Genomic DNA, 54,697 nt, shown 5'->3' on the forward strand with positions numbered 1-54,697 from the left:
CAGCGCGAGTTCTTCAACCGGCACATCGGCCCGTGGGCGGGCCATTTCTTCACCGATCTCGAGGCGGCGGACGCCTCGGTGTTCTATGCGCCGGTGGGCGCGATGGGCGCCGCCTTCGTCGAGATCGAGAAGCAGGCGTTCCGGATGATGGTGACCGAATGAGCGCGCATCGGGCGCGGCCGGCATCCGCCGGCGGACAGAACGGAAGGGAGAGAGAGTGATGGCAAAAGACGACAAGGGCGCCAGCCGCCGCGACTTCCTGAAACTCGCCTCGGTCTCGGCGCCTGCCGCGGCCGTGGCGGTCGTCGCCGCGCCGCAGGCGGCCGAGGCGGCAAGCGAGCAGGGCGGGGGCGACGGGCTGCGCGACACGCCGCACACCCGCGCCTATTTCGAGACCGCCCGGTTCTGACCGGCGCCTGCCGCCCGGCCCGGCAACGGGACGGCGGCCAGATCCAGCCTGCCGCCCGGCCCCGCCAGGGGCGCGCGGTCCTGACCCAGCAAGGCCGGAGACCGCTCCGGACCCAGCAAGGAGAAACGAGATGCTGAGGAAAAAGACGAACGGGACCGCCCGCCGCCCCGCCCGCGGACTGATCGCCGGGGCCGCCAACGCGACCGTGGACCGCCGCGCCTTCCTGCGCGGCTCGGGTCTGGCGATCGGCGGGCTGGCCGCGATCGGCGCCACCGGCGGCACCGTGACCCGCGCCACCGCACAGGAGGCCGTGCAGGGCGCGATCGAGACCCGCAAGTCGGTCTGCACGCACTGCTCGGTCGGCTGCACGGTGATCGCCGAGGTCGACAACGGCGTGTGGGTCGGCCAGGAGCCCGGCTGGGACAGCCCGTTCAACCTGGGCGCACACTGCGCCAAGGGCGCCTCGGTGCGCGAGCATGCCCACGGCGAGCGGCGGCTGCGCTACCCGATGAAGAAGCAGGGCGGCGACTGGGTGCGGATCAGCTGGGAGCAGGCGATCAACGAGATCGGCGACAAGATGCTCCAGATCCGCGATGAAAGCGGGCCTGACAGCGTCTACTGGCTGGGCTCGGCCAAGCATTCCAACGAGCAGGCCTACCTGTTCCGCAAGTTCGCCGCCTACTGGGGCACCAACAACGTCGACCACCAGGCGCGGATCTGCCACTCGACCACGGTTGCCGGGGTAGCGAACACATGGGGCTACGGCGCCATGACCAACTCCTACAACGACATCCACAATTCCCAGGCGATCTTCCTGATCGGCGGCAACCCGGCCGAGGCGCACCCGGTCAGCCTGCTGCACCTGCTGCGCGCCAAGGAGCAGAACAACGCGCCGTTGATCGTGTGCGATCCGCGCTTCACCCGCACCGCGGCCCATGCCGACGAATACGTCCGCTTCCGGCCCGGCAGCGACGTGGCGCTGATCTGGGGCATCCTGTGGCACATCTTCGACAACGGGTGGGAGGACAAGGAATTCATCCGCACCCGCGTCTGGGGCATGGATCAGGTCCGCGACGAGGTCGCGAAATGGGCCCCGGACGAGGTCGAGCGCGTCACCGGCGTGCCGGAAAGCCAGCTCAAGCGCGTGGCGCGCACGCTGGCCAACAACCGCCCCGGCACCGTGATCTGGTGCATGGGCGGCACCCAGCACACCAACGGCAACAACAACACCCGCGCCTACTGCATCCTGCAGCTTGCGCTGGGCAACATGGGCACCTCGGGCGGCGGCACCAACATCTTCCGCGGCCATGACAACGTGCAGGGCGCGACCGACCTGGGCGTGCTGGCCGACACGCTGCCCGGCTATTACGGGCTGGCGGACGGCTCGTGGGCGCACTGGGCCCGCGTCTGGGAAGAGGACCTGGACTGGCTCCGCGGCCGGTTCGCGGTGATGGAGAAGGCCGGGGCCGACGGCGCCGACCGGATGATGATCAACGAGACCGGGATCCCGGTGTCGCGCTGGATCGACGGCGTGCTCGAGGACAAGGAGAACCTGGACCAGCCCGACAACACCCGGGCGATGGTGTTCTGGGGCCACGCGCCGAACTCGCAGACCCGGCTGCCCGAGATGAAGACGGCGATGGAGAAGCTCGACCTGCTGGTCGTGGTCGATCCGTACCCGACGGTCTCGGCGATCATGCAGGACCGCACCGACGGCGTGTACCTGCTGCCGGCGGCGACCCAGTTCGAGACCCGCGGCTCGGTCACCGCGTCGAACCGTTCGCTGCAGTGGCGCGAGCAGGTGGTCGCGCCGCTGTTCGAGTGCCTGCCCGACCAGACGATCATGAAGCTGTTCGCGGACAAGTTCGGCTTTGCCGACCGGATGTTCCGCAACATCGCCATCGAGGGCGACGAGCCCTCGGTCGAGGACATCACCCGCGAATACAACCGCGGCATGTGGACCATCGGCTATACCGGCCAGTCGCCGGAGCGGATGAAGTTGCACATGGAGAACCAGCACACCTTCGACAAGACCACGCTGCGTGCGATCGGAGGCCCGGCCGACGGCGACTACTACGGCATGCCGTGGCCGTGCTGGGGCACCGCCGAGATGAAGCATCCCGGCACCGCCAACCTCTACGACATGTCGCTGCCGGTGTCCGAGGGCGGGCTGACCTTCCGCGCCCGCTTCGGGGTCGAGCGCGACGGCCAGAACCTGCTGGCCGAGGGCGTCGCCTCAGCGAACTCCGAGATCCAGGACGGCTATCCCGAGTTCACCATGCAGATGCTGATGGACCTGGGCTGGGATGGCGATCTGACCGACGAGGAACGCGCCTCGATCGAGAAGGTCGCGGGCTACATCCGTCAGGAAGCGAGCGAAAGCAGCGGAGAGGGCCAGCAGAGCACCGAGGTCGGCGAGCAGTCGCAGCAGGGGCCGTACCCCTCGGACTACGCCGAGAAGGTGGGCGGCGTGAACTGGAAGACCGACCTGTCGGGCGGCATCCAGCGGGTCGCGATCAAGCACGAGTGCGCGCCCTTCGGCAACGCCAAGGCCCGCGCGGTGGTGTGGACCTTCCCCGATCCGGTGCCGCTGCACCGCGAGCCGCTGTACTCCAACCGCCGCGACCTGGTGGCGGATTATCCGACCTACGAGGACAAGAAGTTCTGGCGGGTGCCGACGCTCTACGCCTCGATCCAGAAGCAGGACTTCAGCAAGGATTTCCCGATCATCCTGACCTCGGGGCGTCTGGTCGAGTACGAGGGCGGCGGCGACGAAAGCCGGTCGAACCGCTGGCTGGCCGAGCTGCAGCAGGACATGTTCGTCGAGATCAACACGCGCGACGCCAACAACCTGGGCGTCCGCGACGGCGCGCAGGTCTGGGTCGAGGGCCCCGAGGGCGGCAAGGTCAAGGTAATGGCGATGATCACCGAGCGGGTCGCGTCCGGCGTCGCCTTCATGCCGTTCCACTTCGGCGGCCACTGGCAGGGCGAGGACCGGCGGTCGATGTACCCGAAGGGGGCCGACCCGTATGTGCTGGGCGAAAGTTCGAACACCGCGCAGACCTACGGCTATGACAGCGTCACCCAGATGCAGGAAACCAAAGCTACGCTCTGCCGGATTTCGGTGGCGTAAGGACGAGGAGAGAAAAAATGGCAAGAGCGAAGTTTCTCGTCGACGCCGAGCGCTGCATCGAGTGCAACGCCTGCGTCACCGCCTGCAAGAACGAAAACGAGGTACCCTGGGGCATCAACCGGCGCCGCGTGGTGACGATCCAGGACGGCAAGCCGGGCGAGCGCTCGATCTCGGTCGCCTGCATGCACTGCTCGGACGCGCCGTGCATGGCCGTCTGCCCGGTGGACGTCTTCTACCAGACCGAGGACGGCGTGGTGCTGCACTCCAAGGACCTGTGCATCGGCTGCGGCTACTGTTTCTACGCGTGCCCGTTCGGCGCGCCGCAGTACCCGCAGGCCGGCAACTTCGGTTCCCGCGGCAAGATGGACAAGTGCACCTTCTGCAACGGCGGCCCGGAAGAGAACAACTCCAACGCCGAGTTCTCGAAATACGGCCGCAACCGGATCGCCGAGGGCAAGCTGCCGATCTGCGCCGAGATGTGCTCGACCAAGGCGCTGCTGGCCGGCGACGGCGACGTGGTGTCGAACATCTACCGCGAGCGCGTCGTCGCCCGCGGGTTCGGCTCCGGCGCCTGGGGCTGGGGCACCGCCTACGACCAGAAGGGCGGCTGACCGCCCGGCCGCGTCCGCGCGGCCCTTCCGATCAGGCCCGGCCTCTGCAAGGGGGCCGGGCGCTTGCCTTCGGGGCGTCGGCATGTGCGTGCGCCGCAATGCGCGCCGTCGGCCCGCCGCCGTCCGGGCGTCGGCGCGGCGGGCGCGGCAGACCGGCGATGGCGCTCGACCCCGCCCCCCGATTGGATAATGCTGCCGCGGAAACACCGCCCCGCGCGCGACCAGCAAGGAGGTCTTTACCCATGTCGAGACGCATCGGCACCGCTTTCGCCGCCATGCTTGCCGCCGTTCTTGTGGCCGGCGGTCCGCCCGCGGGCGCGCAGACCGCGTCCGACGCGACGCTGCAGGAAACCGGCCCCGCGCAGGAGGCGCCGGCGCCGGACGCGCCGGCCGACCTGGATCCGGCCGCCGGGCAGCTTGGCCCCGACGGCGGCCAGCCCGCCGACCGCGCCGCCACCGGCGGTGCGCAGACGCTCGAGGACATCCTGCGCCGCCAGCGCGGCGAGAAGATCGACGACAGCTTCCGGCGGCAGGCCACCGGCGACCCGGACGCGGCGATGCCGCCGACCGACCCGCTGGGCACGCTGGGCGGCGCCTCGGACGCCGACTTATACCGCGCCCTGCGCTACGGCAGCGCCGATGTCACGGTGTCGTCGCGCGGACCCGGGGACAACGTGCTGGTGCAGGACAGCGGCATATGGTGGCTGGAGTTCCGCCGCGGCCCGCTGGCGACCTGGGGCGGCTACGGCCTGCTGGGGGTGATCGGCGTGCTGGCGCTGTTCTTCCTGCTTCGCGGCCGGATCCGCATCGATGCCGGCAAGTCCGGCATCACCATCCTGCGCTTCACCTTCATCGAACGCTTCGCGCACTGGCTGCTGGCGGGCAGCTTCCTGCTGCTGGCGTTCACCGGGCTGATCACCCTGTTCGGCCGCGTCGGGCTGATCCCGCTGATGGGCAAGGAGGCCTATGCCACGCTTGCCGTCTGGTCGAAGTGGACGCACAACAACGTCAGCTGGGCGTTCATGCTGGGGCTGCTCCTGGTGTTCCTGTTCTGGGTGCTGCACAACATTCCCAACAAGTACGACCTGAAGTGGATGGCCAAGGGCGGCGGCATCTTCAACAAGTCGCACCCGCCGGCGAAGAAGTTCAACGCCGGGCAGAAGATGATCTTCTGGGCGGTGATCGTGCTGGGGGTCTCGGTCTCGGCCTCGGGGCTGTCGCTGCTGTTCCCGTTCGAGCTGAACCTGTTCGCGCCGACCTTCGACAAGCTGAACGCGGTCGGCGCGCCCGGCTGGGTCGGACTGCAGCCGCTGGCCACCGACCTGGCCCCGCACCAGGAGATGCAGTACGCGCAGCTGTGGCACGCGGTCGTCGGTTTCGCGATGATGGCGGTGGTACTGGCGCACATCTACATCGGCACCATCGGCATGGAGGGCGCGTTCGACGCCATGGGCTCGGGGCAGGTCGACCGGAACTGGGCGGTCGAGCACCACAACCTCTGGGTCGAGGAGGTCGAGAAGCGGCAGTCTGGCCCCGACGCCCGCCCGGTCCCGCCAGCCCCGGCGGAGTGACGTGGGCGCGCGTCCGGCCATCGCCGCCGCCCTGCTGCTGGCCGCGCTGCCGGCGCGGGCGGCGGAATATGCCGCGCTGCAGGGGCATGGCGGGCCGGTGCGGGCGATCGCGCTCAACGGCGACGGCACCGCGCTGACCGCCAGTTTCGACTATTCGGTCGGCTACTGGCGCGACGGCGCGCCGACCTGGCTGGAGGGTCACCGCGCGGCGGTGAACGCGGTGATCTGGCTGGGCGCGGGCCGCGCCGCCTCGGGCGGCGACGATTTCGACGTGCGGATCTGGGACCTCGCCACCGGCGACAGCACCGCGCTGCCGGGGCACGAGGGCAAGGTCGTGGCGCTGGCCCTGGCGCCGGATGGCGGGCTGCTGGCCTCGGCCAGCTGGGACGGCACGCTGGGACTGTGGCCGCTCGACGGGCAGGGCGGGGCCGGGCCGCCGCGCTTTCTGGACGGGCACCAGGGCGCGGTCAACGACGTCGCCTTCTCGGCCGACGGCGCGCGGCTGTTCTCGGCCGCGGCCGACGGCACGATCCGCGAATGGGACGCCGCCACCGGGGCCGAGCTGCGCACCGTGATCGCGCACGGCTTCGGGGTGAACACGCTCGAGCTCGGTCCCGGCGACGCCTGGCTGGCCTATGGCGCGGTCGACGGCGGCACCAGGGTGATCGACCCCGAGACCGGCGCCGAGATCGGCGATTTCACCCTCGACCGCCGGCCGATCCTGGCGATGGCGGTGCCGCCCGCCGGCGACATGCTGGCGGTGGGCGACGGCGAGGGCTACATCATGGTGCTGGACACCGACGACTGGTCGCTGGCGCGCGATTTCCGCGCCGCCACCCGCGGCCCGGTCTGGGCGCTGGCCTGGGCCGCCGCGGGCGACGCCATCGCCGCCGCCGGGATCTCGGACACCGCCTATCTGTGGCCGCTCGACGGGCTGTCCGGGGCCGACGCCGTGCTGGGCGCGGGCGAGCGCAGCTTCCTGCGCGACCCGGCGACGATGACCAACGGCGAGCGGCAGTTCGCGCGCAAGTGCTCGGTCTGTCACACGCTGACCGGCGACGGCGCGCGGCGCGCCGGGCCGACGCTGGAAAACCTGTTCGGCCGGCCCGCGGGCAGCGTGCCCGGCTATTCCTATTCGCCGGCGCTGCGCGACATCGGCATCACCTGGACCGACGAGACCATCGACGCGCTGTTCGACGAGGGCCCGGACCACTATGTTCCCGGCACCAAGATGCCGATGCAGCGCATCGCCGGCGCGCAGGACCGCGCCGATCTGATAGAATACCTCAGGACTGCCACCGATCCGGAAAGATCCCGCCCATGAAAGCCATGCTTGCCGCCTTCGTCGCCATCGCCCTGATCGCCGTCGCCGCGTCCTACGGCCTCGACCGCGCCGGCTTCTCGACGCCCGAGCGCACCTCGGGGGACGCCGTCCGCCTGGGCTGACCCGCCCGACACCTGCCGTCACCGATGCCGCCGGGCCCCGGCGGTCGCCGGCACCATTTTTCCAGCGACCAGGAATTCCCATGACCGACATCACCGACACCCCCGCCTTGCGCGACCGCCTGGCGCGCGGCGAGCTGACCGCCGCCGATCTGGCCGAGCGCTGCCTGGACGCCATCGCCGCGCAGGAGCAGCGGGTGCAGGCCTGGGCCTGGATCGATCCCGGGCATGTCCGCGCCCAGGCCCGCGCCGCCGACCGGCACCGCGCGGACGGCAAGCCGCTGGGCGCGCTGCACGGGCTGCCGGTGGGGCTGAAGGACGTGATCGACACCGCCGGGATCCCGACCGGCAACGGCACGCCGCTGGACGCCGGCCGGGTGCCGGAACGCGACGCCTGGATCACCGCGCGGCTGAAGGCCGAGGGCGCGATCGTGATGGGCAAGACCGTGACCACCGAACTGGCGTTCCTGCACCCGGGCAAGACCCGCAACCCGGCGAACCCGGCGCACACCCCCGGCGGGTCGTCCTCGGGCTCGGCGGCGGCGGTGGCGGCGGGGATGGTGCCGCTGGCGGTCGGCACCCAGACCGGCGGCTCGATGGTGCGCCCGGCGGCGTTCTGCGGCGTCACCGGCTTCAAGCCCAGCTTCGGCGCGATCCCGCGGACCGGCGTGCTGGAGCAGTCGCCGATGCTCGACACGCTCGGCACCTTCGGGCGCACCCCGGCCTGCGCCGCGCTGCTGGCCGAGGCGCTGTTCGGCCACGACCCCGGCGACCGGTTCACCGCGCCGCGCCCGCACCCGCGGCTGCTGGCCGCCGCGCAGACGCCCGGCGCGATGCCGAGGCTGGCCTTCGTGCGTCCGCCGCGCTGGGCCGACGCGGACCCGGACAACCGCGCCGCGGTCGAGGCGCTGGCGCAGCGCCTGGGCGCGGCCGAGATCGCGCTGCCGGTGGATTTCGAACAGGCCGCCAGGATCCGCGCCCGCATCAACAACGCCGAGATGGCCGCCTGCTTCCGCCGCTACACCGAACGCGACCCGGCGCAGCTGTCCGGGATGATGCGCGCCGCCATCGCCGAGGGCGACGCCGTCGCGGCGCCCGACTACATCGCCGCGCTGGGCTGGCGCGACCGGCTGCACGCGGCGGCGGCGCCGATCTGGGACGCGTACGATGCGATCCTGACGCCGGCGACGCTGGGCGCGGCGCCGCAGGGGCTGGGCTCGACCGGGGATTCGATCTTCAACGGGCTGTGGACGCTGACCGGCAGCCCGGCGATCACCATCCCGGTGCTGACCGCGGCGAACGGGCTGCCGCTGGGCGCGCAACTGGTCGGGCGGCGCGGCGAGGACGCGCGCCTGCTTGCCACCGCGCAGCGGCTCTACGGGGCGCTGATCGGTTGAGCCGCGGTAGCGATCTGCCGGAACATGGCGATGTTGCCGGCGTCGACGCCGGTGCCGCGGAAGCCGCGGTCGGCGGCGGTCATCACCACCACCACCCCGCGCGCGCGGTCGACGTAGAGGTACTGCCCGTAGACGCCCTCGGCCAGGAACTCGCCGTCCTGGGCGTCGGCGGGCAACCACCACTGCAGCCCGTAGCCCTTGGCGCCGTCGGGCACCGGCGCCTGCGGCGCGGTCGCGGCCCGTGCCCAGTCACGCGGCACGATCTGCCGGCCCTGCCAGCGGCCCTCCTGCAGCATCATCTGCGCGAAGCGGGCCTGGTCGCGGGTGGTCAGGCACAGCCCGCCCAGCGCGAACGCGACGCCGTGGCCGTCGGTCAGGTAGCCCGGCGCGCGCGCGAGCCCCAGCGGCCGGACCAGCCTGTCCGACATCAGTTCGGGCAGCGACCGGCCGGTGGCGCCGCGCAGCGCCATCGCCAGCGCGTGGCTGTCGGTCGAGACATAGGCCCAGGTGCGGCCCGGCGGGCCGGTGCGCTCGGTCAGCCCGGCGACGAATTCGTCCATCGAGCCGCCCAGCGCCAGCACCCGGCCCATGCGGTTGACGTCCGACCAGAAGTCCAGATAGTCCTCGTCGAAGCGCACGCCGCTGGTCATCGTCAGCACGTCGCGCACCGTCACCCCGGCGTAGGCCGACCCCGCCAGCGCCGGCGCATGCCGCTCCAGCGGGTCGTCCAGCGCCAGCGCACCCTCGGCGATCAGGATCCCGGTCAGCGCCGACAGCCAGCTTTTCGACACCGACCAGGCGATGCGCAGATCCTCGGGCCCGGTGCCGTGATAGTAGTCCTCGAACACGATCCGGCCGTCGTGCAGCACCAGCAGCGAGGTCACCTGCCGCGCCGCCGCCCAGGCCTCGGCGCCGACCGGCAGCGCGATCCGCTGGCCCTCGGGCAGCGCGCTGGGCGGGCCGCGGCCGCGGTCCAGCGCGACCGAGCCGAACATGGTTTCCATGGCGCTGAAATTGGCGACGATCCGGTCCGCGTCGAACAGCGTGTTGACGGCGGCCAGGCGGATCAGCTGCTCGTGCTTCCAGGCCGCCGCGCCGCCGGCCAGCAGCAACGACGCGAGGACCATCGCCAGCAAGCGCTTGGTCCACCGGCGCATCGGCCCCACCTTCCTTCCTTCGCATGTTCCCCGCCGCCCAGACTTGCGGAAACCACGCCGCGACGCAAGCGCGGGTTGCGCCGCCGGCGGCGCCGGCTCGACACCGGCGCGGCGCGGCGCTAGGTTGCGCAGGCCGGGGCCACGGCGCGGCACCCGGAAATTTCACTTGTCGCGTAATCCCTTGAATACGATCCGACTGGAGTCCGAGCGACCGATGTCCGTCTGGCGCCCATTTTCCGCAGTTCGCCCCTGCCGTGGCATGGTCCTGGCGCTGGCACTGGCGCTGCTGTTGGTTCAGGCAAGCCTGCCCACCGCCAACGCCGCGCACAAGGACACCCTTGACGGGGAGTGGCTGTCTGGCTGCACGCGAAGCCCCAGCGGCGACCGCGGCTACATCACCCGCGCGCAGATCACCATGGGCCGGATCGACGCCGTGTTCCACGTCTTCGCCACCCCGTCCTGCGACCGGCCGATCATAAAGGTGCATTACCGCGGCGAGATCGTCCTGCTGCAGGCCGAAGGCGACAGCCTTGCCGTCGATCACCGGGTGCGCAGCTTCACCCTGACGCCGAACACCGCCGAGGTGGCGCGCCGCTACAACGGCGATCTCGACGGGACCGGCTGCGGGCTGAGCGGCTGGCGCGCGAACGTGCCGTTCTCGGTCGCCGGCCGGTCCTGCTCGGCGTTCGCGTTCGCCGACGAGGGCGGGATGCTGTTCGACCGCGCCTGGCTGACCGCCGAGGGTCTGCGCTTCGGCGCGTTTCCCCATGTCTGGAGCATCACCGCGCCGGAGCGCCGGCCGGACAGTGCCGGCGCCGTGCTGCTGTTCCGCACCGGCTACTAGCCGGCCGGCGGGATGCGGCGAAATCCTTCCTTGCCCTTTACTTCGACAGGTTGTGAGACATTTGCGCGCCCTGGCCGCGCAGGTCGCCGCCGCGCGGGGGCCGACACGAGGAGAAGCCGATGCACCGATCCCGCCCCGTGCCGACAGCCGGTGTCCGCATCCCGCGCCTGATGCTGGGCGTGTTCCTGGTGGTGGCCGCGCTGGTGTGGGCATTCGTCGAACTGGCCGACGAGGTGGTCGAGGGCTCGACCCGCGCCTTCGACGAGGCGCTGCTGCTGGCGATGCGCAGCCCCGGCGACAACGCCGAGCCGCTGGGCCCGCTCTGGCTCGAGGAGATGGCCCGCGACTGGACCGCGCTGGGCGGGGTCGCGGTGCTGAGCCTGCTGGTCGCGGCGGTGACCGGGTTCCTGTGGCTGGGCGGGCAGCGCCGCTCGGCGCTGTTCCTGCTGCTCGCGGTCGCCGGCGGGCTGGCGGTCAGCACCGGCTTCAAGGAGTTCTTCGACCGGCCGCGGCCTGACCTGGTCAGCCAAGGCTCCTATGTCTATACCGCCAGTTTTCCCAGCGGGCATTCGCTGATGGCGGCGATGACCTATCTGACGCTGGCGCTGATGTTGACCCGGGCGCAGCCGCACCGGCGGATCAAGGTCTACATCCTGGCGGTGGCGCTGGTGGCGACGGTGCTGGTCGGCGTGAGCCGGGTCTACCTGGGGGTGCACTGGCCCAGCGACGTGCTGGCCGGCTGGACCGCCGGCGCCGCCTGGGCGCTGCTGGCCTGGGCGCTGGCGCGCTATCTGGACTGGCGCGGCACGCTGGAGCCTGAGCGCGACGAGGACGATGATCCGCGGCCGGAGGAAACGGGCTTGTGATCTGTTACATAGTTCGTGTATTCACGAATTATGGAATCGACTCAATACTCCGAGGCGCTGACGGCGCTGGGCCATGAGGGGCGGCTGGCGGTGTTCCGGCTGCTGGCGCGCCGGGCGCCGCACGGCGTGCGCCCGTCCGAGATCGGCACGGTGCTGCGGCTGAAGCCGAACACCCTGTCGGTCTACCTGTCGACGCTCGAGCGCGCGGGGCTGGTGCGCTCGCACCGGCGCGGGCGGGCGGTGTTCTACGCCATCGACCTGGGACGCACCGGGGCGCTGGTCGATTTCCTGGTCGCGGACTGCTGCAACGGCCGGCCCGACCTCTGCGCGCCGCGCACCGCGCGGGCACTGTCCACCGACATGCAAGGGGGTTTCGGGATGTCGGACCGTCCCTTCAACGTGCTGTTCCTCTGCTCTGGCAATTCCGCCCGCTCGATCTTTGCCGAGGCGCTGCTGCGCGATCTGGGCGCGGGCCGGTTCAGCGCGTTCTCCGCCGGCATCGCGCCGGCCGCGGCGCCAAATCGGTTCGCGCTGGAGATCCTCGGGCAGCTGGATCACGACACCTCGCAGCTGCGCGCGAAATCCATCGACGAGTTCCAGCGCGACGGCGCGCCGGTGTTCGATTTCGTGTTCACCGTCTGCGACACCGCCGCGAACGAGCTCTGTCCGCCGTGGCCGGGCCAGCCGATGACCGCGCACTGGGGCCTGCCGGACCCGGTCAGGGCCGAGGGCACCGACGCCGAGAAGGCGCTGGCCTTCAAGGACACCTACCGTCAGCTGCGCCAGCGCATCTCGGCCTTCGTCTCGATCCCGTTCGAGGGGCTGAGCCGCGAGTCGCTGCAACGCCAGCTGGACGCCACCGATCGAGCAACGGAAACCGCCTGACATGACTGCGACGACGGAAGGCCGCCCCGCGCCGGGCGGCCTGGGAAGTTTCGAACGCTGGCTGTCGGTCTGGGTCGCGGGCGCGATCCTTGCCGGGCTGGTGCTGGGCAGCCTGCTGCCCGGCCTGTTCTCGGCCCTTGCGGCGCTGGAGGTGGCACGCGTCAACCTGCCGGTCGCGGTGCTGATCTGGGCGATGATCCTGCCGATGATGGTAGGCGTCGATTTCGCCGCGCTGAAACGCATCGGCGACCGGCCCAGGGGCCTGGTGATCACGCTGGTGGTCAACTGGCTGATAAAACCGTTCAGCATGGCCGCGCTTGGCGTTCTGTTCTTCGAGCACGTCTTTGCCGGGCTGATCGCGCCCGAGGATGCGCAGGCCTATCTTGCGGGCGTGATCCTGCTGGGCGCGGCCCCGTGTACGGCGATGGTGTTCGTCTGGTCGAACCTGACGCGGGGCAACCCGACCTACACGCTGGTGCAGGTCAGCGTAAACGACATCATCATGGTCTTCGCCTTCGCGCCGATCGTCGCCTTCCTGCTGGGTGTGGCCGACATCACCGTGCCCTGGGGCACGCTGCTGCTGTCCGCCGCGCTCTATGTCGCCGCACCGCTGATCGCGGGGCTGCTGATCCGCAACCGGCTGGACGCGCGGGGAGGAGAAACCGCCGTCGAGCACTTCAAGGAGCGTGCCCGCCCGGCCTCGATCCTGGGGCTGTTGCTGACGGTCGTGCTGCTGTTCGGCTTCCAGGGGCAGGTGATCCTGGACAACCCGCTGGTAATCGCGCTGATCGCGGTGCCGCTGCTGATCCAGAGCTACGGCATCTTCTTCGTCGCCTACGGCGCGGCCCGGGCCTGGCGCGTGCCCTTCGACGTGGCCGCACCCTGCGCGCTGATCGGCACCTCCAATTTCTTCGAGCTGGCGGTGGCAGTCGCCATCAGCCTGTTCGGACTTGGCTCGGGCGCGGCGCTGGCCACGGTGGTCGGCGTGCTGGTCGAGGTACCGGTGATGCTGTCGCTGGTCGCGTTCGCCAACCGCACCCGCCACTGGTTCCCCGCATCGGACGAGAGAGCATGACAGGAATTGCCATCAACGGCCTGGGCCGTATCGGAAAACTGGTCCTGCGCGCGCTGGTCGACGAGGGCGCGCCGGGGCGGATCGTGCTGCTGAACGATCCTGTCGCGGACCCGGCGCAGCACGCGCTGCTGATGGAGTTCGACAGTGTTCACGGCCGCTGGAAAGCCGACATCGGTCACGATGCCGACAGCCTGACGGTCAACGGCCAGCGGATGCGCCTGACCGCCGAACGCCGGATCGAGGACCTGCCGCTGAAGGAGCTGGGCGTCGATCTGGTGATCGACTGCACCGGAGTGTTCAAGACCGGCGAGAAGGTGCAGCCGTACTATGACGCGGGCGTGCGCAAGGTCGTGGTCTCGGCCCCGGTCAAGGACGGTGGTGCGCTGAACCTTGTCTACGGCGTGAACCATGACCTGTATGATCCTGAAAAACATCATATTATCACCGCCGCCAGCTGCACGACGAATTGCCTGGCGCCGGTGGTGAAGGTGATTCACGAGGAACTGGGCATCAGGCACGGGGCGATCACCACGATCCATGACGTGACCAACACGCAGACCATCGTCGACCGCCCCGCCAAGGACCCGCGCCGGGCGCGCTCGGCGCTGTCGAACCTGATCCCGACCACCACCGGTTCGGCCACCGCGATCACGTTGATCTATCCCGAACTCGAGGGCCGGCTGAACGGCCACGCGGTGCGGGTGCCGCTGCTGAACGCTTCGCTGACCGACTGCGTGTTCGAGGTGGCGCGCGAGACCACCGCCGAAGAAGTCAACGCGATGTTCCGCAAATACGCCGAGGGGCCGCTGAAGGGCATCCTGGGCTACGAGGAGCGGCCGCTGGTCTCGACCGACTACCTGAACGACCCGCGCTCGGCGGTCATCGACGCGCTGTCGACGATGGTCGTGAACGGCACGCAGGTGAAGGTCTATGCCTGGTACGACAACGAGTACGGTTATGCCTGGCGGCTGGCCGACGTCGCCCGGCTGGTCGGAGACGACCTGTGACCGAGAAACGTGAGGGGCTGGCGGCCTATGTGGCCGTCACCGCAGCCTACTGGGCGTTCATGCTGTCCGACGGCGCGCTGCGGATGCTGGTGCTGCTGCATTTCCACACGCTGGGCTTCTCGCCGATCCAGCTGGCCTACCTGTTCCTGCTTTACGAGTTCATGGGCATCGTCACCAACCTGTCGGCGGGCTGGATCGCGGCGCGCTTCGGGCTGACCTCGACGCTCTACGCGGGGCTGTCGATCCAGATCGTCGCGCTGCTGGCGCTGGCGGCGCTGGACCCGGGTTGGGCCGTTGGCCTGTCGGTGGGCTATGTGATGGTCGTGCAGGGCGCTTCGGGCGTGGCGAAGGACCTGACCAAGATGAGCGCCAAGTCCGCCGTCAAGCTGCTGGCGCCGGGCGCGGGGCTGTTCCGCTGGGTGGCCTGGCTGACCGGCTCGAAGAACGCGGTGAAGGGCGTGGGATTCGGCCTGGGGGCTGCGCTGCTGGCGGGGTTCGGTTTCGTTCCGGCGGTGCTGGCGATGGCGGCGGTGCTGGCGGCGATCCTGGTCGCGGTGGCGGTCTGGATGCCCTCGGGGCTGCCGAAGGGCCGCAGGGGCGCGAAGTTCCGGGAAGTGTTCTCGAAGGATGCGGACATCAACCGGCTGTCGGCGGCGCGGATGTTCCTGTTCGGCGCGCGCGACGTGTGGTTCGTGGTCGGCATCCCGATCTATTTCTACGCGGTGCTGTCCGACGGGACCGAAGCCGGAAACCGCGCCGCCTTCTTCCAGATCGGCGGGTTCATGGCGCTGTGGATCATCGGCTACGGCGCGGTGCAGGCCTGGGCGCCGAAGCTGCTGCGCGCCGAAGGGCGCAGTGTTGACGAGGTGATCGGCATGGCGGTGGCCTGGGTCGGTGCGCTGACGCTGATCCCGGCGGCGCTGGCGCTGGCATCGCTTCTGGCGGATGGGCCGCAGCCCTGGCTGACCGCGGTGCTGATTGCGGGGCTGCTGCTGTTCGGGGCGGTGTTCGCGGTGAACTCCTCGGTGCACAGCTACCTGATCCTGGCCTTCACCCGGTCCGAGCGCGTCACCATGGACGTCGGCTTCTACTACATGTCGAACGCCGCCGGGCGGCTGCTGGGCACGCTGCTCTCGGGTCTCAGCTACCAGTTGGGCGGTCTGCCGCTGTGCCTGGGGACCGCGGCGGCGATGGCGGGGCTGAGCTGGCTTTGCGCCGGGCGGCTGTCCAGGGGCAGGAACACCGCGCGCCGGGCGCCGCGCACCGGCTAGCGGCGTGGCGCGGGGCGAAGTCAGATCCCGCCGACCACCGCCTGCGCCAGCGCCTTGCCGCTGTCGAACGCCGCTTCGATCCGCGCGTCCAGGGTCCAGTCGCCGCCTGCCAGCATCCGCCCGTCGGCGCTGGCGGCGCAGGGCCTGCCCAGCGGCGCCGTGGTGCGGGCATGACGCCAGCGGTGCGTCGCGGCGAACGCCGGCCGGGGCAGCGGCGCCAGCGTGCCCAGCAGTTCCAGCATCCGCTCGCGCGCGGCGTCCGGGTCCAGTTCCAGATGCGCCGCGCTCCATTCCGGCGTGGCGTGCATCACCCAGGCGGGGGCGTCCGGCCGTCCCGGGCGGGTGCCGGACTGCGCCAGGAACGCGATGCCCTCGCCGGGCTCTTCGGCGGCGTCGGGCAGCCCGGGCGCGGTGTCGAAGGCGACCATCAGCGTCCAGCACGGCGCGATGGCGACCCGCGCCAGCGCGTCGGCCAGCGCCGCGTCGGCGGCCAGCAGCCGGGCCGCCTGCGGCGCGGGGGCGGTGCAGACCACGCGCGCGAAAATCCCGGTCCGGGTGCCGTCCGCCAGCGCCAGCCGCAGACCGTCGTCCTCCGGCACCACCGCCGCGACGCCGGCGTTCAGGCTGACCTCCAGCCCGTCGGCGAGGTGACGCAGCGGCGCCGTCATCTTCGGCACGCCGACGATCCGGCGCTGGCCGGCGGGCAGGCCCCGCGGCGTCCAGTCGGCGGCCTCGCCCCGGGCCACGGCGCCGTCCAGCCATTCCGCGAACGGTGCGCCGCGCGCGGTCATGAACTGCGCGCCATGATCGAAGGCCAGCCCCTCGGCGCGCCGGGTGGCCATCCGCCCGCCGATGCCGCGGCTCTTCTCGAACACGCGGACCGGCAGCCCGGCCTCGGCCAGCGCGTGGGCGCAGGTCAGGCCGCACATGCCGGCGCCGATCACGGCGATCGCTCGGGTCTGGGACATCGGGTTCCTTTCGGCCTCCAAGGGCCAGCTAGCGGGCGACGCGGCGCTGTCCAGCCGCTTCCGCCCGGCCGCGTTTGGCGATAGAACCCGCGGATGGCCGTCACCCTGACCGATCTCGCCACGCTCGGCGCCTTGCCCTTCGACGAGGTGATCGACGTGCGCGCCCCCGCCGAATACGCCGAGGACCACATCCCCGGCGCGATCAGCCTGCCGGTGCTGTCCGATCTCGAGCGCGCGCAGGTCGGCACGATCTACACGCAGAGCAGCCGCTTCGAGGCGCGAAAGGTCGGCGCGGCGCTGGTCGCGCGCAACGCCGCGCGGCATCTGGAGGGGGCGCTGCGCGACCGCCCCGGCGGCTGGCGGCCGCTGGTCTACTGCTGGCGCGGCGGGCAGCGGTCGGGCAGCTTCGCCTCGATCCTGGCGCAGATCGGCTGGCGCGTGGACACGATCGACGGCGGCTATCGCAGCTACCGGCGGCTGGTGGTGCGGGCGATGCACGAGACGCCGCTGCCGCACCGGCTGGTGCTGCTCGACGGCGACACCGGCACCGCCAAGACCGCGCTGCTGCATCGGCTGGCGGCGCGCGGCCACCAGGTGCTGGACCTCGAGGGGCTGGCGGCGCACCGCGGCTCGATTTTCGGCGCGGTGGCGCGGCCGCAACCGGCGCAAAAGGCGTTCGAGGGCGCGCTGGCGGTGCGGCTTGCGGCGATGGATCCGGCGCGACCGGTGCTGGCCGAGGCCGAATCGAGCCGGATCGGCGCGCTCCAGATCCCGCCCAGCCTGTGGGCGGCGATGGGCGCGGCGCCGCGGCTGCGGGTCGCGGCCCCGGTCGCGGCGCGCGCCCGCTACCTGGTGCGCGCCTATGCCGAGCTGACCGCCGACGCCGGCCGGATCGCGCCGCTGCTCGACGGGCTGCGCCGGCTTCAGGGCCACGCGCGCGTCGACCGCTGGCAGCAGCTGGCCGCCGGGGGCGCGTTCGAGGCCCTGGCCGATGAGCTGATCCGCGAACATTACGACCGCCGCTACCGCAGGCACCGCAGCCGCCGCGGCGCACCGGCCGATCCCGAGATCGCGCTGGACAGCCTCGACGAGCCGGCGCTCGACGCCGCCGCCGCGCGGCTCGAGGCGGCGCTGGAACAGCTTGCACCGCCCGCCTGAACGGCGCCCGGCTTCCACTTTCCAAAATATCCCCGCCGGAGGCGCCGGCCCCGCGCGCGCGGCGCCGAGGCTCAGTCCACCGTCACCATCGGCGGGCCCGCGACCACCGTGCCGATCCGCGCCGCGTCGTGGCCGGCCTCGCGCAGCCGCCGCAGCAGCGCGGCGGCGTCGGCCGCGTCGACCGCGGCCAGCAGCCCGCCCGCGGTCTGCGGATCGAACAGCAGCGCCGCCGCCGCGCTGTCGGGCGCGGTGACCGGTCCGGCGCCGGCGCGGTTCGCCGCGTGGAGCGTCGAGCGCACCCCCGCCGCCGCCAGCCGCTCCGCCCCCGGCAGCAGCGGCACCGCGGCGAGGTCGACCCGCGCCGCGGTGCCCGAGGCGGCCATCATCGCCCCCAGGTGCCCGGCCAGCCCGAATCCGGTGACATCGGTCATCGCATGCGCCCCCGCCAGGATCGCCGCCGCCGCGCCCTGCGGCTGCTGCATCGCCGCCAGCGTGCCCAGCACCTCGTCGCCGGTGGCGCGCAACGCCATCTCGCCGGCCAGCACCGTGCCCGAGCCGATCGGCTTGGTCAGCAGCAGCGCGTCGCCCGGCCGCGCGCCCGACAGCAGGATCGGCGCGCGTTCGGCCAGCCCGGTGACGGTGAAACCCAGCGTCATCTCGGGCCCCTCGCTCGAGTGCCCGCCGACCACCTCGGCCCCGGCCTCGGCGAACACCTGCGCCGCCGCGGCCATCACCTCGCGCAGCGTCGCCTCCTGCAGCGCCGGGGCCATGTAGGGCAGCACCACCTGCGCCAGCGCCGCCTGCGGCGCCGCGCCCATCGCCCAGACGTCGCCCAGCGCGTGCACCGCCGCGATCCGCGCCAGCGTCCACGGATCGTCGGTGAAGGCGCGCAGATGATCGGTGGTCAGCACCTGCCGCGCGCCGCCCACGGTCAGCACCGCGGCGTCGTCGCCGGGCGCGCGGGCGACGTCGGCGCGCACCGGGTCGGGAAGCACCAAAAGCGCCCGGCGCAGCGCGTCGCCGCCCAGCTTGGCGCCGCAGCCGGCACAGGGCGGCTGGCCGTGCGGGCGCGCCTCGGCCGCGCCCAGGGCGACGGTGCGGGGGCGGGCGGCGCCCGGCATCGGCGTCAGGTCGTGGAACTTCCGCATGAAGCGGCGGTCGATGCGGTCCTTCCAGCGCCAGACCCAGCCGCCGGACAGCGCCCAGCCGCCGCGCTCGCCCACCGCGCGGCGGCCGCCCAGCGACACCAGCTTCAGGAAGTCGGTCTGCGGCGTCCAGCGTCGCGGCCGCCCGCCGGTCAGCGCGGCGCGCAGGTTGTGGGTCAGCACCGGCGCCGCGCGCACCGCGAACACGCCGGCCTTCGGCCGCGGCGCGTGCGCCAGGTGCGCGCAGTCGCCGGCGGCGAACACCTGCGGATGGCTGGTCGAGCGCAGCTCGGGGCCGACCCGCACCCAGCCGTCGGTCAGCGCCAGCCCGGTGCCGGCCACCCAGCGCTGCGGCTGCGCGCCCGCGGCGCTGGCGATGAAACCGGCGGGAACCTCCCGGCCCGAGGCCAGCACGACGCGGTCCGCCGTCACCGCCGCGACCGGGTCGCCCTCGTGCAGGGCGATGCCGCGCGCGGCCAGTTCCGCCAGCAGCCGGTCGCGGGCGCGCGGCGCGGTGCCGGACAGGGCGCGCCGCGCCTCGATCACCGCGATCCGCGGCGTGTGGCCGGCGTCGCTCAGCCGGTGGTGCATGGCCATGGCGATCTCGACGCCGGCGACGCCGGCGCCGATCACCGCGACCCGGGGCGCCGCGCCGCCGGCCGCGGCGTGCGCGGCGAACCGGTCCCAGGCGCGGGCGAAGGCGCGCATCGGCTTCACCGGCACGGCGTGCGCGGCGAAGCCGTCGATCGCCGGGTTCTCCCAGCCGACGCCGAAATCCAGCGACAGCACGTCGTAGCGGACCGGCGGACGGCCGGCGACGCCGACCGTCCGGGCCAGCGGGTCGATGCCGGTGCACAGCCCGGCGATCAGCCGCGCGCCGGCGAAGCGCGCCAGCCGCACCACGTCGATGTCCAGCGCCTCGGGGCGGTAGTGGCCGGCGATCAGCCCGGGCAGCATGCCGGTGTAGGGTGCCGCGGCGGCGGGGTTGATCACCGTCAGCCGCGCGCCGGGCACCGGGTCCATGCCCCAGCGCCGCAGCACCAGCGCATGGGTGTGCCCGCCGCCCACCAGCACCAGGTCGCGCGTCAAGGGCAGGGGCGGGGTGATCATGCGGTGGTCATGCGGTGATCATGCGGCGGGGCCCCGGCCGGCGGCGGCGCGGCTCAGGCGGCGTCGCGCAGGATCAGCCCGGGCAGGGCGTCGTGCGCGGCGAAGGCGCGCCAGTGCGCGATCCCCGAGACCGGGGTCTTGCGGTAGCCGCCGGTGAACAGCGCGAACGGCATCGCCGCGGCCTGCGCGGTCTCGGCGTCGACCTCGCTGTCGCCGACATAGACCGCGGCGGCCGCGCCCAGCGCGTCGCGCGCCGCGATCAGCGGCGCCGGGTCGGGCTTGCGCACCGGCAGGCTGTCGCCGCCGATCACGGCGCCAAACAGCGTCTCGAGGCCGAAATGCGTCAGCAGCTTGCGCGCCGGCGCCTCGGGCTTGTTGGTGCACAGGCCCAGCGGATGGCTTCGCGCCAGGACCTGAAGCGCCGTGCGGGCGCCGGGGTAGAGCACCGTCAGCGCCGCCGGCGCGACGTCGTAATGCGCCGAGAACCGCGCCACCGCGTCGAGATGCACGGCCGGATCGATGCCGCGCGCCGCCAGGCAGCGTTCGACCAGCTTCGGCACGCCGTTGCCGATGAAGCCGCGCACCTCGTCCAGGGTCAGCGGCGGCGCGCCGAACTCCGCCAGCATGGCGTTGGCGGCGGCGCGCAGGTCCGGGGCGCTGTCGATCAGCGTGCCGTCGAGGTCGAAGATGATCGCGTTCATGCCGCCTTCCACTTGATCGAGCAGCCCATCGACGGCGTCTGTTCCGCCGGCCCGCGGCCGGTGTCGGCGACCTGCGCCATCGCCTCGTAGAGCTCGCGGCGCAGATCCTCGGCGCCGGGCCGGGCGCCGGAGGCGTCGAGCCGGCCGCGGTACTGCAGGCCCAGATCGGCGTTGAAGCCGAAGAAATCCGGCGTGCACACCGCGCCGTAGGCCCGCGCCACCGCCTGGCTCTCGTCGTGCAGATAGGGGAAGGGCAGCTCGTACTCGGCGGCGAACAGCGCCATCTTCTCGAAACTGTCGTCGGGGTAGGCGGCGGCGTCGTTGGCGCAGATCGCGCAGACGCCGACGCCCAGTTCCTGCAGCTCGTGGGCGTCGCGGACGATGCGGTCGATCACCGCCTTCACATAGGGGCAGTGGTTGCAGATGAACACCACCAGCAGCCCCTTCGGCCCGGCGATGTCGTCACGGGAATAGGTGTTGCCGTCGGTCGCGGGCAGCCGGAAATCCGGCGCCGGCCAGTCGAACTCGCAGACCGGGGGTGTCGCGGCCATCTCTTGCCTCCAATACCGGGGTTGCCTGTGCGCGGTGTAGCAGGTCGGGACGCCCCGCGTCGAGCGTCACGCCCGACGCTGCGCCACCGCCTGCCGGATCGCGGCGATGTTGGCGGCGTAGGGCGCCGGATCGTCGGCGCTGCCGCCCGTGAACACCGCCGAGCCGGCGACAAGCACGTCGGCGCCGGCCGCGACCACGCCGGGCGCGGTGTCCGGCGCGATGCCGCCGTCGACCTCGATCTTCACCGGGCGGTCGCCGATCGCGGCGCGCAGCCTGGCGACGTCGGGCACCCTGGCGGCGATGAAGCTCTGCCCGCCGAAGCCGGGGTTCACGGTCATCACGCAGACCAGGTCCACCATGTCGAGCAGCGGGAACACCGCCTCGATCGGGGTGCCGGGGTTGACCGCGACGCCGGGCCGGACGCCGGCGGCGCGGATCGCCTGCAGCGTGCGGTGGATGTGCGGCCCGGCCTCGAGATGCGCGGTCAGGCGGTCGGCGCCGGCGGCGGCGAAGGCGTCGATGTAGGGATCGACCGGGGCGATCATCAGGTGCACGTCCATCACCGTGGTGATGTGCGGGCGGATCGCGCGGCAGGTCGCGGGGCCGAAGGTCAGGTTGGGCACGAAATGCCCGTCCATCACGTCGACATGGATCCAGTCAGCGCCGGCGCCCTCGACCGCGCGGATCTCGCGTCCGAAATCGGCGAAGTCCGCGGACAGGATCGAGGGGGCGATGGTGACGGGGTGCTGGGAATTCATCGGCAGGGCTCCTTCCGGGTCTGGCGCACAGGAATGCCAACGGCGCGCCGGAATCAAGGGCGAACCCGCGCCGCTGCGGCATTTACGCCGCAGGCCCGCGCCGCTACACACATCGGGACGGTCCGCGCAGCGCGCCGATTGCAGCAAGGAGACGCCCCATGGAATTGCACGACGAGATCCGCATCGAGGCCCCGCGCGAGCAGGTGTACGCCGCGCTGAACGATACCGAGGTGCTGAAGGCGTCGATCCCCGGCTGCGAGGAGCTGGTCCGCACCTCGGAGGACGAGCTGGAGGCCAAGGTCACGCTGAAGGTCGGCCCGGTGAAGGCGCGCTTCAAGGGCAACGTGACGCTGGACCGCTCCGGCGCGCCGGAGCGGTTCGCGCTGAGCGGGCAGGGCTCGGGCGGTGCGGCCGGGTTCGCCAAGGGCGGCGCGGACGTGGTGCTGGAGGAGATCGGGCCGTCCGAGACGCTGCTGCGCTACGACGCCAGGGCGGATGTCGGCGGCAAGCTGGCGCAGCTGGGCAACCGGCTGATCTCGGGCACGGCGAAGAAGCTGTCGGCGCAGTTCTTCGACAATTTCGCCAGGCAGGTCGGCGCCGAGGTGCACCAGGACGACGCCTGAGTGCCGATCTGCCCGTCGGTGCAGAGTCATGTCGTCGCCGGCCATGTCGGCGGCGGTGCGGCGGCGCCGGTGCTGGCGCTGTGCGGCGTCGAGGTCTGGCCGCTGCCGACGGTGGTGCTGTCCGGCCACGCGGCGGTGCCCGGGGCGCGCGGGCGGCGCCTGCCGGGCACCGAGGTCGCCGATCTGGCCGAGGGCCTGCGCGCGGCCGGGGCGCTGGCGCGGGCCGACGCGCTGCTGTCGGGCTATCTGGCGGGCGCGGACACCGCGTCGGCGCTCGAAGGCCTCGCCCGGGACCGGCCGACCGGCGCCGTCTATCTGTGCGATCCGGTGCTGGGCGACGCGGACGGCCCGTACCTGCCCGAGCCCCTGGTGGCGGCCTACCGCGACCGGCTGCTGCCGCTGGCGGACTATGCCTGCCCCAATGTGCACGAGCTGGGCTGGCTGACCGGCCGGCCGGTGGCCTCGCCCGCCGACTGCGCGGCGGCCGCGCGGACGCTGGGGCTGCGCGCGGTGTTCGTGACCTCGGTCGAGGCCGAGGGCGGCATCGGCGTGCTGGCCTGCGACGCCGAAGGCGCGCAGCTGGCGCTGGGCCCGAAGGTTCCGGGGGCGTTCCGCGGCGCGGGCGACGTGACCGCCGCGCTGCTGCTGGCGCGGCTGCTGGCCGGCGCCGCCCCCGCGCAGGCGGCGGCCGCGGCGACCGGCGCCGCCGCAGCGCTCGCCGCCGAGGCGCATCGGGCGAGGCGGGACGATCTGCCGGTGATCGCGGCCGCCGGGATCTGGCGCACCGCGCCGCCGGCGGCGCTGCGCCCTGTCGGTTGACAGCCTGCCGCCGATCGCCGACAACCGGGCAGCCCCGCCGCAGACGGCCCAATTCACCGGAGGTATCCCGCTGTGAGCACGACGCTTTTCGACCTGACCGGGCGCACCGCGCTGGTCACCGGCTCCGGCCAGGGGATCGGGCGGGCGCTGGCGGGCGGGCTGGCCGCCGCGGGCGCGCGGGTGGTGCTGAACGGACGCACCGCCGCGCGGCTGGAGCAGGCCGCCGCGGACCTGCGCGCCGAGGGCCGCACGGTGGACGTGCTGCCGTTCGACGTCACCGACCACGCCGCCGCGCGCGCCGCCATCGACGGCTACGAGGCCGGAACCGGCCCGATCCACATCTGCGTCAACAACGCCGGCATGCAGCACCGCGGCCCGCTGGAGGACTTCCCGGCGGAGGCGTTCGAGAAACTGCTGCAGACCAACGTCGCCAGCGTGTTCCACGTCGGCCAGGCGGCGGCGCGGCACATGATCGGCCGCGGCGAGGGCAAGATCGTCAACATCGCCAGCGTGCAGACCGCGCTGGCCCGGCCCGGGATCGCGCCCTACACCGCGACCAAGGGCGCGGTCGGCAACCTGACCAGGGGCATGGCCACCGACTGGGCGCGGCACGGCCTGCAGTGCAACGCCATCGCGCCGGGCTATTTCCGCACGCCGCTGAACCAGGCGCTGGTCGACGATCCCGAGTTCACCGCCTGGCTGGAGAAGCGCACCCCCGCCGGCCGCTGGGGCAACGTCGAGGAGCTGGTCGGCGCCTGCGTCTTCCTGGCCTCCGCGGCGTCGAGTTTCGTCAACGGTCACACGCTTTACGTCGATGGCGGCATCACCGCGTCGCTCTGAGCCGCCGCGCCTGGTCGTGGTGATGGGGGTCGCGGGCTGCGGCAAGTCCACCGTGGCCGCGATGCTGGCCGAGGCGGCGGGCGGCACGCTGCTGGAGGGCGATGCCTTTCACCCGCCGGCGAACATCGCCAAGATGAGCGCCGGAACGCCGCTGACCGACGCCGACCGCTGGCCGTGGCTGGACGCGATCGGCCGGGCCATGGCGGCCACGCCCGGACCGGTATTCGCCGCCTGCTCGGCGCTGCGCCGCGTCTACCGCGCGCGGCTGGCCGCCGCCGCCGGCGCGCCGGTGTTCTTCCTGCATCTCGATGGCGAGCGCGCGCTGATCGCCCGCCGGATGCAGTCGCGCAGCGGCCATTTCATGCCCGGCAGCCTGCTCGACAGCCAGTTCGCGACGCTGGAGGTTCCGGGCCCCGACGAGACCGCCGCCAGCATCGACATCGACCAGCCGATCGAGGCCATCGTCGCGGCCTGCCGCCAGGCGCTGGCATGAGGGGCGGTGCCGGCGCGGCGGCTACCCGCGGGGCCGGCGCGATGACCTCGCCCTTCAAGGCCTACGACCTGCGCGGCCGGGCCGGCGACACGCTCGACGCCGCGCTGATGCGGCGCGTCGGCCACGCCTTCGCGCTGGAGATCGCCGGCGGCCGCCCGGTGGTGATCGGGCGCGATCCGCGCGACAGCTCTCCGGAACTGGCCGACGCGCTGGCCGAGGGGCTGGCCGACGGCGGCTCGGACGCGCTCGACCTCGGGCTGTGCGGCACCGAGGAGGTCTATTTCGCCACCGACCATCTGGGCGCGGGCGGCGGGCTGATGGTCACCGCCTCGCACAACCCGCCGGGCGACAACGGGCTGAAGCTGGTCCGCGCCGGCGCGCGGCCGCTGAACCGCGAGACCGGGCTGAACCGGATCGAGGCGCTGGCGGCGGTCCCGGGCCGGCTGCCGCGCCCGGCGGCGGCGCGCGGCAGCCGCCGGGCGGTGGCGGCGCGCGACGCCTATGTCGCGCGGGTGCTGTCGTTCGTCGATCCCGCGGCGCTGGCGCCGCTGCGGATTCTGGTCAACGCCGGCAACGGCGCCGCCGGGCCGACCTTCGACGCCATCGCCGACGCGCTGGCGGCGGCCGGCGCGCCGCTGCGCTTCAGCCGCCTTCACCACGACCCGGACCCGTCCTTTCCCAACGGCGTGCCGAACCCGCTGCTGCCCGAGACCCACCCGCCCACCCGCGCTGCGGTGCTGGACCGCGGCGCCGACCTCGGCGTCGCCTGGGACGGGGATTTCGACCGCTGCTTCTTCTTCGACCACCGCGGCCGGTTCGTCGACGGCGCCTACCTGGTCGGGCTGCTGGCCCGGGCGATGCTGCGCGAGGCGCCGGGCCAGCCCGTGGTCTACGATCAGCGGGTGGTGCTGAACACGCGCGACGTGCTGGCCGCGCACGGCGGGCAGGGGGTGATGGCGCGCACCGGGCACAGCTACATGAAGGCGGCGATGCGCGCGGCCAACGCCGTCTATGGCGGCGAGATGTCGGCGCATCACTATTTCCGCGACTTCATGTACTGCGACAGCGGCATGATCCCCTGGCTGCTGGTGGCGCGGCTGCTGGGCCAGACCGGCCGCCCGCTGGCGGACCTGCTGGCCGACCGCATCGCCGCGTTCCCGGTCTCGGGCGAGCGCAATTTCCGCCTGGACGATGCGGACGCCGGCATCGCGCGGGTCGAGGCCACCTACGCCCCCCGCGCGCTGGAGCGCGACGACAGCGACGGCATGAGCCTGACGATGCCCGGCCCCTGGCGCTTCAACCTGCGCCGCTCGAACACCGAGCCGCTGGTGCGGCTGAACGTGGAGGCGGCGGGCGACGCCGGCCGCGTCGCCGCCGAGACCGCGCAGATCGCCGCGCTGCTGACCGGCGCCGCATGAGCGCGCTGCTGCTGGAACAGCTGCTGAACGGCGTGCAGCTGGGGTTGAGCCTGTTCCTGATGGCCGCCGGGCTGACGCTGGTGTTCGGGGTCATGGGGCTGATCAACCTGGCGCACGGCGCGCTCTACATGACCGGGGCCTTCGTCTGCGCCTGGACCGGCGCGCTGACCGGCAGCTTCTGGGTCGGACTGGGGGCGGGGGTGCTGGCCGCCGCCGCCGCCGGCGCGGTGATCGAGCTGCTGGTGATCCGCCGGCTCTACGACCGCGACCACCTGGACCAGGTGCTGGCGACCTTCGCACTGATCCTGATCTTCTCGGAAGCGGCGCGGGCGGTGTTCGGCGCGGCGCCGCTGTGGCTGGACGTGCCGCCGGCGCTGGCGGGCAGCGTGGCGCTGCCGGGCGGCGCGGCCTATCCGGTCTACCGGCTGGCGATCATCGCCGCCGGGCTGGCGGTGGCGGCGGGGCTGTACCTGCTGATCCAGCGCACCCGGCTGGGGATGCGTATCCGCGCCGGCGAGGCCGACCGCGAGATGGTCGGCGCGCTGGGCGTCGACATCGCCACGCTCTATACCGTGATCTTCGCGCTGGGCGCGGGGCTGGCCGGGCTGGCGGGCGCGATGATCGGTCCATTGCAGTCGGTGCAGGTCGGCATGGGCGAGCCGGTGCTGATCCTGGCCTTCGTGGTGATCGTGATCGGCGGCATCGGCTCGATCCGCGGCGCGCTGTTCGGCGCGGTGCTGGTCGGGCTGGTCGATACGCTGGGCCGGGTGTTCCTGCCCGCCGCCTTCGCGCTGGTGCTGGAGCCGTCGGCGGCCGCCGGCATGGGCGCGGCGCTTGCCTCGATGCTGATCTACGTGATGATGGCGGCGATCCTGGCGGTACGCCCGCAGGGGCTGTTCCCCGCCGATGCGTGAGGGCGTCGTCTCGGCCGCGCTGCTGGGCGCGCTGCTGGCCTTCGGCCTGGGCGCCTGGGCGCTGGGCGAGGTGTTCTTCGTCAACCTGGCCGCCCGCGTCGCCTGCGTGGCGCTGGCCGGCGCCGGGCTGAACCTGGCGCTGGGCTTCGGCGGCATGGTCAGCTTCGGCCACGCCGCGTTCTTCGGCCTCGGCGGCTATGCCGCCGGGATCGCCGCCACCCATGCCTTCGACGGCGGCGCCTTCGCCGGGGTGCTGCCGGGCACCACCTCGATGCCGGTGGTGTGGCTGGCGGCGATGCTGGCAGCAGGGCTGGCGGCGCTGCCGATCGGGCTGATCAGCCTGCGCACGCAGGGCGTCTATTTCATCATGATCACCCTCGCCTTCGCGCAGATGATCTTCTATTTCGCGATCTCGTTCCCGGCCTACGGCGGCGAGGACGGGCTGCCGATCTATCTGCGCAGCGAGTTGCCGCTGGTCGATGCGTCGGACCCGCTGGACTTCTTCCTGGTCAGCTTCGCACTGCTGGTCGCGGTGCTGCTGGGCTGCCGCACGGTGCTGGCGGCGCGCTTCGGTGCGGCGCTTGCGCTGGCGCGGCTGAACCCGGTGCGGCTGGCCACCGCCGGGATCGCGCCGCTGCCGGTGCTGCTGGCGGCGTTCGTCGCCTCGGCGATGATCGCCGGTCTGGCGGGCGCGCTGTTCGCCGAGCTGAACGGCTTCGTCAGCCCGGCGATGCTCAGCTGGCACCGCTCGGGCGAGATCATGGTGATCGTCATCCTCGGCGGCGTCGGGCGGCTGGCCGGGCCAGTCGCGGGGGCGATGCTGTTCGTCGCGCTGGAGACGGTGATCGGCGGCTGGACCCAGTACTGGCAGGGCTGGCTGGGGCTGATCCTGCTGGGCGTGGTGCTGTTCGCGCGCGGCGGGCTGATCGGCGCGCTGGCCGGGCCGGTGCGTCATGGCTGAGCCGGTGCTGGCGGTCTCGGGCCTGCGCAAGAGCTTCGGCGCGCTGGCCGCCACCGACGGCGTCGACCTGGCGCTGCGCGACGGCGAGATCCTGGCGCTGATCGGCCCGAACGGCGCCGGCAAGTCGACGTTGATCGCACAGATCGCCGGCACGCTGGCGCCGGACGCGGGCCGGGTGACGCTGGCCGGGCGCGACCTGGCCGGGATGTCGGTGGCGGCGCGGGCGCGGGCCGGGCTGGGCCGCACCTTCCAGGTGTCGTCGCTGGCGATGCCGCTGTCGGCGCGGGCCAATGTGCGAATTGCCGTGCAGGCGCGTGCGCCGCGCCGCTTCGGCGTGCTGCGCCCGGTGGCGCGGGACGCGGCGCTGAACGCCCCGGCCGAGGCGGCGCTGGCCCGCGTCGGGCTGGGCCCGGCGCGCTGGGCGCTGCCGGTCGCCAGCCTCAGCCATGGCGAGCGGCGCCGGGTGGAACTGGCCGCGGCGCTGGCCGCGCGCCCGCGCCTGCTGCTGCTGGACGAGCCGATGGCCGGGCTGGGCGCCGACGGCACCGCCGCCATGGCCGACCTGCTGGAGGCGTTGCGCGCCGAGGTGCCGATCCTGCTGGTCGAGCACGACATGAGCGCGGTGTTCCGGCTGGCCGACCGTATCGCCGTGCTGGTCGCGGGCCGGATCATCGCCACCGGCGCACCGGACGCGATCCGCGCCGATGCCGCCGTGCAGCAGGCCTATCTTGGCGTCGATGCTTGAGGTCGAGAACATCACCGCCTTCTACGGCGCGGCGCAGGCGCTGTTCGGCGTCTCGCTGTCGGTCGCGCCGGGCCAGATGCTGGCGCTGCTGGGCCGCAACGGCATGGGCAAGAGCACGACGGTGCGCGCGATCTGCCGGCTGACACCGCCCGCCGGGGGCACCGTGCGGCTGGCCGGGCGCGATCTGGCCGGGCTGCCGCCGCACCGGATCGCCCGGCTGGGCGTCGGCCTGGTGCCCGAGGGGCGGCGGCTGTTTCCCGGCCTGACCGTGGCCGAGACGCTGCTGGCCACCGCGCGCCCCGGCCCGTGGACCCCGGCGCGGGTGAACGTGCTGTTCCCGCGCCTGGCCGAGCGCGCGGCGCAGCCCGCGCGCACCCTGTCGGGGGGCGAGCAGCAGATGCTGGCGATCGGCCGCGCGCTGACCACCAACCCGCGCCTGCTGATCCTCGACGAGGCGACCGAGGGGCTGGCGCCGGTGATCCGGTCCGAGATCTGGGCCGCGATCGACGGGCTGCGCGCCGAGGGCATGGCGCTGCTGGTGATCGACAAGACCCTGTCCGAGCTGCTGCCCCGCGCCGATGCCTGCGTGGTGCTGGAGCGCGGCCGCGACGTCTGGACCGGCCCGCCCGCGGCGCTGACCGGCGCGCTGCGGCAGCGCTACCTCGGGGTCTGAGCCGCGGCGGGAAACCTCTGGCCGCCGCCGGCGTTGGACGGAACGCGGGGCGCGGCCCCGCGCAGCCGGAGGGCACAGCGATGACCGACCCGCAACCGCATCCGCACGCCCGCTCCGGGGATCTGCCGGGGATCACCGCCCGCACGCGCTGGTACTGGGTGGTCATGATGGGCGCGATCATGATCGCCGGCGGCTTGCTGAGCCTGCTGAACCCGTTCCTGGGCTCGCTGACGGTGCAAGCCTTCGCCGCCGCGGCATTCGGCATCGTCGGGGTGATGAAGCTCGTCGACGCGGTGCGCGACGACGCCGAAAGCACCGGCGGGCGGGTGCTGACCGGGCTGCTGGGCGCGGTGTTCGTGCTGTTCGCCCTGTCGCTGCTGCTGAACCCGCTGGCCGGGCTGCTGTCGCTGACCTTCCTGGCCGCGCTGCTGTTCCTGGCGATCGGCGTCCTGCAGATCGGCTTCGGGTGGCGGCTGCGCCCGGCGCGGCCCTGGGGCTGGATGGTCGCCTCGGGGGCGGTCTCGGTGCTGCTGGGGCTGTTCATCCTGCTGACCCTGCCGGAGTCGGGGCTGGTGGCGCTGGGCCTGCTGCTGGCGGTCGACCTTCTGTCCTCGGGTGCGGCCTATCTGGTCCTGGGGCTGGCGCTGCGCCGCCCGGACTGAGCCGGCAGTGCCGTCGGGTGCGGCAGACCCGGCCGGATCTGCCCAAGTTTTAGGCTCTTGCCGCGCGGCGCGGGCAGGGCGCGCTATTCCCTTTGGCGGACGGCACGGCCGCTCGCTACGGTCGCGCGCAGATGTTGATGCACGCGCCCCCAACCGATGCCGCTTCCGGCCCGCCGCCCCGCCCGCAGCGGGCGCGCGGCGCCGTGCGGCTGGGCTTCGCCCGGCGCGACGGGTGCACCCGGCTGGCGGATCTCTACCAGGCCGGCTCGGCGCGGGCGATGCTGCCGCGCAGCCACGCGCCGCATCCCGAGGCGACGCTGATCAACACCGCCGGCGGGCTGACCGGCGGCGACCGTTTCGACTGGCGCGTGGAGCTGGCGCCGGGCACGCGCGCCACGCTGGCGACGCAGACCGCCGAGCGGGTCTACCGCAGCGCCGCCGGCGCGGCGCGGGTCGACATCGCGCTACGCGTCGGCGCCGGCGCGCATCTGGACTGGCTGGGGCAGGAGACGATCCTGTTCGAAGGCGGCGCGCTGGAGCGGCGGCTGCTGCTGGATCTGGAAGGCGATGCCACCGCGCTGATCGTCGAGCCGCTGGTGTTCGGCCGCGCGGCGATGGGCGAGACGCCGGACCGGCTGTTCCTGACCGACCGCTGGAGCCTGCGCCGCGACGCCCGCCCCCTGCACGAGGAGGCGAGCCGGATCCGCCCGCCGATGACGGCGCTGCGCGGCGCCGCGGCGCTGGGCGCGGCGCGGGCCGTCGCCACGGTGATCTATGCCGGCCACGATGCCGGCGACCGGCTGGCGCCGGCGCGCCGGCTGCTGTCCGGCGACGGCGGACCGGGCCGCGACGTGCAGGCCGCCGCCAGCGCCTGGGACGGGCGGCTGGTGGTGCGGATGATGGCCGGCGACGCCGCGCCGCTGCGCACCGCGCTGAAACGCTTTCTGACCGGCTTTCGCGGCCTGCCGCTGCCGCGGGTCTGGGCGATGTAGACGAGGTAACACCGACCGATGTACCTGACCCCCCGCGAGAAGGACAAGCTGCTGGTCAGCGTCGCCGCGATGGTGGCGCGCAACCGGCTGGCGCGCGGCGTGAAGCTGAACCACCCCGAGGCGATCGCGCTGATCAGCGATTTCGTCGTCGAGGGCGCGCGCGACGGCCGCCCGGTCGCCGAGCTGATGGCCGCCGGGGCGCGGGTGGTGCGCGCCGAGCAGTGCATGCAGGGCGTGCCCGAGATGATCCACGACGTGCAGGTCGAGGCCACCTTTCCGGACGGCACCAAGCTGGTGACCGTGCATTACCCGATCCGATGAGCCGCATGCGATGACCGATACCGACACCGACAGCCCCGGACCCGGCCGCGCGCACGACGGCGCGGCCGCCAGGCGGCTGCGGCGCGAGAAGGTCGCCCGCCGCGGGTTCGCCTTCGTGCATATCAACAAGTGCGGCGGGCGCAGCGTCGAGCATGCGCTGGGCCTGCCGAAGTTCCATGCCGACGCACAGCGGCTGCGCAAGCTGCACGGCGCCCGGCGCTGGGCGCGGATCTACTCGTTCTCGGTGGTGCGCAACCCGTTCACCCGGGTGGTGTCGCTCTACCGCTACCGGCTGCGGGCGGGGCGGCTGGGCGATCCGGCGGCGCCGATGCCGTTCGCGGAGTTCGTCGCCCGGGCGTTTCGCGACCACGATCCGGCGGTGCGCGACGGACGCAGCATGTTCCGCCCGGCATTCGACTGGCTGCACGATCCGGGCGGGAACCTGCTGGTGCGCGAGGCGTTCAGGCTGGAGGAGTTGCCGCGCCACTGGGACCATATCCTCGCCCAGGTCGGCGGCGGCGATCCGCTGCCGCACCGCAATGCCGACCCGGACCCGGTGCCGGCCGCGCAGATCTACGACGACATTTCCCGGGCCACCGTGGCCGACGCCTTCGCCGCCGATCTCGACACCTGGCAGTACCGTTTCCCCGCGTGAGGAGCCGACAATGATTCCCGGAGAACTCTTTCCCGCCGAAGGCGAGATCACCCTGAACGCGGGGCACGATTCGGTGACGCTGACCGTGTCGAACACCGGCGACCGGCCGGTGCAGGTCGGCAGCCACTACCACTTTGCCGAGGCCAATGCCGCGCTGGACTTCGACCGCGTCGCCGCGCGCGGCCTGCGGCTGGACATCGCCGCCGGCACCGCGGTGCGGTTCGAGCCCGGCCAGACCCGCGAGGTCGCGCTGGTGCCGTTCGGCGGGGCGCGGCGGATCTTCGGCTTCAACCAGGCGGTGATGGGGGCGCTGTGAGCCACCTCCCTCCCAGCGAAGACGCGCGCGCCGCGATGCCGGCCCGCGCCTCAGCCCGTGTCGGGCAGCGGCGACAGCGACCGCAGGTAGAGGATGACCGCCTGCAGGCCCTCCTCCGTCATCCTTGCGAGATTGCCGCAGGGCATCGGCGGCAGCATGCCCGCGCCGTCGGTTCGCGTTCTCGTCCTCTTCAAGGGCGGGTCTTCGCGGCACGTCTTCGCGATGCGGATGCGGGAACGGCACGAATTTGCAGGCTGTTGCCGGCCGGGAGTCGCTACAATCGCGCGGATGCGCGGCGATCGGGCGGCGCACGCGATGCCGCCCGAGACATGGCGCGGCGCGGTGTGGAGGTGCTGATGACCGGATCCGCAATCGAGATCCGCCGGGTGCGGACCCCTCAGGACATCGCCGTCGTGCGCGCGATGGTGTGGGAATTCTTCGACCTGATGCGCGCCCGCTACCCGGACATGCTGGACACCATCGACGCCTATATCGCCGACCAGGACCTGGCCGGGCAACTGGCGGATTTCCCGCGTTATTTCGCGCCGCCGGCCGGCGAATGCTTCCTGGCGCTGCTCGACGGCGGGCCCGCGGGCATCTGCAAGCTGCGTCCGGGCCGCGGCCGCACGGCCGAGCTGAACCGCATGTATGTGCGCGCCGCCGGCCGCGGCCACGGCCTGGGCCGCGCGCTGTGTCTGGCCACGGTCGAGGAGGCCTGGCGGCTGGGCTACAGCACGGTGCTGCTCGATGCGCTCTACCGGCACGTCGAGGCGCTGCCGCTCTACCGCTCGCTGGGGTTCCGGGACTACAGCGCCCGGGGCGTGTTCGGCGGCGGCGACGAACGGATCATCCACATGCGGCTCGACCGCCCGGAAAGGGAATGACGACATGCGCCGACAGAAGAACGCCGACCCCATCGGCCTGATGCGCGCCGGCTGGGACATGGCCCGCCTGATCGGCGAGGCGCAGATGGTCATCGGCATGCGGATGCTGGGCATGGCCGGGCTGTGGACGGTGAAACCGTCGGAAAACCTGCTGATGCTGACCGAGAAACAGGCCGCCTTCACCCGCATGTGGATGGCGACCGCCACCGCCACCGGCAAGGGCGCATCGCCCGACGCGGTGCTGCGCGCGGCGATCAAGCCGCTGCGCCAGAAGACCGCGCCGAACGTCCGCCGCCTGGCCCGCGCCGGCTCGCGGCCGTTCCCGAAACGATAGGAGGCCGACATGCCCGCCACGATCGCCCGCGCCGCCTATGCCGACATGTACGGCCCCACCACCGGCGACCGGCTGCGGCTGGCCGACACCGACCTGATCATCGAGGTCGAGCGCGACCTGACCATCTATGGCGAGGAGGTGAAGTTCGGCGGCGGCAAGGTGATCCGCGACGGCATGGGCCAGAGCCAGGCCAGCCGGGCGCAAGGCGCGGCCGACACCGTGATCACCAACGCGCTGATCGTCGACTGGACCGGCATCACCAAGGCCGACGTCGGCCTGAGGGACGGCCGCATCGCCGCGATCGGCAAGGCGGGCAACCCGGACACCCAGCCCGGCGTCGACATCATCATCGGGCCGGGCACGGAAGTGATCGCGGGCGAGGGCCGGATCCTGACCGCCGGCGGCTTCGATTCGCACATCCACTTCATCTGCCCGCAGCAGATCGAGGACGCGCTGCATTCGGGCCTGACCACCATGCTGGGCGGCGGCACCGGCCCGGCGCATGGCACGCTGGCCACCACCTGCACGCCCGGTCCCTGGCACATCGGGCGGATGCTGCGGGCGCTCGACGCGTTCCCGATCAATTTCGGGCTGTCGGGCAAGGGCAACGCGTCGACCCCCGGCGCGCTGGTCGAGATGGTCGAGGCCGGCGCCTGCGCGATGAAGCTGCACGAGGACTGGGGCACCACCCCCGGCGCCATTGACTGCTGCCTGTCCGTCGCCGACGACATGGACGTGCAGGTGATGATCCACACCGACACGCTGAACGAAAGCGGCTTCGTCGAGAACACCGTCGCCGCCATGAAGGGCCGCACGATCCACGCCTTCCACACCGAGGGCGCGGGCGGCGGCCACGCCCCCGACATCATCAAGGTCTGCGGCGAGCCGAACGTGATCCCGTCCTCGACCAACCCGACGCGGCCCTACACGGTCAACACGCTGGAAGAACACCTGGACATGCTGATGGTGTGCCATCACCTCGACAAGGCGATCCCCGAGGACGTGGCCTTTGCCGAGTCGCGCATCCGGCGCGAGACCATCGCCGCCGAGGACATCCTGCACGATCTGGGCGCGTTCTCGATCATCGCCTCCGACAGCCAGGCGATGGGCCGGGTGGGCGAGGTCATCATCCGCACCTGGCAGACCGCCGACAAGATGAAGAAGCAGCGCGGCCGCCTGCCTGACGAGACCGGCGACAACGACAACCTGCGCGTCCGCCGCTACATCGCCAAGTACACGATCAACCCCGCCATCGCGCACGGCATGTCCGGCGAGATCGGCTCGATCGAGGTCGGCAAGCGCGCGGACCTGGTGCTGTGGAACCCGGCCTTCTTCGGCGCCAAGCCGGAACTGGTTCTGGTCGGCGGTACGATCGCCTGCGCGCAGATGGGCGATCCCAACGCCTCGATCCCGACGCCGCAGCCGGTCCATACCCGGCCGATGTTCGGCGCCTTCGGCGGCAGCGTCGGGGCGGGGGCGGTGCATTTCGTCTCGGGCGCGGCGCAGGCGGCGGGGATCGGGGCGAAGCTGGGCCTGTCCAGGCAGACGGTCGCGGTCAGCAACACCCGCGGCGGCATCGGCAAGGCGGCGATGAAGCTGAACGATGCCATGCCCAAGGTCGAGGTCGACCCCGAGACCTACGAGGTGCGCGCCGACGGCGAGCTGCTGACCTGCGAGCCGGCGGCGGTGCTGCCGCTGGCCCAGCGCTATTTCCTGTTCTGAGGACCGCCCGCTATGCTCTCAGCACACAACGGCTTTTCGTTTTCGACGGATTGTCCCGGCACCCCGGAAGGTCCAGATTTGGGACCAGGGAGGAACCTTGATGTATGGATACAGGAGGTTTCCAATGCCAATGACCAACACTCACGCGGCACCGTCGCAGCTGTCGCACTTCGTCTCGCGCATCGGCGCGGGGATCGGCTGGGCCGTCAACGGGATCTTCGTGACCCTGGTCGAGATCGGTGCCGCTTCCGGCCGCATGCAGGAACTCGAGCGTCTGCAGGCGATGAGCGACGAAGAACTGGCCGAACTGGGCCTGCGCCGCGAGGACATCGTGCGCCACGTGTTCCGCGACCGGCTGCACGTCTGACAACGGTCCGCCCGGCGGCCCTTCGCGGGGCCGCGCGATGATCCGGGCGACCGAGGTGCTGGGCAGCGACAAGGGCTGTTTCGACAGCGTGACGCTGGACCATGACGACCGCTTCCGCCGTCGGGTGGCGATGACCACCGACGGCGGGCTTGAATTCCTGCTGGACCTGCGCCGCGCCACCGAACTGGCGGCGGGGCAGGGCCTGCGCCTGAGCGACGGCCGGGTGATCGGCGTCCGCGCCGCCGACGAGGACCTGATGGAGGTCCGCGCCCGCGATCGGCTGCACCTGCTGCGCACCGCCTGGCATGTCGGCAACCGGCATCTGCCCTGTGCCGTCCACGCCGACCGGCTGGTGCTGCGCCACGACCACGTCATCGCCGAGATGCTCGAAGGCCTGGGCTGCGAGGTCCGCCGTTTCCGCGGCCCGTTCACGCCCGAAGGCGGTGCCTACGGGCATGGCCGCACGCATGGCCACGATCATGGCCACCACCACGCGCCGCACGATCCCCATCCGCAGGAGGGCTGAGCGATGCGCTTCTTCCACCCCGACAACCGCTCGCGCAGCGACGAGCACGAACGCATCTACGCGGTATACGAGCTGTGGTTCACGGTCGTGGATGTCGCCGCCGCGGTCTCGTTCGTGGTCGGCTCGCTGCTGTTCTTCTTCGAGTCGACCACATTCGCCGCGACATGGCTGTTCCTGCTGGGCTCGACCTGCTTTGCGCTCAAGCCCAGCATCCGCCTGGCCCGCGAATGGCGCTACTGGCGGATGGGCAAGATCGACAAACTGGCGGAGCGGGAGCGTGGATAGCCGCGCGCGCCACCTGCTGCTGTCGCTGTTCTCGCCCGCCTACCCGGTGGGCAGCTTCGCCTATTCCCACGGACTGGAAAGCGCGATCGCCGACGGCGCCGTCACCTGCGCGGACGACCTGACCGACTGGCTGGCCGATGTCCTGCGCCACGGGACGGGGCGCACGGACGCGATCCTGCTGGCCCGCGCGGCGCGCGCGCCGGAAACCGCCGCCGAAGTCTCGGCCCTGGCCGAGGCGCTGGCCCCGAGCCTCGAGCGGCACACCGAAACCATGGCGCAGGGCGCGGCCTTTGCGCGGGTGACAGCCGCGGTCCACGGCACGGACCCGGGCCCGCTGGCCTTCCCCGCTGCCGTCGGCGCGGCCTCGGCGGCACTGGACCTGCCGCTCGGCGATACGGTGGCCGCGTACCTGCACGCCTTCGCCGCCAACCTCGTTTCCGCCGCTGTCCGGCTGGTGCCGCTGGGCCAGACCGACGGCCAGGCGGTGCTGGCTTCGCTGTTCCCGGTCATCGACGCCGCCGCCGCCGATGCGTTGCAGGCGGATCCGGACGATCTGGGCGGCTTTGCTCCCGGCGCCGACCTGGCGGCGATGCACCACGAAACCAAGACCGTGAGGCTTTTCCGGACATGACGACGACCAGCAACGGCCCCCTGCGCGTGGGCATCGGCGGCCCGGTGGGGGCCGGCAAGACGACCCTGACCGACCGGCTGTGCAAGGCAATGCGCGACCGCTGGTCGCTGGCGGTGATCACCAATGACATCTACACCCGCGAGGACGCCGAGGCGCTGGTGCGCAGCCAGGCGTTGCCGTCCGAGCGCATTCGCGGCGTCGAGACCGGCGGCTGCCCGCACACCGCGATCCGCGAGGACGCCTCGATCAACCTGGCCGCCGTGGCGGATCTGACGGAAAGTTTCCCCGACCTCGACCTGATCTTCATCGAATCCGGCGGCGACAACCTGGCGGCCACCTTCAGCCCGGAACTGGCCGACCTGACGATCTACATGATCGACGTCTGCATGGGCGAGGAGATCCCGCGCAAGGGCGGGCCGGGGATCACCCGCTCGGACCTGCTGGTGATCAACAAGACCGGGCTGGCGCCGCATGTCGGCGTCTCGACCGAGGTGATGGCCGGCGATGCCGCCGCCCAGCGCGGCGCCCGCCCGGTGGTGTTCGCCGACCTGCGCGAAGGGCGCGGCGTGGACGAGATCGTCGCCTTTCTCGAGCGCGCCGGCGGGCTGGCCGCCGGCTGAGCCCTACCGCGGCCCGCTCAGCGACTGCAGCGTCCTCGGATCGGCGCCGTCGATGGCCCGCACCACCGCCTCGGCCAGCGCGGTGCCGGCGGCGCCGAAATCCTCCTGGATGGCGATGATCTCGGGGCGCAGCTTGGGCAGCACCCCGAACGATTCCTTGCCCACCACGTCCAGATCGCGGCCGATCTTCAGCCCCGCCGCCTCGGCCGCGGCGACCACGGTAATTGTCGACGCGGCGCTGCCGCAGACCAGCCCGTCGGGGCGGCCACGGCCGGCCAGCACGCGGCGCACCTCGGCCTCGATCGCCGCTTCGCCGCTGTCGGTGTCGATCGGGTGCAGCGCGACCTCGTCCAGGTCCAGGCGATCGACCGCGGTGAGGAACCCCCCGCGCATGTGCGCCGCATAGGTCAGGTGCGGCGGCGGGCCCAGCAGCGCCAGCCGCCGGCGGCCGCGCGCCGCCAGCCGCTCGACCGCCATGACGCCATAGGCGCGGTTGTCGAAGTCGAAATACGGATGCTCCACCCCCATGTCCGAGCGGCCGTGGGTGGCGAACGGCAAGCCGTGCTCGCGCAGGTAGACGATGCGCGGGTCGCGCGGCTCGATCCGGCTGATGATCACCCCGTCGGCCGAGCCGGTCTCGACGATGTAGCGCACCGGCTCCAGCGGGTCGGCGCCCTGGGCGTAGGGCGTGACCACCAGGTGATAGGGCGTCGCCGACAGGTATTCCGATATGCTGTAGATCAGCCGCGAGGTCAGGCCCAGCACCTCGGTCTCGACCGACAGGATCAGGCTGATGACGTTGGTCTTGCCGGTGCGCAGCCGGACCCCGGCGCGGTTCGGGCGATAGCCGATCTGCCGCGCCACCAGCCGCACCCGTTCCTTCGTCGCCGCGCCGATGTCGGGGGCGTCCTTCAGCGCCCGCGACACCGTCGTCACCCCCAGCCCGGTCATGTAGGCGATGGTCTTCAGCGTCGGCCGGCCGTTCGCCGCCCGCGGCGCGGCGGCGGGCGGGGCGCTGGGGGCTGTGGTGTCGTCGCTGTCGGTCACGCGTGTCTGGCCCTGATGTCCCGTGTCGTCCGGGCAGGTTAGCACCGCTGGTGCGCTCGGGGAAAGCTGAAACGTTTCAGGTCGGTGAAACCCACTGACCGGATGCCGTGCGCCGGTTGCTCATTCCGTAGGTTGCGCGCTGAAGTACCAGGTAAAACATCGATTTTAAAGCGTTGGACCGCAGATGCGAGCGGGTGAAGGCGCCGCGGGCAGGGCGGCCGACGAATCTGTTGCCAGGCGCGGACGCTTCGCCTAGCGTGCTTACTGCAACGTTATAGTTCAGGGAGGACTCAATGGCGCGCGCATACAGAACGGCCCTCATGGCCGCATCGGCGCTGGTACCGGCAACGCTTGCATCCGCCACCGAGCTTGAGGTCACGCACTGGTGGACCTCGGGCGGCGAGGCGGCGGCGGTTGCGGAATTCGCGAAGGCGTTCGACGCGATCGGCCACAAGTGGGTGGACGGCGCGATCGCCGGTTCCGGCGGCACCGCGCGGCCGATCATGATCAGCCGCATCACCGGGGGCGATCCGATGGGCGCGACCCAGTTCAACCACGGCCAGCAGGCGCAGGAACTGGTCGAGGCCGGGCTGATGCGCGATCTGACCGACCTGGCCGAGGCCGAGGGCTGGAAGGATCTGGTCAACCCGCCGTCGCTGCTGGACAGCTGCACGCTGGACGGCAAGATCTATTGCGTGCCGGTGAACATCCACTCGCAGCAGTGGCTGTGGCTGTCGAACGCGGCGTTCGAGCAGGCCGGCGTCGCGGTGCCGACCAACTGGGACGAGTTCGTCGCCGCCGCCCCGGCGCTGCGCGAGGCCGGCATCCTGCCGCTGGCGATGGGGCAGCAGCCGTGGCAGACGACGCTGGCCTTCCAGGTGATCCTGACCGCGATCCTCGGCCCCGAGGGCTATACCAGGGTGTTCGGCGACAAGGACGCCGAGTTCGCCGGCGGGCCGGAAATGGCCGAGGTCTTCCAGGCCGCCGCCACCGCCCGCGAGATGTCGCAGGGCTCGAACGTGCAGGACTGGAACCAGGCCACCAACCTGGTGATCACCGACAAGGCCGGCGGCCAGATCATGGGCGACTGGGCGCAGGGCGAGTTCCAGGTCGCGGGCGAGGTCGCCGGCGAGGACTACACCTGCCTGCCGGGCCTGGGCGTGAACGAGGTGATCATGACCGGCGGCGACGCCTTCTACTTCCCGAAGGTGGACGATGCCGACATCACCCAGGCGCAGGAGGATCTGGCCAGCGTGATGATGTCGCCCGAGACGCAGGTCGCCTTCAACCTCAAGAAGGGCTCGCTGCCGGTGCGCGGCGACGTCGACCTGGCCGCGGCCAACGACTGCATGAAGAAGGGCCTGGACATCCTGGCCGAGGGCAACACGATCTCGTCGCCCGACCAGCTGGTGTCGCCGGACTCGCTGAGCCAGATCAACGATCTGTTCGTCGAGTTCTTCAACGACCCCAACCTCGGCCCCGAGGAGGCGCAGGAGATCTTCGCCGGGCTGATCGCGGACGCCGGCTAGGGCGGACCACCCTCCACCACCGCCGCGCGCGGCGCCGGGCCCGACCCGGCGCCGCGCCGAAGGCGGCCCCAGCAACAGGCAGACGCATGTCCAACGGCAAGCGCCCGACACAGCTGTTCCGGAACCTCTCGGCCAAGATCGCCGCGATCCCGATGATCCTGACCGCCGTGGTGGTGTTCGTCGGCTGCTCGGTCTGGACCGTGGTCTATTCCTTCACCGACTCGAAGCTGCTGCCGCGCACCAACTTCGTCGGTCTCGACCAGTACGAGCGGCTGTGGGGCACCCGCCGCTGGCTGATCTCGATCGAGAACCTGGCGATCTACGGCGTGCTGTCGCTGGTCTTCAGCCTGCTGATCGGCTTTCTGCTGGCGGCGCTGCTGGACCAGAAGATCCGCTTCGAGGACACGTTCCGCACCATCTTCCTCTATCCGTTCGCGCTGAGCTTCATCGTCACCGGGCTGGTCTGGCAGTGGATCCTGAACCCGGATTTCGGCGTGCAGAACATCGTCCGCGGGCTGGGATGGGACAGCTTCACCTTCGATCCGCTCTACGACAGCTCGATCGTGATCTACGGCGTGCTGATCGCCGGGCTCTGGCAGGGCACCGGGCTGGTGATGTGCCTGATGCTGGCCGGCCTGCGCGGCATCGACGAGGACATCTGGAAGGCGACCCGCGTCGAGGGCATCCCGATGTGGAAGACCTACCTGTTCGTCGTCATCCCGATGATGCGCCCGGTGTTCATCACCACGCTGGTGATCATCGCCACCGGCATCGTCAAGCTGTACGACCTGATCGTCGCGCAGACCGGCGGCGGGCCGGGCATCGCCTCGGAAGTGCCGGCGAAATACGTCTACGACCTGATGTTCCAGGCGCAGAACCTCGGGCAGGGCTTTGCCGCCTCGACGATGATGCTGGTCACGGTGGTGATCATCGTCATCCCCTGGGCCTATCTGGAGTTCGGAGGCAGGAAGCATGGCTAACCCGCAGATCCTCGCCTCGACGGTGGTGGGGGCGGATGCCGTCGCCGGCCGGCTGGACGGGCCGACGGGGCCGCGTCCGCGCCGCGCGCTCTCGCGGCGGAACGTCATCCTCTACGGCACGCTGATCGTGATCGCGCTGTACTACCTGCTGCCGCTTTACGTGATGGTCGTGACCTCGCTCAAGGGCATGCCGGAAATCCGTCTGGGCAACATCTTCTCGCCGCCGGTGGAGGTCACGTTCCAGCCCTGGGTGAAGGCCTGGTCCGAGGCGTGCACCGGCCTGAACTGCGACGGGCTTTCGCGCGGCTTCTGGAACTCGGTCCGGATCCTGATTCCGTCGGTGGTGCTGTCGATCGCGATTGCCAGCGTCAACGGCTACGCGCTGGCGAACTGGCGCTTCAAGGGCGCGGACGTGTTCTTCACCATCCTGATCATCGGCGCGTTCATCCCCTACCAGGTGATGATCTACCCGATCGTGATCCTGCTGCGGGAAATCGGCCTCTACGGCAGCCTGACCGGGCTGGTGATCGTGCACTCGATCTTCGGCATGCCGATCCTGACGCTGCTGTTCCGCAACTATTTCACTTCCGTCCCCGAGGAACTGTTCAAGGCCGCCCGCGTCGACGGCGCCGGGTTCTGGGGGATCTACTTCCGCATCATGCTGCCGATGTCGCTGCCGATCTTCGTGGTGGCGATCATCCTTCAGGTCACCGGCATCTGGAACGACTTCCTGTTCGGCGTCGTCTACACCCGCCCCGACGTCTATCCCATGACCGTGCAGCTGAACAACATCGTCAATTCGGTGCAGGGCGTGAAGGAGTACAACGTCAACATGGCCGCCACGATCCTGACCGGTCTGGTGCCGCTGGTCGTCTACTTCTTCTCGGGCAAGCTGTTCGTCCGCGGCATCGCCGCCGGCGCCGTGAAGGGATAAGCGAATGGCCACCATCGAGATCCGGGACCTGCGGCTCAGCTTCGGCGCGCTCGACGTGCTCAAGCAGCTGAACCTCGACATTGCCGAGGGCGAGTTCATCGTGCTGCTCGGTCCCTCGGGCTGCGGCAAGTCCACGCTGCTGAACTGCATCGCCGGGCTGCTCGACGTCAGCGACGGGCAGATCCACATCGGCGGCCGGAACGTCACCTGGGAGGAGCCGAAGGACCGCGGCATCGGCATGGTGTTCCAGTCCTACGCGCTCTATCCGCAGATGAGCGTGCGCGGCAACCTGTCGTTCGGGTTGAAGAACCAGCGCCTGCCGAAGGCCGAGATCGAGCAGCGGATCGCCCGCGCCGCGAAGGTGCTGCAGATCGAGCCGCTGCTGGACCGGCGCCCGGCGGCGCTGTCCGGCGGCCAGCGCCAGCGCGTCGCCATCGGCCGGGCGCTGGTGCGCGACGTCGACGTGTTCCTGTTCGACGAGCCGCTGTCGAACCTCGACGCCAAGCTGCGCAGCGAGCTTCGGGTCGAGATCAAGCGCCTGCACCAGCAGCTGGAAAACACCATGGTCTACGTCACCCACGACCAGATCGAGGCGTTGACCCTGGCCGACCGCATCGCGGTGATGCGCGGCGGCGTCATCCAGCAGCTGGCCGACCCGGCGACGATCTACAACAAGCCGACCAACCTGTTCGTCGCCGGCTTCATCGGCTCGCCGTCGATGAGCTTTCTCGACGGGCACATCACCAGCGCCGGCGGCGCGCCGGCGTTCCGCACCGGCGATCTGACGGTCCCGCTGGCCGGCTATGACGGCGCGGTGCCTGCCGCCGACGGCCGCGCGGTGATCCTGGGCGTGCGCCCCGAGCATGTCACCATCGGCCCCGACGGGGCCGGCGGCCTGCCCGCGACCGTGGACATCGACGAGCCGATGGGCTCGGACAGCCTGGTGTGGATGCAGTTCGCCGGCCAGACCCTGTCGGCACGCACCGCGCCCGGCCACGGCCTGGCCGCCGGCCAGCAGGTGGGCCTGGGCTTCGATCCGACCAGGGCGTCGCTGTTCGACCGCGACAGCGAACAGCGCTTCTGACATCCGCCGCGCCCGCGCGGCGCGGCCCTTGCAACCGCGTCCCGGAAGCGTTCCGGGGCCGAAACCTGCCAAGAACGGAGTTTTGCCATGACCGACATTTCCTTCCAGCTCTACAGCGCACGCAGCGCGCCCGACCTGGCGGCAACGCTGAAGATGCTCGCCGCCACCGGCTACACCCAGGTCGAGGGCTATGGCGCGCTCTACGCCGACGCCACCAAGGTCGAGGCGGTGCAGGCCGCGCTGGCGCAGACCGGGCTGAAGATGCCGTCCGGGCACTTCAGCCTCGACATGCTGGAGAACAGCCCCGACCGGGTGTGCGAGATCGCCGGCAAGCTGGACATCTCCCGCGTCTTTTGTCCGCACATCGGCCCCGGCGACCGGCCGGCCGACGCCGCCGGCTGGCGCGATTTCGGCGCGCGGCTGGAGAAGGCGTCCGCGCCGATCCGCGATGCCGGCCTGGCGTTCGGCTGGCACAACCACGACTTCGAGTTCGCCGCGCTGGACGACGGCTCGACGCCGATGGAGCACATCCTCGCCGGCGGCCCCGACCTGGAGTGGGAGGCCGACATCGCCTGGATCATCCGCGGCGGCGGCGACCCGCTGGCCTGGATCGACGGGCACGGCGCGCGGATCACCGCGGTCCACGTCAAGGACATCGCGCCGCAGGGCGAATGCGCGGACGAGGACGGCTGGGCCGACGTGGGCCACGGCACCGTGGACTGGGCCGCGCTGGTGGCGGCGCTGGCGCGCTGCGACGTGAAGCTGTGGGTGGCCGAGCACGACAAGCCCAGCGATCCCGAGCGTTTCGCCCGGCGCTCGTACGATGCCATCTCCAAGCTGCTGGGGGGCCGGGCATGACCGAGAAGACGCTTGGTGTCGGGATCATCGGTTGCGGCAACATCTCGACCGCCTACCTGCAATTCGCGCCGATGTTCCGCGGCATCGAGGTGCGCGCCGTCACCGACCTGAACATGAAGACCGCGCGGGCGCAGGCCGGCAGGTTCGGCGTCAAGGCGCCGGGCATCGACGATCTGCTGGCCGACGGCGACATCGACGTGGTGGTGAACCTGACCATCCCCGAGGCGCACTACCCGGTGTCGATGGCGGCGCTGGAGGCCGGCAAGCACGTCTATTCCGAAAAGCCGCTGGCGCTGAGCGTCGCCGACGGCATCAGGATGCGCGAAGCGGCGCAGACGCGGAACCTGACCGTCGGCTGCGCCCCGGACACGATCCTGGGCGGCGCGCACCAGCTGGCGCGCAAGCTGATCGACGATGGCGAGATCGGCCGGATCACCGCCGGCACCGCGCATGTCATGTCGCACGGCATGGAGCACTGGCACCCGAACCCGGACTTCTTCTTCCAGCCCGGCGGCGGCCCGGTGCTGGACGTCGGCCCGTACTACATCGCCAACCTGATCAACCTGATCGGCCCGGTGGCGCGGGTGGCGGCGCTGGCGTCATCGGCCACGCCGACGCGCACGATCCTGTCCGCGCCGCGCAAGGGCGAGGAGATCCCGGTCGCCACGCCCACCAACGTGCACGCGCTGCTGGCGTTCGAGAACGGCGCCACCGTCACCCTGTCGACCAGCTGGGACGTCTGGGCGCACCGCCATGCCAACATGGAACTGTACGGCACCGAAGGCGCGCTGTTCGTGCCCGACCCGAACTTCTTCGGCGGCACCGTCGAGAAGGCGGGCCGCGACGGCAAGATCGCCGCGGTGCCGGACTGGGATCACCCGTTCTCGAAGGTGAACGACGACCGGCACACGCCGCCGCGGGCGAACTACCGCACCGCCGGTCTGGCCGACATGGCGCTGGCGATCCTCGAGGGCCGCGAGCCGCGCTGCTCGCTCGAGCGCACGCTGCACGCGCTCGACGTGATGACCGCGATCCTCGCCTCGGGCGAAAGCGGCAGCTTCGTCGACGTCGGCACCACCTGCACCCGGCCGCAGCCGCTGGACCCGGACCAGGCGCGCGCGCTGCTGCGCTGAGCCTTTGACCGCGTGCCCGGCGGTGCTACGGATCGCCGGGCACCAAAACGGAGATTTCCCATGACCTACGTACCCGCCGAGGACCGCCACGAACGCATGGTCTACCGCCACTGCGGCCGCTCGGGCCTGAAACTGCCGGCGGTCTCGCTGGGGCTGTGGCACAATTTCGGCCACGACACCCCGCACCGGACCAAGCGCGAGATCGTCCGCGCCGCGTTCGACAACGGCATCACCCATTTCGACCTCGCCAACAACTACGGCCCGCCGCCGGGCAGCGCCGAGGAAGCCTTCGGCGAGATCCTGAAGACCGACCTTCGCGGTTATCGCGACCAGCTGATCGTCTCGTCCAAGGCGGGCTATCGCATGTGGGATGGCCCCTACGGCGAATGGGGCAGCCGCAAGTACCTGATTTCTTCCTGCGACCAGAGCCTCAGGCGCATGGGGCTGGACTATGTCGACATCTTCTACTCGCACCGGTTCGACCCGGACACCCCGCTCGAGGAGACGATGGGCGCGCTGGATCACATCGTCCGCTCGGGCCGCGCGCTTTATGTCGGGATCTCGTCCTACAATTCCACGGACACGCGCGCGGCGGTCCGGATCCTGAACGATCTCGGCACGCCCTGCCTGATCCACCAGCCGTCCTACAACATGCTCAACCGCTGGGTCGAACGCGACGGGCTGAAGGACACGCTGACGGAGCTGGGCGTCGGCTCGATCGCGTTCACGCCGCTGGCGCAGGGCATGCTGACGGCGAAGTACCTCAAGGGCATCCCCGAGGGCAGCCGCGCCACCCAGGGCAAGTCGCTGCGCCAGGAGATGCTGTCCGAGCGCGCGATCGAGAACATCCGCGCGCTGAACGCCATCGCCGAGCGCCGCGGCCAGACGCTGGCGCAGATGGCGATCGCCTGGGTGCTGCGCGACGGCGGCATCACCACCGCGCTGATCGGCGCCTCGCGCGCCGCCCAGGTCGAGGATTGCGTCGGCGCGGTGAAGAATCTGGAGTTCACCGCCGAGGAACTGGCCGAGATCGACCGCTATGCCGACGAGGAGAAGATCAACCTCTGGGCGCAGTCCTCGGGCACCAGCGAAGGCGCCGCGCAGCGATGATCCGCAGCCCGATCCTGCCCGGCGTCACCCCCGATCCGACGATCTGCCGGGCAGGGTCGGACGACTACAGCGCCACCGCGACCTTCGATAGGTTCCCGGAGGGCCAGATCCGCCACGCGCGCGACCTGGTGAACCGGTCGCTGGCGGCGCGGCCGCTGAACCGGGCGGCGCAACTGGACAGCGCGGCATTCCCGACAGCTGCGGTGACTGCACGCCGCGCCTCGGCTGTGCCGTCGGGCTGTTCCGGCCGGCCCACCCCGACGCCAGGCGGCCGGAGGGCCGCTTCAGGGACGCGCGATGCCACACCCTCACCGTTCCCTCGGTCGCGGGGCCACGGCTTGGGACGGCGCGGCTGTGGCCCAGCGCCTATCCCTTGTTTCGACCATATACCCGGAGAGCCTGATGCGCAGCCATATCCACATCTTTGACTTGGCGGCAGACAGCGCGCGGACGCTGTTCACCGCAGAGGCGCATGTCGAGGCGCCGAACTGGCATCCGGGCGGCGACCGGCTGCTTGTCAACGCCGACGGGCGGATCTGGACGCTGCCGCTCGACGCGCCCGCGCTGCAGCCCGTCGACACCGGCTTCGCCACCGCCTGCAACAACGACCACGGACCGTCCCCCGACGGACGCACGCTGGCGATCAGCGACAAGACCGAAACCGGCAAGTCCTGCATCTACACCCTGCCGCTGGCGGGCGGCGCGCCGGCGCGGCTGACGCCGGACGTGCCGTCCTATTTCCACGGCTGGGCGCCGGACGGGCGCACGATCGCCTACTGCGCGCTGCGCGATGGCGCCTTCGACATCTTCACCATGCCCGCCGCCGGCGGCGGGGAAACCCGGCTGACCCGCGATCTGGGCCATTGCGACGGGCCGGACTACACGCCCGACGGCGCGTGGATCTGGTTCAACGCCGACAAGCCGGGCCATGCGCAGCTCTACCGCGTGCCCGCGGCCGGCGGCGCCCCCGAGCGCATGACCCGTGACGCGCGCGTCAACTGGTTCCCGCATCCGTCCCCGGACGGGCGCCAGGTGCTGTACCTGTCCTACCCGCCGGGGACCGAAGGGCACCCCGGCGGACTGGAGGTCGAGCTGCGCCTGATGCCCGCGACCGGCGGCGAACCGCGCACGCTGTTGCAGCTTTTCGGCGGGCAGGGGACGATCAACGTGCCCTGCTGGGCGCCCGACAGCCGCCATTTCGCCTTCGCCAGCTACGAAAGGGACGCATGACCGACGCCACCCGCCGCTTCCTGGCGCGGCCCCGCCCGGATCGTCGGGGCCGCCGCCAGGCATGATCGTCGACGCCGAGACCGACCGCAGCGCACTCGACCGGGCGTTCGACGTGTGCGTGATCGGCACCGGCCCGGCCGGCATCACTCTTGCCCGCAAGCTGGCGGCCGCGGGCGCGCGGGTGGCGCTGATGGAGGGCGGCGGCGAGGATTACGCGCCGCGCAGCCAGAACCTTTACAAGGGGCAGGTGGCCGGTCTCGACTACTGGCCGCTGGACCAGCCGCGGCTGCGCCTGTTCGGCGGCAGCTCGAACCACTGGGCCGGGTGGAGCCGCGCGCTCGACGCGCTGGATTTCGCGCCGCGGGCGCATGTGCCGCTCAGCGGCTGGCCGATAGCCAAGGCCGATCTCGATCCCTACGCCGCCGAGACTGAAGGCATCCTCGAGCTGCCGCCGGAGCCGGACCTGCCGCCGGTGATCCAGAGCACGCTGCGCTTCCACCGTTTCGCGATGCGCTACTCGCCGCCGACGCGCTTCGGCGACAGGTACCGGGACGCGCTACAGGCGGCGCCGACGCTGGTCTGTGCGCTGAACGCCAACCTGGTCGACCTGCGGCTGGACGACGGCCTCGGCCGCGTCGCCGAGGCGGCGTTCCGTAGCTATGCCCCGGACGATCCCGGTTTCCGTATCCGCGCCCGCCGCTTCTGCCTGTGCACCGGCGGGATCGAGAACGCGCGCCTGCTGCTCAACTTCACCAGCCAGCGCCCCGAGGGGCTGGGCAACCGTCACGGCCTGGTCGGGCGGCATTTCTGCGAGCATCCGCATTTCACCGTCGCCGACGCGCTGCTGGGGCAGGGCGCGGACGATCTGGAATTCTACCGCCCGCGCCCGGAATTCGCCGAGGCCGCGGACACCCTGAACTTCGGCCTGCGGCTGGAGCCGGCGCGGTTCAACCCGCCCGGCGCGCCGCCGCGCGAAGACATCGCCGATTGCGACGCGGCGCTGACCGCCAGCCTGGTCGCGGCGATCCCCGCCGACTCGGCGCTGCACCGCGGGCTGCTGGCCCGCGCCCGCGCCAACGGCTGCCCGACGGCAACGGTGCGGGTGGCGCAGGAGCAGGCGCTGAACCCGGACAGCCGGGTGATGCTGGGCGACGGTGTCGACGCGCTGGGCCTGCGCCGCAGCCGGCTCGACTGGCGCCTGACCCGGCAGGACCGGCGGTCGATGCGCACCGCCGCGCTGGCCTTCGCCCTGCACATGGCCGAGCAGGACCGCGGGCGGCTCAGGATCCGCGACTGGCTGCTGTCCGACGACGCGCCGTGGCCGGACCTTGACGCGGACGAGGTCGCCGGCAAGCACCACATGTGCACCACCCGCATGGCCGCGGACCCGCGCCGCGGCGTGGTGGACGCCGACTGCCGGGTGCATGGGATCGACAACCTCTACATCGGCGGCTCCAGCGTGTTCGCCACCGGCGGTCACGCGAACCCGACCTACACCATCGTGCAGCTGGCGCTGCGGCTGGCCGACCACCTGCATGCGATCCGCGACTGAGCCGCAGAAACCGGGCAGAAACCGGGCGACAGCCGCAAACCGGTGCGCTACTCAGGGCGCGCGGCAACGGCCGCGCGACCCTGGACCGACGGAGGAATTCGGATGACGACCCGCCCCTACACCGGCATCTGGCCGGTTGCGCCCACCCCCTTCCACGACGACGGCCGGGTGGATCTCGACGGCATGCGCCGGGTGATCGACTGCATGGTCGACCAGGGGGTGGACGGGATCTGCATCCTGGCGAACTTCTCCGAACAGTTCCTGCTGTCCGACGACGAGCGCGCCCAGCTGACCCGCGCCAGCCTTGAGCAGGCCGCAGGCCGGGTGCCGGTGATCGTCACCATCAGCCATTTCGCCACCCAGGTGGTAGAGGACCGCGCGGCCGAGGCGGCGGCGATGGGCGCGGCGATGGTGATGATGATGCCGCCCTACCACGGCGCGATCCTGCGCGCGGACGAGCAGGGCATCTTCGAGCATTTCCAGCGGGCAGGGCGCGCCGGCAACATTCCGATCATGATCCAGGACGCGCCGATGGCCGGCACCACCCTGTCGATCCCGTTCCTGGTGCGCATGGCGCGCGAGATCGAGCAGGTGAAGCTGTTCAAGATCGAGACGCCGCAGACCGCCGCCAAGCTGCGCGCGCTGATCGAGGCCGGGGGCGATGCCATCGAAGGCCCGTTCGACGGCGAGGAGGCGATCACCCTGATCGCCGACATGGACGCCGGCGCCACCGGCACGATGACCTCGGCGACGCTGCCGGACCTGATCAAGCCCGCCGTCACCGCGCATCTGTCCGGAGACCGGCAGACCGCCAGGGCGATCTATCGCGACCTGCTGCCGCTGATCAACTACGAGAACCGCCAGTGCGGCTGGCGGTCGTGCAAGGTGGTGATGAAGGAAGGCGGCGTGATCGGCTCGGACGCGGTGCGCCACCCGACGCGGCCCATGCACCCGGCGCAGCGCGCGGAACTGCTGGAGCTGGCGCGCGAGGTGAACCCGCTGGCGCTGAGCTGGGGCAGGTAAGCGCGCGCGGCCCGCTCACGCCTTAGCGGTGACCGGGCCGCCGGCCTCCTTCCAGCCCTCGAAGCCGTCCTCGATGTGGCAGACGCCGTGCAGCCCCATGTCCTGCGCCGCCTTCGCCGCCAGCGCCGAGCGCCAGCCCGAGCCGCAGTAGAACACGAACCGCTTGTCCTGCCGGAACTCCTCCCTGGCATAGGGGCTGTCGGGGTCGATCCAGAACTCCAGCATGCCGCGCGGGCAGTGGAACGCGCCGGGGATCATCCCCTCGCGCTGCAACTCGCGCACGTCGCGCAGGTCGACGAAGGTCACCGCCTCCTGGCCATGCAGCGCCCGCGCCTCGGCGGCGGGCATGTGATCGACCTCCAGGTTGGCCTCGGCCACCATCTCCTTGACGGGTTTCAAAGTTCAATCTCCTCGGGTTTGATCAAGTTTACCTGTCGCGTAACTTTTCCGCGCATTCTCAGCGAGAACCCTTTCCCAAGCAGGTTACGAACTTCTTCCAAGGTTCCTACACGTATTTGGTCTTTCGCGTGGTGCTTGGTGCTTCCATGGGCCGGGTCTGCCATCCTATAGAAGCCATCCTTGAAAACGTGAGGTTCAAATACTTCGCCGGTCCGTGGGTGCTTCCTGATCAATTTAGTCTCTCCAACGCAATCGCGGTGCCCTCGCCGCCGCCGATGCAGATCGCGGCCATCCCGCGTTCCTTGTCCTGTTCCTTCAGCGCGGCCAGCAGCGTCACCAGGATCCGCGCCCCCGAGGCACCGATCGGATGACCCAGCGCGCAGGCGCCACCGCGAATGTTCAAACGTTCGCGCGGCACGTCGAGTTCCCGCATGAACGCCATCGGCACCACGGCGAAGGCCTCGTTGACCTCCCACAGATCGACGTCCCGCGCCTGCCAGCCCAGCCGCTGCATCAGCTTGCGCGCCGCCGGCACCGGGGCGGTGGTGAACCAGCCCGGGGCCTGGGCGTGGCTGGCGTGGCCCAGCACCCGCGCCAGCGGCGTCAGCCCGTGCGCCCGCGCCACGCTTTCGCGGCACAGCACCAGCGCCGCCGCCCCGTCCGAGATCGAACTGGCGTTGGCCGCGGTCACGGTGCCGCCGTCGCGGAACGCCGGCTTCAGCGTCGGGATCTTCTCGGGCCGCGCCGTCGCCGGCTGCTCGTCGACCGTCACCACCGCCTCGGCCCTGCGGGTGGAGACCGTCAGCGGCGCGATCTCGTCCCGCGCCGCCTGCGCCTGCGCCGCCAGCGCCGCGCGCAGCGAAGCCAGCGCATAGTCGTCCTGCGCCGCGCGGGTGAACTGGTACTTCCCGGCGCAGTCCTCGGCGAAGGTGCCCATCAGCCGGCCCTTGTCATAGGCGTCCTCCAGCCCGTCGATGAACATGTGGTCCTGCGCCGCGCCGTGGCCCATCCGCGCGCCGCCGCGCATCTGCGGCAGCAGGTAGGGCGCGTTCGACATGCTCTCCATGCCGCCGGCGACAAGGATGTCGCCGTCGCCCAGCGCCAGCTGGTCGTGCGCCATCATCACCGTCTTCATGCCGCTGCCGCACATCTTGTTCACCGTCGTCGCCGGCACGTCCTGGCCCAGCCCGGCGGCGAAGCCCGCCTGCCGCGCCGGCGCCTGGCCCTGGCCGGCCGGCAGCACGCAGCCCATCAGCAACTCGTCCACGGCCCGCGCCTCGACGCCGGCGCGCGCCAGCGCGGCGGCGATGGCATGGCCGCCCAGCTGCGGCGCCGCCAGCGGCGCCAGCGCGCCCTGGAAGCCGCCGATGGCGGTGCGCGCGGCGCCGGCGATCACGACGGTATCGGTCATGCGGTGTCCTTTCTCATGAATGCGGGTCTCATGAATGCGGGCCGGGGCCGCCCTGCGGCACGGCGGCGCCGGCGCCGGCCGCGGGCAACGTCAGGTCGGCCCAGACCGGCAGGTGGTCCGAGGCGATGCGCGACAGCCGCGTCTCGCAGACGCCGGCGTCGTACACGCCGATGCCGGCGCCGGTCGCAATCCGGTCCAGCGCCGCGAGCGGGCGGGCGGCGTGGTAGCTGAGACCGGGGCTGACCACCCGGTGCCCCTGCGTCAGCGCCTCCAGCCCCTTGTCGGGGGACCACTCGTTGAAATCGCCCAGCCAGATCGCCGGGCGCGCCGGGCGCGCCGCCAGCGCCGCCAGCGCCGCGGCCAGCTGCGCGCGGCGGTCGCGCCGCCGCAGGCCCAGGTGCAGCGCGATCACCGTGAACGGCACCGGCCCGTCGATGTCGGCCAGCACCGCGCCGCGCGGCTCCAGCCCGGGCAGGTGTAGCCGCTCGACGGCGCCGACGCTCAGCCCCCGGCGCAGCAGCAGCGCGTTGCCGTGGAAGCCGATGCTGACCTCGTTCAACGCCACCCGCGCCGGGGCCAGGTCGCTGCCGGCGGCGATCATCTCGGCGGTCAGCGCCGCGCGCCGCGGGCCCAGCCGGCGATCGGCCTCCTGCACGGCGACGACATCCGCCTCGAGCGCGGCGATCACGTCGAGCGCACGCTGCGGCCGGCGCCGGCGGTCGAGGCCGATGCCCTTGCGCATGTTGTAGGTCGCCACGCGCAGCTTCATGGGGGTGTCGCCATCCCGGGTCATGCCCTAGATATGGGAAGACACCTGCGAATGTCACCACGGACCCGTCGAGGAGCGGCCGAACCATGCCGAGCAGTGGCCGGAAGATACTGTCGCGCGCCCAGACGGCGAAGCTGATCGTCGCCACCGCGGCGGTCGCGGCCCTGGCCTCGACGATCACCGGCCGCTGGTCGCTGGTGTTCATCTCGCTGGTGACGCTGGCGCTGGCGCTGGTGCCGATCGCCTTCGCCCAGGGTCTCGGGCTGCGCCTGCCGGTGGCCTTCGTGGTGTGGATCGTGGCCTTCGTCTTCGGCGCGATCTTCATGGGCGAAGCATTTGATTTCTATGAAAAGGTCTGGTGGTGGGACATCGCGCTGCACGGCTTTTCGGCGGTCGGCTTCGGGCTGCTGGGATTCCTGTTCGCGTTCATGCTGTTCGAGGGCGACAGCTTTGCCGCCCCCGCCACCGCGCTGGCGGTGATCTCCTTCGCCTTCGGGATCAGCATCGGCACCTTGTGGGAGATCTTCGAGTACGGCGTCGACCAGGTGTTCGGCGCCAACATGCAGAAGTCCGGCCTTGACGACACCATGGGCGATCTGATGGTCGATACCCTCGGCGCCGCCGCCGGCGCCGCGTCGGGCTATCTCTATCTCAAGGGGCGGGACTATCTGGCCGCGGGGCTGATCGCCGAGTTCATCGAGCACAACCGCGCCCTCTACCGCAAGGCCAGGTTCCGCCGCCGGCGCTGAAGTCCGACTGAAGAAATTCCCGCAGCGCATTGAGAAAAAAGCCGTTTCACGCGTTTTCGGCCTGCGTGCCGCGCTCGCGGTAGGGCGTGTTGCCGAACTGCGCGCGATAGCATTTCGAGAAATGCGAGGGCGAGGCGAAGCCGCAGGCCAGCGCCACGTTGATCACGCTCATGTCGGTCTGCAGCAGCAGGTTGCGCGCCCGGTTCAGCCGCAATTCCATGTAGTAGCGTTTCGGGCTGCGGTTCAGATAGCGGCGGAACAGCCGTTCCAGCTGCCGGGTGGACATGCCGACGTCGCTGGCCAGCACCGAGGGCGATACCGGCTCCTCGATGTTCTGCTCCATCTTCTCGATCACCGAGGCCAGCTTGGGGTGGCGCACGCCGATTCGGGTCGGGATCGACATCCGCTGCGCATCGCGCTCGGACCGGATCGAGGTGTGGATCATCTGGTCCGCCACCGCATTGGCCAGCGGCGTGCCGTGGTCGCGCGCGATCAGCCGCAGCATCAGGTCGCTGGGCGTGGTCCCGCCCGAGGCGGTCAGCCGGTTGCCGTCGATCACGAACACGTTCTGCGTCAGCTCGATCTCGGGAAATTCCTCGGCAAAGCTGTCGCGGTTGTCCCAGTGGATGGTGGCCCGGCGCCCCTCCAGCAGCCCGGCCATCGCCAGCGCCTGCGCGCCGGTGCAGATCGCGCCCACCGTCACCCCCTTGCGGCTTTCGCGGCGCAGCCAGGTCAGCACCGGCTTGGTGACGGCGCGCTTCACGTCGACGCCGCCGACGACGATCACCGTGGCCTCGCGCGGCAGGTCCTCCAGCCCGCCGTCGGGCTGGATCGCCATCCCGGCCGAGCACGGCACCGGCGCGCCGTCGCCGGCCACCACCTGCCACTGGTAGAGCGGCGACTTGGCGATCCAGTTCGCCAGCCGCAGCGGCTCCAGCGCGCTGGCGAAGGCCAGCAGCGTGAACTGTTCCAGCAGCAGGAACACGTACGGCTTCGGGCGCTGTTCCGGCTCGCTCACGTCTGCCTC

General features: G+C 71.6%; 61 protein-coding genes (1 of these 61 only partly in view). 49 read left to right on the top strand and 12 right to left on the bottom strand.

Features of this window, described 5'->3' with window-relative positions:
* The 8 genes from GE300_RS11060 to GE300_RS11090 form a co-directional block, all read left to right on the top strand.
* Positions 1-162 carry the 3' portion of a TorD/DmsD family molecular chaperone gene (locus GE300_RS11060; RefSeq protein WP_325063196.1) on the top strand. The gene continues 450 nt to the left of window position 1, outside the view, so only the last 162 of its 612 coding nucleotides appear in the window; its start codon lies beyond the left edge, outside the window; it ends in the stop codon at positions 160-162.
* Positions 163-220: 58 nt separating this feature from the next.
* Positions 221-409: a ubiquinol-cytochrome c reductase iron-sulfur subunit N-terminal domain-containing protein gene (locus GE300_RS11065; RefSeq protein ID WP_154446627.1), complete on the top strand. Its 189-nt coding sequence runs from the start codon at positions 221-223 to the stop codon at positions 407-409.
* Between the two features lie 130 nt (positions 410-539).
* Complete coding sequence (locus GE300_RS11070) at positions 540-3,542, top strand: formate dehydrogenase subunit alpha (RefSeq protein WP_154446628.1); 3,003 nt, start codon at positions 540-542, stop codon at positions 3,540-3,542.
* Between the two features lie 17 nt (positions 3,543-3,559).
* Positions 3,560-4,153, top strand: coding sequence for a formate dehydrogenase FDH3 subunit beta (fdh3B, locus tag GE300_RS11075; RefSeq protein WP_154446629.1), 594 nt, complete (start codon positions 3,560-3,562; stop codon positions 4,151-4,153).
* A 242-nt stretch (positions 4,154-4,395) separates the two neighbouring features.
* Positions 4,396-5,724, top strand: a complete 1,329-nt coding sequence (locus tag GE300_RS11080) for a formate dehydrogenase subunit gamma (RefSeq protein ID WP_233416936.1) — start codon at positions 4,396-4,398, stop codon at positions 5,722-5,724.
* A 1-nt stretch (position 5,725) separates the two neighbouring features.
* Positions 5,726-7,048 carry a c-type cytochrome gene (locus tag GE300_RS11085; RefSeq protein ID WP_325063197.1) on the top strand — a complete coding sequence of 441 codons (1,323 nt, stop codon included), beginning with the start codon at positions 5,726-5,728 and terminating at the stop codon, positions 7,046-7,048.
* On the top strand, positions 7,045-7,170 hold the full coding sequence (locus GE300_RS23550; RefSeq protein WP_267905435.1) for a hypothetical protein: 126 nt from the start codon (positions 7,045-7,047) through the stop codon (positions 7,168-7,170). The genes GE300_RS11085 and GE300_RS23550 overlap by 4 nt, the downstream gene beginning before the upstream one ends.
* 80 nt (positions 7,171-7,250) lie before the next feature.
* Positions 7,251-8,564: an amidase gene (locus tag GE300_RS11090; RefSeq protein ID WP_154446631.1), complete on the top strand. Its 1,314-nt coding sequence runs from the start codon at positions 7,251-7,253 to the stop codon at positions 8,562-8,564.
* Here GE300_RS11090 and GE300_RS11095 read toward each other — a convergent pair.
* On the bottom strand, positions 8,543-9,721 hold the full coding sequence (locus GE300_RS11095; protein WP_154446632.1) for a serine hydrolase domain-containing protein: 1,179 nt from the start codon (positions 9,719-9,721) through the stop codon (positions 8,543-8,545). The genes GE300_RS11090 and GE300_RS11095 overlap by 22 nt on opposite strands.
* A gap of 214 nt (positions 9,722-9,935) precedes the next feature.
* Between GE300_RS11095 and GE300_RS11100 the strand changes: the two genes are divergently transcribed.
* From GE300_RS11100 to arsJ, 6 genes are all read left to right on the top strand, one after another.
* Positions 9,936-10,565 carry a hypothetical protein gene (locus tag GE300_RS11100; protein WP_154446633.1) on the top strand — a complete coding sequence of 210 codons (630 nt, stop codon included), beginning with the start codon at positions 9,936-9,938 and terminating at the stop codon, positions 10,563-10,565.
* A gap of 119 nt (positions 10,566-10,684) precedes the next feature.
* Positions 10,685-11,431, top strand: coding sequence for a phosphatase PAP2 family protein (locus GE300_RS11105; protein WP_154446634.1), 747 nt, complete (start codon positions 10,685-10,687; stop codon positions 11,429-11,431).
* A gap of 30 nt (positions 11,432-11,461) precedes the next feature.
* Positions 11,462-12,316 (top strand): arsenate reductase/protein-tyrosine-phosphatase family protein, encoded by an 855-nt coding sequence (locus GE300_RS11110; RefSeq protein WP_154446635.1) that lies wholly within the window; start codon positions 11,462-11,464, stop codon positions 12,314-12,316.
* A 1-nt stretch (position 12,317) separates the two neighbouring features.
* The gene (gene arsB, locus GE300_RS11115; protein WP_154446636.1) at positions 12,318-13,391 is read left to right on the top strand and encodes an ACR3 family arsenite efflux transporter; all 1,074 of its coding nucleotides are present in this window, start codon (positions 12,318-12,320) and stop codon (positions 13,389-13,391) included.
* Entirely contained in the window at positions 13,388-14,398 is a 1,011-nt protein-coding gene (locus GE300_RS11120) for an ArsJ-associated glyceraldehyde-3-phosphate dehydrogenase (RefSeq protein ID WP_154446637.1), read from the top strand. Before arsB ends, GE300_RS11120 begins: the two co-directional genes overlap by 4 nt.
* Positions 14,395-15,669, top strand: coding sequence for an organoarsenical effux MFS transporter ArsJ (arsJ, locus tag GE300_RS11125; RefSeq protein WP_325063198.1), 1,275 nt, complete (start codon positions 14,395-14,397; stop codon positions 15,667-15,669). Before GE300_RS11120 ends, arsJ begins: the two co-directional genes overlap by 4 nt.
* A 20-nt stretch (positions 15,670-15,689) precedes the next feature.
* Here the strand turns inward: arsJ and GE300_RS11130 are convergent, their stop codons facing one another.
* Positions 15,690-16,637 carry an NAD(P)/FAD-dependent oxidoreductase gene (locus GE300_RS11130; protein WP_154446638.1) on the bottom strand — a complete coding sequence of 316 codons (948 nt, stop codon included), beginning with the start codon at positions 16,635-16,637 and terminating at the stop codon, positions 15,690-15,692.
* A gap of 93 nt (positions 16,638-16,730) precedes the next feature.
* Between GE300_RS11130 and mnmH the strand changes: the two genes are divergently transcribed.
* Complete coding sequence (mnmH, locus tag GE300_RS11135) at positions 16,731-17,795, top strand: tRNA 2-selenouridine(34) synthase MnmH (RefSeq protein ID WP_154446639.1); 1,065 nt, start codon at positions 16,731-16,733, stop codon at positions 17,793-17,795.
* A 71-nt stretch (positions 17,796-17,866) separates the two neighbouring features.
* On the opposite strand, the gene selD is transcribed toward mnmH, so the two are convergent.
* From selD to rpe, 4 genes are all read right to left on the bottom strand, one after another.
* Complete coding sequence (gene selD, locus GE300_RS11140; protein WP_154446640.1) at positions 17,867-20,050, bottom strand: selenide, water dikinase SelD; 2,184 nt, start codon at positions 20,048-20,050, stop codon at positions 17,867-17,869.
* Positions 20,051-20,103: 53 nt separating this feature from the next.
* Positions 20,104-20,751 (bottom strand): phosphoglycolate phosphatase, encoded by a 648-nt coding sequence (gene gph, locus GE300_RS11145; protein WP_154446641.1) that lies wholly within the window; start codon positions 20,749-20,751, stop codon positions 20,104-20,106.
* A complete protein-coding gene (locus GE300_RS11150) occupies positions 20,748-21,302 on the bottom strand; it encodes a thioredoxin family protein (RefSeq protein WP_154446642.1) in 555 nt (184 codons plus the stop codon). The genes gph and GE300_RS11150 overlap by 4 nt, the downstream gene beginning before the upstream one ends.
* 66 nt (positions 21,303-21,368) lie before the next feature.
* Positions 21,369-22,061, bottom strand: a complete 693-nt coding sequence (rpe, locus tag GE300_RS11155; RefSeq protein ID WP_154446643.1) for a ribulose-phosphate 3-epimerase — start codon at positions 22,059-22,061, stop codon at positions 21,369-21,371.
* Positions 22,062-22,219: 158 nt separating this feature from the next.
* Between rpe and GE300_RS11160 the strand changes: the two genes are divergently transcribed.
* The 14 genes from GE300_RS11160 (at position 22,220) to GE300_RS11225 (ending at position 32,493) form a co-directional block, all read left to right on the top strand.
* Complete coding sequence (locus tag GE300_RS11160) at positions 22,220-22,684, top strand: CoxG family protein (protein WP_154446644.1); 465 nt, start codon at positions 22,220-22,222, stop codon at positions 22,682-22,684.
* A complete protein-coding gene (locus GE300_RS11165) occupies positions 22,685-23,503 on the top strand; it encodes a PfkB family carbohydrate kinase (RefSeq protein WP_154446645.1) in 819 nt (272 codons plus the stop codon). It abuts the gene before it with no gap.
* A 72-nt stretch (positions 23,504-23,575) separates the two neighbouring features.
* A complete protein-coding gene (locus GE300_RS11170) occupies positions 23,576-24,343 on the top strand; it encodes an SDR family oxidoreductase (protein WP_325063199.1) in 768 nt (255 codons plus the stop codon).
* Complete coding sequence (locus tag GE300_RS11175) at positions 24,318-24,836, top strand: gluconokinase (RefSeq protein WP_233416937.1); 519 nt, start codon at positions 24,318-24,320, stop codon at positions 24,834-24,836. Before GE300_RS11170 ends, GE300_RS11175 begins: the two co-directional genes overlap by 26 nt.
* 41 nt (positions 24,837-24,877) lie before the next feature.
* Positions 24,878-26,254, top strand: coding sequence for a phosphohexomutase domain-containing protein (locus GE300_RS11180; RefSeq protein ID WP_154446646.1), 1,377 nt, complete (start codon positions 24,878-24,880; stop codon positions 26,252-26,254).
* A complete protein-coding gene (locus tag GE300_RS11185; protein ID WP_154446647.1) occupies positions 26,251-27,168 on the top strand; it encodes a branched-chain amino acid ABC transporter permease in 918 nt (305 codons plus the stop codon). The genes GE300_RS11180 and GE300_RS11185 overlap by 4 nt, the downstream gene beginning before the upstream one ends.
* The gene (locus GE300_RS11190; RefSeq protein WP_154446648.1) at positions 27,161-28,129 is read left to right on the top strand and encodes a branched-chain amino acid ABC transporter permease; all 969 of its coding nucleotides are present in this window, start codon (positions 27,161-27,163) and stop codon (positions 28,127-28,129) included. Before GE300_RS11185 ends, GE300_RS11190 begins: the two co-directional genes overlap by 8 nt.
* Positions 28,122-28,874 (top strand): ABC transporter ATP-binding protein, encoded by a 753-nt coding sequence (locus tag GE300_RS11195; RefSeq protein ID WP_154446649.1) that lies wholly within the window; start codon positions 28,122-28,124, stop codon positions 28,872-28,874. The genes GE300_RS11190 and GE300_RS11195 overlap by 8 nt, the downstream gene beginning before the upstream one ends.
* Positions 28,867-29,547, top strand: a complete 681-nt coding sequence (locus GE300_RS11200; protein WP_154446708.1) for an ABC transporter ATP-binding protein — start codon at positions 28,867-28,869, stop codon at positions 29,545-29,547. Before GE300_RS11195 ends, GE300_RS11200 begins: the two co-directional genes overlap by 8 nt.
* A gap of 80 nt (positions 29,548-29,627) precedes the next feature.
* Entirely contained in the window at positions 29,628-30,209 is a 582-nt protein-coding gene (locus GE300_RS11205; RefSeq protein ID WP_154446650.1) for an HdeD family acid-resistance protein, read from the top strand.
* Between the two features lie 137 nt (positions 30,210-30,346).
* Complete coding sequence (locus GE300_RS11210; protein ID WP_154446651.1) at positions 30,347-31,201, top strand: urease accessory protein UreD; 855 nt, start codon at positions 30,347-30,349, stop codon at positions 31,199-31,201.
* A gap of 18 nt (positions 31,202-31,219) precedes the next feature.
* A complete protein-coding gene (locus GE300_RS11215; RefSeq protein WP_154446652.1) occupies positions 31,220-31,522 on the top strand; it encodes an urease subunit gamma in 303 nt (100 codons plus the stop codon).
* A gap of 10 nt (positions 31,523-31,532) precedes the next feature.
* Positions 31,533-32,177 (top strand): sulfotransferase family 2 domain-containing protein, encoded by a 645-nt coding sequence (locus GE300_RS11220; RefSeq protein WP_154446653.1) that lies wholly within the window; start codon positions 31,533-31,535, stop codon positions 32,175-32,177.
* A gap of 10 nt (positions 32,178-32,187) precedes the next feature.
* Positions 32,188-32,493 carry an urease subunit beta gene (locus GE300_RS11225; protein ID WP_154446654.1) on the top strand — a complete coding sequence of 102 codons (306 nt, stop codon included), beginning with the start codon at positions 32,188-32,190 and terminating at the stop codon, positions 32,491-32,493.
* A 50-nt stretch (positions 32,494-32,543) separates the two neighbouring features.
* Here the strand turns inward: GE300_RS11225 and GE300_RS11230 are convergent, their stop codons facing one another.
* On the bottom strand, positions 32,544-32,687 hold the full coding sequence (locus GE300_RS11230) for a hypothetical protein (protein WP_233416938.1): 144 nt from the start codon (positions 32,685-32,687) through the stop codon (positions 32,544-32,546).
* A 162-nt stretch (positions 32,688-32,849) separates the two neighbouring features.
* Here GE300_RS11230 and GE300_RS11235 point away from each other — a divergent pair, with 162 nt between their 5' ends.
* The 8 genes from GE300_RS11235 (at position 32,850) to ureG (ending at position 37,862) form a co-directional block, all read left to right on the top strand.
* Positions 32,850-33,377 (top strand): GNAT family N-acetyltransferase, encoded by a 528-nt coding sequence (locus GE300_RS11235; protein WP_233416939.1) that lies wholly within the window; start codon positions 32,850-32,852, stop codon positions 33,375-33,377.
* Positions 33,378-33,381: 4 nt separating this feature from the next.
* Entirely contained in the window at positions 33,382-33,711 is a 330-nt protein-coding gene (locus tag GE300_RS11240) for an antifreeze protein (protein WP_154446656.1), read from the top strand.
* A 9-nt stretch (positions 33,712-33,720) separates the two neighbouring features.
* A complete protein-coding gene (gene ureC, locus GE300_RS11245) occupies positions 33,721-35,433 on the top strand; it encodes an urease subunit alpha (RefSeq protein ID WP_154446657.1) in 1,713 nt (570 codons plus the stop codon).
* 124 nt (positions 35,434-35,557) lie between these two features.
* Positions 35,558-35,800 carry a hypothetical protein gene (locus GE300_RS11250; protein ID WP_233416940.1) on the top strand — a complete coding sequence of 81 codons (243 nt, stop codon included), beginning with the start codon at positions 35,558-35,560 and terminating at the stop codon, positions 35,798-35,800.
* Positions 35,801-35,837: 37 nt separating this feature from the next.
* Entirely contained in the window at positions 35,838-36,326 is a 489-nt protein-coding gene (locus GE300_RS11255; protein ID WP_154446658.1) for an urease accessory protein UreE, read from the top strand.
* A gap of 3 nt (positions 36,327-36,329) precedes the next feature.
* Positions 36,330-36,611, top strand: coding sequence for a YrhK family protein (locus GE300_RS11260; protein WP_154446659.1), 282 nt, complete (start codon positions 36,330-36,332; stop codon positions 36,609-36,611).
* Positions 36,604-37,242, top strand: a complete 639-nt coding sequence (locus GE300_RS11265; RefSeq protein ID WP_325063200.1) for an urease accessory protein UreF — start codon at positions 36,604-36,606, stop codon at positions 37,240-37,242. Before GE300_RS11260 ends, GE300_RS11265 begins: the two co-directional genes overlap by 8 nt.
* Complete coding sequence (gene ureG / locus GE300_RS11270) at positions 37,239-37,862, top strand: urease accessory protein UreG (RefSeq protein ID WP_154446660.1); 624 nt, start codon at positions 37,239-37,241, stop codon at positions 37,860-37,862. The genes GE300_RS11265 and ureG overlap by 4 nt, the downstream gene beginning before the upstream one ends.
* Positions 37,863-37,865: 3 nt before the next feature.
* Here the strand turns inward: ureG and GE300_RS11275 are convergent, their stop codons facing one another.
* Positions 37,866-38,909, bottom strand: coding sequence for a LacI family transcriptional regulator (locus tag GE300_RS11275; protein ID WP_325063201.1), 1,044 nt, complete (start codon positions 38,907-38,909; stop codon positions 37,866-37,868).
* A gap of 320 nt (positions 38,910-39,229) precedes the next feature.
* Between GE300_RS11275 and GE300_RS11280 the strand changes: the two genes are divergently transcribed.
* From GE300_RS11280 to GE300_RS11330, 11 genes are all read left to right on the top strand, one after another.
* Positions 39,230-40,438, top strand: coding sequence for an ABC transporter substrate-binding protein (locus GE300_RS11280; protein WP_233416941.1), 1,209 nt, complete (start codon positions 39,230-39,232; stop codon positions 40,436-40,438).
* An 86-nt stretch (positions 40,439-40,524) separates the two neighbouring features.
* Positions 40,525-41,418: a carbohydrate ABC transporter permease gene (locus GE300_RS11285; RefSeq protein ID WP_154446662.1), complete on the top strand. Its 894-nt coding sequence runs from the start codon at positions 40,525-40,527 to the stop codon at positions 41,416-41,418.
* The gene (locus GE300_RS11290) at positions 41,411-42,352 is read left to right on the top strand and encodes a carbohydrate ABC transporter permease (RefSeq protein WP_233416942.1); all 942 of its coding nucleotides are present in this window, start codon (positions 41,411-41,413) and stop codon (positions 42,350-42,352) included. The genes GE300_RS11285 and GE300_RS11290 overlap by 8 nt, the downstream gene beginning before the upstream one ends.
* A 4-nt stretch (positions 42,353-42,356) precedes the next feature.
* The gene (locus GE300_RS11295; RefSeq protein ID WP_154446663.1) at positions 42,357-43,436 is read left to right on the top strand and encodes an ABC transporter ATP-binding protein; all 1,080 of its coding nucleotides are present in this window, start codon (positions 42,357-42,359) and stop codon (positions 43,434-43,436) included.
* An 87-nt stretch (positions 43,437-43,523) separates the two neighbouring features.
* Entirely contained in the window at positions 43,524-44,294 is a 771-nt protein-coding gene (locus GE300_RS11300; RefSeq protein WP_154446664.1) for a sugar phosphate isomerase/epimerase family protein, read from the top strand.
* Positions 44,291-45,427 (top strand): Gfo/Idh/MocA family protein, encoded by a 1,137-nt coding sequence (locus GE300_RS11305; RefSeq protein ID WP_154446665.1) that lies wholly within the window; start codon positions 44,291-44,293, stop codon positions 45,425-45,427. Before GE300_RS11300 ends, GE300_RS11305 begins: the two co-directional genes overlap by 4 nt.
* A gap of 60 nt (positions 45,428-45,487) precedes the next feature.
* Positions 45,488-46,537: an L-glyceraldehyde 3-phosphate reductase gene (mgrA, locus tag GE300_RS11310; RefSeq protein ID WP_154446666.1), complete on the top strand. Its 1,050-nt coding sequence runs from the start codon at positions 45,488-45,490 to the stop codon at positions 46,535-46,537.
* Complete coding sequence (locus tag GE300_RS11315; protein ID WP_154446667.1) at positions 46,534-46,965, top strand: family 43 glycosylhydrolase; 432 nt, start codon at positions 46,534-46,536, stop codon at positions 46,963-46,965. The genes mgrA and GE300_RS11315 overlap by 4 nt, the downstream gene beginning before the upstream one ends.
* Positions 46,940-47,767, top strand: coding sequence for a TolB family protein (locus tag GE300_RS11320; protein ID WP_154446668.1), 828 nt, complete (start codon positions 46,940-46,942; stop codon positions 47,765-47,767). The genes GE300_RS11315 and GE300_RS11320 overlap by 26 nt, the downstream gene beginning before the upstream one ends.
* Before the next feature lie 61 nt (positions 47,768-47,828).
* Positions 47,829-49,319, top strand: a complete 1,491-nt coding sequence (locus GE300_RS11325) for a GMC oxidoreductase (protein WP_154446669.1) — start codon at positions 47,829-47,831, stop codon at positions 49,317-49,319.
* 102 nt (positions 49,320-49,421) lie between these two features.
* Positions 49,422-50,342: a dihydrodipicolinate synthase family protein gene (locus GE300_RS11330; RefSeq protein ID WP_154446670.1), complete on the top strand. Its 921-nt coding sequence runs from the start codon at positions 49,422-49,424 to the stop codon at positions 50,340-50,342.
* A gap of 15 nt (positions 50,343-50,357) precedes the next feature.
* On the opposite strand, the gene GE300_RS11335 is transcribed toward GE300_RS11330, so the two are convergent.
* From GE300_RS11335 to GE300_RS11345, 3 genes are all read right to left on the bottom strand, one after another.
* Complete coding sequence (locus GE300_RS11335; protein ID WP_154446671.1) at positions 50,358-50,741, bottom strand: rhodanese-like domain-containing protein; 384 nt, start codon at positions 50,739-50,741, stop codon at positions 50,358-50,360.
* Positions 50,742-50,970: 229 nt separating this feature from the next.
* Complete coding sequence (locus tag GE300_RS11340) at positions 50,971-52,152, bottom strand: acetyl-CoA C-acyltransferase (protein ID WP_154446672.1); 1,182 nt, start codon at positions 52,150-52,152, stop codon at positions 50,971-50,973.
* Between the two features lie 28 nt (positions 52,153-52,180).
* A complete protein-coding gene (locus GE300_RS11345; protein WP_154446673.1) occupies positions 52,181-52,921 on the bottom strand; it encodes an endonuclease/exonuclease/phosphatase family protein in 741 nt (246 codons plus the stop codon).
* 86 nt (positions 52,922-53,007) lie between these two features.
* Here GE300_RS11345 and GE300_RS11350 point away from each other — a divergent pair, with 86 nt between their 5' ends.
* On the top strand, positions 53,008-53,670 hold the full coding sequence (locus tag GE300_RS11350) for a hypothetical protein (RefSeq protein WP_154446674.1): 663 nt from the start codon (positions 53,008-53,010) through the stop codon (positions 53,668-53,670).
* Positions 53,671-53,716: 46 nt separating this feature from the next.
* Here GE300_RS11350 and GE300_RS11355 read toward each other — a convergent pair whose 3' ends face one another.
* The gene (locus GE300_RS11355; RefSeq protein ID WP_325063202.1) at positions 53,717-54,688 is read right to left on the bottom strand and encodes a GlxA family transcriptional regulator; all 972 of its coding nucleotides are present in this window, start codon (positions 54,686-54,688) and stop codon (positions 53,717-53,719) included.
* Positions 54,689-54,697: the final 9 nt, after the last annotated feature.

This window comes from Halovulum marinum, assembly GCF_009697225.1.
Classification (GTDB): Bacteria; Pseudomonadota; Alphaproteobacteria; order Rhodobacterales; family Rhodobacteraceae; genus Halovulum; species Halovulum marinum.

What these genes read in the sequence shown, in the direction of transcription:
- GE300_RS11065 (WP_154446627.1), top strand. Translation starts at nt 221, where the DNA reads ATGGCAAAAGACGACAAGGGCGCCAGCCGCCGCGACTTCCTGAAACTC.
- GE300_RS11070 (WP_154446628.1), top strand. Translation starts at nt 540, where the DNA reads ATGCTGAGGAAAAAGACGAACGGGACCGCCCGCCGCCCCGCCCGCGGA.
- fdh3B (WP_154446629.1), top strand. Translation starts at nt 3,560, where the DNA reads ATGGCAAGAGCGAAGTTTCTCGTCGACGCCGAGCGCTGCATCGAGTGC.
- GE300_RS11080 (WP_233416936.1), top strand. Translation starts at nt 4,396, where the DNA reads ATGTCGAGACGCATCGGCACCGCTTTCGCCGCCATGCTTGCCGCCGTT.
- GE300_RS23550 (WP_267905435.1), top strand. Translation starts at nt 7,045, where the DNA reads ATGAAAGCCATGCTTGCCGCCTTCGTCGCCATCGCCCTGATCGCCGTC.
- GE300_RS11090 (WP_154446631.1), top strand. Translation starts at nt 7,251, where the DNA reads ATGACCGACATCACCGACACCCCCGCCTTGCGCGACCGCCTGGCGCGC.
- GE300_RS11095 (WP_154446632.1), bottom strand. Translation starts at nt 9,721, where the DNA reads ATGCGCCGGTGGACCAAGCGCTTGCTGGCGATGGTCCTCGCGTCGTTG.
- GE300_RS11100 (WP_154446633.1), top strand. Translation starts at nt 9,936, where the DNA reads ATGTCCGTCTGGCGCCCATTTTCCGCAGTTCGCCCCTGCCGTGGCATG.
- GE300_RS11105 (WP_154446634.1), top strand. Translation starts at nt 10,685, where the DNA reads ATGCACCGATCCCGCCCCGTGCCGACAGCCGGTGTCCGCATCCCGCGC.
- GE300_RS11110 (WP_154446635.1), top strand. Translation starts at nt 11,462, where the DNA reads ATGGAATCGACTCAATACTCCGAGGCGCTGACGGCGCTGGGCCATGAG.
- arsB (WP_154446636.1), top strand. Translation starts at nt 12,318, where the DNA reads ATGACTGCGACGACGGAAGGCCGCCCCGCGCCGGGCGGCCTGGGAAGT.
- GE300_RS11120 (WP_154446637.1), top strand. Translation starts at nt 13,388, where the DNA reads ATGACAGGAATTGCCATCAACGGCCTGGGCCGTATCGGAAAACTGGTC.
- GE300_RS11130 (WP_154446638.1), bottom strand. Translation starts at nt 16,637, where the DNA reads ATGTCCCAGACCCGAGCGATCGCCGTGATCGGCGCCGGCATGTGCGGC.
- mnmH (WP_154446639.1), top strand. Translation starts at nt 16,731, where the DNA reads ATGGCCGTCACCCTGACCGATCTCGCCACGCTCGGCGCCTTGCCCTTC.
- selD (WP_154446640.1), bottom strand. Translation starts at nt 20,050, where the DNA reads ATGATCACCCCGCCCCTGCCCTTGACGCGCGACCTGGTGCTGGTGGGC.
- gph (WP_154446641.1), bottom strand. Translation starts at nt 20,751, where the DNA reads ATGAACGCGATCATCTTCGACCTCGACGGCACGCTGATCGACAGCGCC.
- GE300_RS11150 (WP_154446642.1), bottom strand. Translation starts at nt 21,302, where the DNA reads ATGGCCGCGACACCCCCGGTCTGCGAGTTCGACTGGCCGGCGCCGGAT.
- rpe (WP_154446643.1), bottom strand. Translation starts at nt 22,061, where the DNA reads ATGAATTCCCAGCACCCCGTCACCATCGCCCCCTCGATCCTGTCCGCG.
- GE300_RS11160 (WP_154446644.1), top strand. Translation starts at nt 22,220, where the DNA reads ATGGAATTGCACGACGAGATCCGCATCGAGGCCCCGCGCGAGCAGGTG.
- GE300_RS11175 (WP_233416937.1), top strand. Translation starts at nt 24,318, where the DNA reads ATGGCGGCATCACCGCGTCGCTCTGAGCCGCCGCGCCTGGTCGTGGTG.
- GE300_RS11180 (WP_154446646.1), top strand. Translation starts at nt 24,878, where the DNA reads ATGACCTCGCCCTTCAAGGCCTACGACCTGCGCGGCCGGGCCGGCGAC.
- GE300_RS11185 (WP_154446647.1), top strand. Translation starts at nt 26,251, where the DNA reads ATGAGCGCGCTGCTGCTGGAACAGCTGCTGAACGGCGTGCAGCTGGGG.
- GE300_RS11190 (WP_154446648.1), top strand. Translation starts at nt 27,161, where the DNA reads ATGCGTGAGGGCGTCGTCTCGGCCGCGCTGCTGGGCGCGCTGCTGGCC.
- GE300_RS11195 (WP_154446649.1), top strand. Translation starts at nt 28,122, where the DNA reads ATGGCTGAGCCGGTGCTGGCGGTCTCGGGCCTGCGCAAGAGCTTCGGC.
- GE300_RS11200 (WP_154446708.1), top strand. Translation starts at nt 28,867, where the DNA reads ATGCTTGAGGTCGAGAACATCACCGCCTTCTACGGCGCGGCGCAGGCG.
- GE300_RS11205 (WP_154446650.1), top strand. Translation starts at nt 29,628, where the DNA reads ATGACCGACCCGCAACCGCATCCGCACGCCCGCTCCGGGGATCTGCCG.
- GE300_RS11210 (WP_154446651.1), top strand. Translation starts at nt 30,347, where the DNA reads ATGCACGCGCCCCCAACCGATGCCGCTTCCGGCCCGCCGCCCCGCCCG.
- GE300_RS11215 (WP_154446652.1), top strand. Translation starts at nt 31,220, where the DNA reads ATGTACCTGACCCCCCGCGAGAAGGACAAGCTGCTGGTCAGCGTCGCC.
- GE300_RS11220 (WP_154446653.1), top strand. Translation starts at nt 31,533, where the DNA reads ATGACCGATACCGACACCGACAGCCCCGGACCCGGCCGCGCGCACGAC.
- GE300_RS11225 (WP_154446654.1), top strand. Translation starts at nt 32,188, where the DNA reads ATGATTCCCGGAGAACTCTTTCCCGCCGAAGGCGAGATCACCCTGAAC.
- GE300_RS11235 (WP_233416939.1), top strand. Translation starts at nt 32,850, where the DNA reads ATGACCGGATCCGCAATCGAGATCCGCCGGGTGCGGACCCCTCAGGAC.
- GE300_RS11240 (WP_154446656.1), top strand. Translation starts at nt 33,382, where the DNA reads ATGCGCCGACAGAAGAACGCCGACCCCATCGGCCTGATGCGCGCCGGC.
- ureC (WP_154446657.1), top strand. Translation starts at nt 33,721, where the DNA reads ATGCCCGCCACGATCGCCCGCGCCGCCTATGCCGACATGTACGGCCCC.
- GE300_RS11250 (WP_233416940.1), top strand. Translation starts at nt 35,558, where the DNA reads ATGCCAATGACCAACACTCACGCGGCACCGTCGCAGCTGTCGCACTTC.
- GE300_RS11255 (WP_154446658.1), top strand. Translation starts at nt 35,838, where the DNA reads ATGATCCGGGCGACCGAGGTGCTGGGCAGCGACAAGGGCTGTTTCGAC.
- GE300_RS11260 (WP_154446659.1), top strand. Translation starts at nt 36,330, where the DNA reads ATGCGCTTCTTCCACCCCGACAACCGCTCGCGCAGCGACGAGCACGAA.
- ureG (WP_154446660.1), top strand. Translation starts at nt 37,239, where the DNA reads ATGACGACGACCAGCAACGGCCCCCTGCGCGTGGGCATCGGCGGCCCG.
- GE300_RS11280 (WP_233416941.1), top strand. Translation starts at nt 39,230, where the DNA reads ATGGCCGCATCGGCGCTGGTACCGGCAACGCTTGCATCCGCCACCGAG.
- GE300_RS11285 (WP_154446662.1), top strand. Translation starts at nt 40,525, where the DNA reads ATGTCCAACGGCAAGCGCCCGACACAGCTGTTCCGGAACCTCTCGGCC.
- GE300_RS11290 (WP_233416942.1), top strand. Translation starts at nt 41,411, where the DNA reads ATGGCTAACCCGCAGATCCTCGCCTCGACGGTGGTGGGGGCGGATGCC.
- GE300_RS11295 (WP_154446663.1), top strand. Translation starts at nt 42,357, where the DNA reads ATGGCCACCATCGAGATCCGGGACCTGCGGCTCAGCTTCGGCGCGCTC.
- GE300_RS11300 (WP_154446664.1), top strand. Translation starts at nt 43,524, where the DNA reads ATGACCGACATTTCCTTCCAGCTCTACAGCGCACGCAGCGCGCCCGAC.
- GE300_RS11305 (WP_154446665.1), top strand. Translation starts at nt 44,291, where the DNA reads ATGACCGAGAAGACGCTTGGTGTCGGGATCATCGGTTGCGGCAACATC.
- mgrA (WP_154446666.1), top strand. Translation starts at nt 45,488, where the DNA reads ATGACCTACGTACCCGCCGAGGACCGCCACGAACGCATGGTCTACCGC.
- GE300_RS11315 (WP_154446667.1), top strand. Translation starts at nt 46,534, where the DNA reads ATGATCCGCAGCCCGATCCTGCCCGGCGTCACCCCCGATCCGACGATC.
- GE300_RS11320 (WP_154446668.1), top strand. Translation starts at nt 46,940, where the DNA reads ATGCGCAGCCATATCCACATCTTTGACTTGGCGGCAGACAGCGCGCGG.
- GE300_RS11325 (WP_154446669.1), top strand. Translation starts at nt 47,829, where the DNA reads ATGATCGTCGACGCCGAGACCGACCGCAGCGCACTCGACCGGGCGTTC.
- GE300_RS11330 (WP_154446670.1), top strand. Translation starts at nt 49,422, where the DNA reads ATGACGACCCGCCCCTACACCGGCATCTGGCCGGTTGCGCCCACCCCC.
- GE300_RS11340 (WP_154446672.1), bottom strand. Translation starts at nt 52,152, where the DNA reads ATGACCGATACCGTCGTGATCGCCGGCGCCGCGCGCACCGCCATCGGC.
- GE300_RS11345 (WP_154446673.1), bottom strand. Translation starts at nt 52,921, where the DNA reads ATGAAGCTGCGCGTGGCGACCTACAACATGCGCAAGGGCATCGGCCTC.
- GE300_RS11350 (WP_154446674.1), top strand. Translation starts at nt 53,008, where the DNA reads ATGCCGAGCAGTGGCCGGAAGATACTGTCGCGCGCCCAGACGGCGAAG.